This window comes from Ruegeria sp. P8, from assembly GCF_056534665.1.
This window is the reverse complement of record NZ_JBQERC010000009.1, coordinates 1-57671: the sequence shown is the minus strand read 5'-3', so window position 1 is coordinate 57671 and position 57671 is coordinate 1. Positions and strand designations below refer to the sequence as shown.

The window sequence follows — 57671 nt, the reverse complement described above, 5'->3', positions numbered from 1 at the left end:
TAAATAGGAAAGTTCTAAATGGTTTGCTCATCAGCTGCTCCGGTTTCTGGCGTTTTGATCTTTAAGGGCAAATGACATTTCATCTTTTGTGTGACAACGGTTTTGAATATCCAGTTTCACTTCAAATAAGAGGTGTCGATGGATAGTAACAAGTGTAAGCTCTTCTCGCTTATTGCGCGCGCCATGTAACGCCTGCTTTCCTTCCCAATCGAAGTCTCGCTAAGGTATGGATCAACCAGCTGTCGGAGACAATTGTAAGTGATCGAAATCCGCGACCTGCAACTGCTCAGCGCCTTGGCGCGGCATCGGCATTTTGCCAAAGCAGCCGAGGAATGCGGGATTTCGCAGCCCGCGTTTTCAATGCGCATCCGCAATCTTGAGGACCGATTGGGTGTCTCAATCGTCCGTCGCGCCAACCGCTTTCAAGGGCTGACCGAAGAGGGCGAGATGATTGTCCAGCGGGCGCGGCGTATTCTGGACGACACCAAGGCGCTGGAACAGCAGGTACTGGCCGCCAAGGGTGAGATTACGGGCACACTGATCCTCGGCGTGATCCCGACCGCAATCGCCTTCACGGGACGGTTGGTCAAAAGGCTGCGTGACGCGCATCCTCGTATCGTCACACGCATTGAAACCATGTCTGCCACCGCAATTCAGCACCGGCTGGACGAAGGCAGCCTTGATGCCGGGGTGACTTATGGTGACAGCATCGGCACGGACTTCCGGCAGGTTCAGCCTCTTTACGAGGAAACCTATGTGTTGTTGGTGCCCACGCATCTGACGGACCAAAGCGGCCCGATTCCGTGGGCGCAGGTCGCAGAATTTCCGCTCAGCCTTTTGGAGCCGCAGATGCAGAACCGGCGTATTCTGGACCGGGTGTTTGCCGAACAGGGGCTGCACCCCGATATCGTTGCCGAAACCAGCGGTTTCACGGCTTCGATGGTCATGGTGCGTGAGGGGCTGGCGGCGACGGTTGTTCCTCGGGTTCTGGTACGTGCGCTGGGCGATTTGAAGGGAACGAAAGTGTTGCCGCTGATCGAACCTGTTGTCAGCAAACCGATTTGTCTGGCGACCCTCAGCCGGGACCCCGAGTTGCCGACGGTCAAGGCTTTGCGGGATGTGGTGACCTCTTTGCGGTGATAAGGTGTCGTTATCGTGCGATTGCCAAAAGCGATTTGACGATATGTTTGCCTGATGAGAGACGGAACCTCAATCGGAGGGCATCATGGCACCATTAGATACCAAGCCATCAGGCACACCCAAGGGCGTCTGGAAGTCAGGTAAAGGCAAGGGGCGGCACACACCCAAAGGCCGTCAGTTCACGGATGAGGCGCAGGCTGAAATCACACGCCTGCTGGGCGATCGTCCGCGCCGCCGCGATCTGTTGATCGAGTTCCTGCATTTGATTCAGGACGAACACGGTCATATCAGCGCCGACCATATCGCGGCATTGGCCGTCGAGATGCGGATCGGTCAGGCCGAGATCTACGAAACCGCGACTTTCTATGCCCATTTCGATGTGGTGAAAGAAGGCGAGACGCCACCTCCGGCGTTGACCATCCGGGTTTGTGATTCCCTCTCTTGCGAAATGGCTGGTGCCCAGCAGTTGCAGAAGGCGTTGGAAGACGGTTTGGACCCCGCTGAGGTTCGTGTTGTCCGCGCGCCCTGCATGGGGCGTTGCGATACCGCTCCGGTATTGGAGATTGGCCACAACCATATTGACCATGCGACCCCCGAAAAGGTGCAGTCGGCGATTGCAGCAGGGGACACCCATGCGCATCTGCCCGACTATGAGACCTTTGCGGCCTATGAGGCCAACGGCGGCTACGCCACGCTGAAAAATCTGCGCAACGGCGGAAACTGGGAAGAAGTACAGGAAACTGTCCTGGCCTCGGGCCTACGTGGTCTGGGTGGCGCTGGCTTCCCGTCGGGAAAGAAATGGGGTTTTGTTCGCATGAACGAAGGCCCGCGCTATTTGGCTGTCAACGGCGACGAGGGTGAACCCGGCACGTTCAAAGACCGCTATTACCTGGAGCGCACGCCGCATGTCTTCCTTGAAGGAATGCTGATCGCTGCATGGGCGGTCGAGGCCGAGAGCTGCTTCATTTACATGCGCGACGAATACCCAGCAGTGCTGGGTATTCTGCGCCGTGAGATTGCGGCTCTGGAACAGGCGGGTATTGTCGAAGAAGGCTATATCGACCTGCGTCGGGGTGCTGGCGCTTATATCTGCGGTGAAGAATCCGCGATGATCGAATCGATCGAGGGCAAGAAGGGCCTACCGCGCCACCGTCCGCCGTTCGTGGCGCAGGTTGGGGTCTTCAACCGTCCGACCTTGGTGCACAATGTAGAGACGCTGTATTGGGTCTCAAAAATCTGCCGCGAAGGGCCGCAGATTCTGAACTCTGTTGAAAAGAACGGCCGCAAGGGCCTGCGCAGCTATTCGGTCTCGGGGCGTGTGGCGAAGCCAGGCGTTTACCTGCTGCCCGCAGGTTCGACCATTCTTGATGTGATTGATGCCGCCGGCGGCATGGCTGATGGCCATGTGTTCAAGGCGTATCAACCGGGCGGGCCGTCGTCTGGTCTTCTCCCCTCAAGCATTGACGACGTCCCGCTCGACTTCGACACGCTTCAGCCGCTTGGCACCTTCATCGGGTCTGCCGCCGTTGTGGTTCTGTCCGATCAGGACACCCCCCGCGATGCCGCGCTTAACATGCTGCGGTTCTTTGAGGATGAAAGCTGTGGTCAGTGCACACCCTGCCGGGCAGGCTGCGAAAAGGCGGTCAAGCTGATGCAGGCCGACAAGTGGGACACCGATCTGTTGGAGGATCTGTGTCAGGTCATGGGCGATGCCTCGATCTGCGGTCTGGGGCAGGCGGCCCCGAATCCGATCCGCCTGGTCATGAAACATTTCGCTGACGAAATCTGAGGGAGACAGAGCCATGCTTGACGCAAGCCCAACCAAGACCGTCACCTTCAACCTGAACGGCGATGACGTCACTGTGCCCGAGGGCACCACGATCTGGGAAGCAGCCAATGGCCGGGGCCTGGTGATCCCGCACCTGTGCCACAAGCCTGCGCCGGGATACCGCCCCGATGGCAACTGCCGCGCCTGCATGGTCGAGGTGGAGGGCGAGCGCACGCTGGTCGCCTCATGCATCCGCCCGGCGGCTGACGGGATGGTGGTCAAGACCGATACCGACCGCGCCGAGAAATCGCGCGCCATGGTGATGGAATTGCTCGTGGCCGACCAGCCCGAGCAGCCGCATGACGTATCCAGCCATTTCTGGGATATGGCCAAGCTGAACGATGTCAGCGACAGCCGATTTCCTGCGAAAGAGGCCGAGAAAATCCCGCTTCTGGATGACAGCCACGTCGCGATGCGTGTCAATCTGGATGCGTGTATCAACTGCAATCTTTGTGTTCGGGCCTGCCGTGAAGTGCAGGTGAATGACGTGATTGGCATGGCCGGTCGTGGTCATACCGCGCAGGTGGTGTTCGACCAGAATGACCCGATGGGTACCTCCTCCTGTGTTGCTTGCGGTGAATGTGTTCAGGCCTGCCCCACCGGTGCGCTGATGCCTGCCACCGTGCTGGACGATCAGCAGCAGGGGGACAGCAAGGATTACGATAGCGAAACCGAAAGCGTTTGCCCCTTCTGCGGTGTGGGCTGCAAAGTGTCGCTGAAGGTCAAGGACGGCAAGGTGAAATATGTCGAGGGCATCAATGGCCCCGCAAACGAAGGTCGTTTGTGTGTCAAAGGTCGCTTTGGCTTTGACTACATCCACCACCCGCACCGCCTGACCAAACCTTTGATCCGGCGCGAGGATGCGCCTGCCAAGGGGCTGAACGTTGATCCGGGTAACCTGTCGACCCATTTCCGCGAGGCGACCTGGGAAGAGGCGATGGACTTGGCCGCGACCAAGCTGATGGCCCTGCGTGCCGAAGACCCACGTTCGGTTGCGGGCTTCGGTTCGGCCAAATGCACCAACGAAGAGGCGTACCTGTTCCAGAAGTTCATCCGTCAGGGCTTCAAGCACAACAACGTCGATCACTGCACCCGTCTGTGCCACGCTTCATCCGTTGCGGCGCTGATCGAGAATGTAGGTTCGGGCGCGGTGACTGCGACCTTCAACGAGATCGTGAATGCCGATGTGGCGATCATCATCGGCTCGAACCCGATCGAGAACCACCCTGTCGCGGCGACCTATTTCAAGCAGTTCGCCAAGCGCGGAGGCAAGCTGATCGTGATGGACCCCCGCGGCGTTGGTATGCGCAAGTTTGCCGACGAAATGCTTCAGTTCCGTCCGGGGGCGGATGTCTCGATGCTGAACGCGATCATGAACGTGATCGTCGAGGAAGAGCTGTATGACAGCCAGTACATCCATCGCTGGACCGAGAACTGGGAGGCCGAGAAAGAGCACCTGCGCGCCTTCACGCCCGAAGCGATGGCACCGATCTGTGGTATTGAACCGGACCAGCTGCGCCGGGTCGCCCGCACCTTTGCGCAGGCCAAAGCGGGCCTGATCTTCTGGGGCATGGGCGTCAGCCAGCACATCCACGGCACCGACAACTCGCGCTGCCTGATTTCGCTGGCTCTGATGACGGGCAATGTCGGTAAACCCGGCGCTGGGCTGCACCCGCTGCGGGGGCAAAACAACGTGCAGGGCGCATCGGATGCGGGCCTGATCCCGATGTTCCTGCCGGACTATCAGTCGGTGACTGACGACGGCGTTCGCGCCAGATTCAATGATGTCTGGCATTCGGATGACTTCTCGAACGAGAAGGGTCTGACGGTGACCGAAATCATCGATCAGGCCTATGCGGGCAACATCAAGGGCATGTATATTCAGGGTGAAAACCCGGCCATGTCCGACCCGGATGTGAACCACGCCCGCGCGGCGCTGGCCAAACTGGATCTGATGATCGTGCAGGACATCTTCCTGACCGAGACGGCGAACTATGCCGATATCATCCTGCCTGCCTCGGCGCTCTATGAAAAGAACGGTACGGTGTCGAACACCAACCGCCAGGTACAGCGTGTACGGCCTGCCGTTACCCCCCCGGGTGAAGCGCGCGAAGATTGGAAGATCACAGTCGAGCTGGCACAGCGCATCGGGCTGAACTGGGATTACACCGATGTCTCTCAGGTCTTTGCCGAGATGAAACTGACCATGGCGTCGCTTGACAACATCACGTGGGAGCGTCTGGAGAACGAGACGATTACCTACCCGTCGCTCAGCGAAACCGATCCGGGTCAGGCCATCGTGTTCGGGGATGGTTTCCCCCGTTCGGGCGGCAAGGCGAAGTTCACTCCCGCCAGCGTCATTCCGCCGGATGAGACTCCGGACGACGAATACCCGATGATCGCCACCACTGGCCGTCAGCTGGAACATTGGCACACTGGCTCGATGACCCGCCGGTCCAATGTTCTGGACGCGGTTGAGCCCGAGGCGAATTGTTCGATGAATCCACGTACGCTCAAGCTGATGGGAATCGAACCGGGCGACATGATCCGCCTGACCACACGCCGTGGTTCGATTGAGATCATGGTCCGCGCGGACCGGGCGATTGCCGAGGATATGGTGTTCATCCCGTTTGCCTATGTTGAGGCGGCGGCGAACATCCTGACCAATTCGGCCATCGACCCTTATGGCAAAATCCCCGAGTTCAAATTCTCGGCCATTCGCGTCGAAAAGATCGAAAGCGCAGTTGCGGCTGAGTAAACCCAATACATATCAAGCAAAGAAGGCGGCCAGACGGGTCGCCTTTTTCTTTTCTTGACAGGCGCTTGCGCTCAACCAACCCTGTCCGGGAATATGGTGGAGGAGTTGCTAATGGCCCGTCGTTTCGTCGATCTGTCCGTTCCGTTGGAAACCGGGATCGTGTCTGACCCGCCAATCATGTTGCCGCAAATCGAATATCTGACCCATGATCAGACGGCAGAACAGGTCATATCTTTCTTTCCGGGTCTGGAACGGCAAGACCTGCCGAACGGTGAAGGGTGGGCCATCGAACGGTTGCAGATCGCGACCCACAACGGCACGCATCTGGATGCGCCGTATCACCATCATTCCACGATGAACAAAGGTGAACGGGCGATAACCATCGACGAAGTGCCGTTGGAATGGTGCATGAACCCTGGCGTCAAGCTGGACTTTCGACACTTCGAGGACGGGTATGTCGTTACCGCGGCAGATGTCGAAGCCGAATTGAAGCGCATCGGCCACGAGCTTTGCCCGCTGGATATCGTCGTGGTCAACACTGCGGCAGGGACACGTTATGGCGCGCCGGACTATCTGGTCAAAGGATGTGGAATGGGGCGCGAGGCGACGCTTTATCTGACGGAACGTGGCGTGCGTGTCACCGGCACCGACGCCTGGAGCTGGGATGCACCGTTTCCGCTCACCGCTCAGGAATACGCAGAGACCCGAGATCCATCAATTATCTGGGAAGGCCACCGCGCGTCGATGGATATCGGGTATTGCCACTTGGAAAAGCTGACCAATCTGGAAGACCTGCCGCCCACCGGGTTCGAGATTTCCTGTTTCCCCTTCAAGATAAAAGGGGCCTCTGCGGGATTTGTCCGGGCCGTGGCTATATTTGACGATGAAGGCGCACAGTAAAGGGGGCCAAATGCAGCTGACTTCGACACCTCCTGGCGGGCATGATGGCCCGTATGCCGCGCCTGTGGAAATTCGCGGCTTTGAAGTACGGCCCGAATGGATCGACTATAACGGCCATGTGAATGTCGGGTTTTACGGTGTCGCCTTTGACATGGCGTTGGAAAAGCTGATGGTTGACCATCTCGGGTTGGGCGAGGTGCAGGTCAAGGCGTTGGGGCAGGGGCCTTACATCCTGCAGTCTCATCTGCATTTCGTGCAGGAGGTCAAAGACAGTTCATCGTTTTATTTCAGGTTCCGTATGCTGGATGCTGACAGCAAGAGAGGACATTATTTCGCCCAGATGCTTTTGGCAGAAACTGACGAGATTTGTGCGACGCAAGAGGCGCTTTTCATGAATGTCAGCCATAGTACCGGGCGATCCGCGCCTTACCCGGATTGGGCAGCGGCGCGTCTTGCGCAAATGGTGGAGGATCACAAGTCTCTGGAACCGGCTTCGCAGATCGGCCAACCGATAGGAATTCGCCGGAAATAGTTTGCTGGGGTCGGACGCGATCCTAATAGTCCTTTGAAAAGAACACTCCGATGCCCGTTTCGCCACGACCGTCAACCGTGCCCTTGACCGAGAAACTGTCGGTTACATCAAGGTTCAGGTTCACCTCGGTATTGCCTTCGGTATTGACGGTAAAGTCGGTGTAGAGGTTTTCACCCAGATAGGCCCCGGCACCCAGTCGGCCCGCGCCACCCTCTGACGCACCAACATCAATCGTATCAACACCGGTAGAGTCGCGTAATCCCTTGGTCGCATCCCCGCCAGCACCGCTGAGCTGCGCCAGCGATGCGGCCATCTGCGCAATCAGGAACGGTGAGATTTCCGAGAACCTGTTCCCAAAGAGCAGCATCGCCAGCGCCTCTTCAGCCGGACGCTCGGGATCGGAAAACACGTTAACCTCGGGTGAATCCAGTGGCCCTGCGATTTCGATGGTCGCGGTGCCGTCCGAGGTGCTGGCAGAGGATTCAAACTCGATATAAGGCGTCAAGTCGCCCTGTAGGGTCACGATGCCTTTGGTCAGGGCCAGCCTGCGGCCCAGAATATCGAAATTACCGCGGATCAATTCAATCTGGCCTGACGGGACCACCGAGGTCGTCGTACCACCAATGGAGATCCGGCCGCCCAATTCGGCATTTACACCGCGCCCTCTAACGAACACAGCTTTGGGTGCCAGCAAGTTGACGTCCAGTGCTATTCTGGACGTGCGTTGCCCCTTGTCTTCGGTGGCTACCAGACCTGCACGCTCACGCGTGATGAAACTGGCTCCGCTTTCGTTGAAATGCTGTATCTCAGGGATAGGTGCGGCACCTACAGCCCCCGAAGCCGCAGCGAGGTTGATATTGGTCTCACCAAAGGTGATCTGCCCGGCCAGCGAACTGTTCCCGGCTAGGGCGCCGGTCATCGCAATCTGACCGTTCAAAGTCGTCTCGTATAAGAGCCGATCGGTCAGGACGAGGTTGTCGATTGTTGTCGTGATCTGCGCGTTGAACGGGGGCGTCAGATCGACAGGTCCATTGACGGTAAAGCCACCACCGGCCCGCACACCACCGTTCAGCGAGATGGTTGCACGGCTTTGCGCCAGGTACACCTGTCCGTTGATCCCGGTGATGGTCTGGCCTGCACCGGGAAGTGCAAGGGATGTTCCCGAAGTGGTAATCGACCCGCTTAGGGACGCCAGATCAGCCGGGCCCTTGAGGGCCAGATCAAAACGTGCGGACCCTTCAATCTTGTTAGGCGTGATGAAGACGTTTGCTATCCCCAGGTTTACGCCACCCTTCGCTGAAATATCTGCATTGCTGCTGGTTTCATCAAAGGTGCCTGCAACCGTGCTGACGATGTCTGCGGGACCTTGTGCCTTGGCGTCGATGGTCCAAACGCCACTGTCCCGCTTTGCATTCCCCGCAGCGGTAAGGGTGCCGGGAAACTCTGGCACAAACCTTTCGATGCGGTTGAACTTGGCATCAAAGTCCAGATCGGCGGATCCATTTGTGTCCACCGTACCGGCCACTTTGGCATAGGAACTCTCTGGCCCCAGCAGATGAGCTGACCCTTCCAGCCCGGATTGTGTCGGAGCGACGTTGCCGTCCAGTTTCAGAGGCCCGGAGAGTGTTTTCGACAGCCGCCCCAAATCATCCAGCGCAGCGGTAAAGGTCAGTCCGCCAGCATCGCGGTCCAGTTTGCCGGATGCATCCGCAGAAAGGGCGGTGCCGATCAGCTGGAATGTGCGAATATTCAGACCGGCCTCGTCATTCACCGCATCCACCGTCAGGTTCGTTCGCCCCTGGATCAGGTTGTCAACCGCATTGATGCCGGATTTGATGTCATCAGCAGCCAAGTTGCCTTTGACGTCAAATGCCTTGCTGCCAACCGTACCTTTGCCTGCAACGTCCGCGATGATCGAACCTGCAAGATCTCTCCCGGCAAGAGTTGAAAAGGGTGACAGGTCCGGGATGTTCAGACTGACCTGCCCGTCCACGGCCAAAGCATCCGTCGGATCGTCAATTGTTGCTGCGGCGCTTGCCACAAGGGCTGAACCTTTGATCACCGCGTCGCGGATTTCAATCTGCTTCTGGCTCAGCGCGCCGTCGAACGTGATCTCGGTCCGGCCGACCAGCAGCGGGTCAATCTCGGGCATGCCCGTTTTGACATCCCGGCTCATCACGCTGGCGGTGCCATCAAATTCGAGCGTCTGAACAGTGCCTTTGCCGTCCAGTTTCGCCTGTACCGCACCGCCAAGCTCACGTTTGGCGAGGCCCGAGAACACGGAAAGGTCCTGCGCGTTGACTGTTGCTTGCCCATCAATCGTCACGTTGCCGTCAGGGGTGGTAACCGTGCCATCCGCCTGCGCGCGCAGAGTGTCGCCGATCAGCGTAAAATCCCGGATCGTTACGCCATCCGCTCCGCGTCTGGCGTCCAGCGTGATTGTTGTGTTGCCCCTTATCACCGGGTCAATGTCGTCGCGCCCTGTGGAAAGATCGCGCCCTTCGACCTCAAGCTTGCCATCGAAACTGCCTTCAAGCGGAGAGCCCTGACCCGAGAGCCGGGCAGAGGCCTGACCGCCCAGTTCCAGCTGCGCCAGACCCGAAAACCGCGACAGATCGGTCGCCTGCAACGTCGCAGCACCATTGACGGCCAAACCACTGGACAAGCCGCTGATCTCGGCATCAACGCCCAGTTCATAGTCCGAGCCGACCATCTCGACCCCTGACAGGTTCAGGGTCTGATCCCTGCCATATTGGAACGTACCGTCCAGCGTAATGCGGTCGCCAACGGCGGTGTTCAGGGCGTCGTCAGCCAGGTCGATACCGTCCAAAGCAGCCTGCAAATCACCGTCGATCCGCAAAACGTCACCCTGTTCCAAGGTCCCTTGCGCCGTAATCTGCGCGCGTTGCAGGTTCAGGGTGTCGGATCTTACGGCGTTTGCGGTCAGGCTCAGATCCCAGAGGTTGCCGTTTTTCTCATCAAACAACGCAGAAACCTGAGCAGCCTCGATCGATGTGTCGCCACCTGATAACGGAAGGACGACGCTTTGCCCCTCTGGCGGCGTAATGCGTCCTTGCAGAGCCGCCAGTTGCAGCCGACCGCCTGGCGCCAGTTGCAGCGCCCCTTTCAGGTTCAGTGCCTGAGAACTGAGTTCCAGATCACTGATATCCAACGCTCCTTCAGGCAGGGTTCGCCCATCCACGATCAACCGCGTTTTGGGGCCGAAAAATGTATCCATATTCTCAGCGACAAAGGGCGTCAGGTCACCGCCCAGATCTGCGGTAAAGGCGATGCCCTCCTCCGCGCTAGCCGCGGCTGTTGGGGCAGAACGCAACCGAACCTGCCCGGTCACCCGTGGCTGCCCATCACTGCTCAGGCCGATATCGGCCGTAAAATCCGTCACCGGCCCGTACCCTTTCGCGGTCAATCCGATCGGAGGGCTGTCCGGCATTTTTAGCGCTGTCGAGATCAGACCCCCCGCAGCTTCGGTGACCTGAAGGTCAAGATCGATCTGGCTGTCAGTGTTCCTAAAACCCGCAGCCAAGGAGATTTCATCACCGGCCCGATCCAGTCGGGTTATGTCCAGTTTGGTGTCCAACGTGCCGTCGGCCAGCGACAGGTTGCCATTGACGGCCAGTTCCGCCGCGACACCGATCAAAGGTTTGCCCAATGCCAGCTCGCCAATACGGATTTCGCCGATTTCGATGGCCACAGGCAGTTCAGGCAGTTGAAAAGCGTGAGTCTCGGCAGAAGGGGGCGGCGTGTCTTTGGTCGTGGTGCCCGGCGCACGGGCCACGTCGATTTCCTGTGCGGTCAGCGCGTTGACCGAAAACCGCCCGCGGATCAGCGCCAACCGGTTCCAATCCAGTTCCGCTTCCCGGATGGTCAGCCAGACCCCTTCATCATCAGCCACCGTGATCTCGGCAATGGTGGCGCGTGAACTCAGCGCGCCTTGCAGGCCTTTGACGGTAACATTCTGATCGTCGCCCGACAGCGTGTCCTGTAGGAACCGCTCGATCATGCTGCCGCCTTCGTCCTCCTGCGCGGGGCTGGCCACTGGCACAAGCATCAGCGTGCCAATCAGCAGAGGGTATGAAAGGTGCCGTCTCAAAACGCTTGCCCGATCCCGATATAGAACTGCAGACCGTCGCCGCTGGACCCGCTTACCGGGAAGGCCAGGTCAAACCGCAGGGGTCCAAAGCCGCCCAGATCATATCTTACGCCGATACCGGCACCAGCATGATCCTCCGCGCCACTTCCTATGAAGGAAGAGGTATCGACGACACCGTAGTCGTAAAACCCGACCAACGACAGCGAATCTGTCACCTTGCCCCGGATCTCGCCGGAAAGTCCAAGAAAGGATTTGCCGCCTGCGACACCGGTCCCGACAGGAATGCCAAGGCTTTCATAGGGTTGCCCGCGCACGGTTCCCGCGCCACCGGAAAAGAACAGAAAATCAGGTGTAACGCCACTCGCAGGTGGGCCAATGACCGATCCAAGCTGCGCCCGCCCGGCCAGCACCACCCTGCCGCCGGTTCCAAGGCTGGTATAGACCCGCCCGTCGACAAACAGGCGAATGCCTGTATCGGTGCCGGAAAAGCCAACGAAAGGCATGACTTCGGTATCCAGATAAAAGCCGCGCGTGGCGCTGACTTTGCTGTCGCGCTCATCCCATTCCGAGCGGAAGGGCAGGATAAAGTACCTAAACTTTCGGCCATTTCCATAGGCGTCGTCAGCATCTGACCACTGTAATCCAGCCGAGGCTTCGGCATACAGCGTGTCCGAGAATGTGCGGCGCGCACCATATGCCACAGACGCAACCGAAACATTGTAGTTTTCGGTGTTGCGGCGCTCCAGCAACGCGTTCCAGAATGTATTGTCGTCCGGACCCAGACGATCGGGCTGATCCAGACGCAATCCGATCCGCCCATCAAGATCTTCGGAACCACCGATATTTCGTATCGCGGCCTCAAAACGCAGGCGTTCCGCGCGTTTGAACATGTTGCGATGCATCCAGGTCGCGGTCACATCGACACCGTCGCGCGAGGCCAGCTCGAGCCCAAAGGTCAGCTGACGCTTTGGCAGGTCTTCGAATGTGGCGTCGAAATCCAGTGTGCCGTCGGGGTTTGCTGTCTCATGTTCCTGCAATGACACGACGTTGAACGTGCCGGTGCGGCGTAAACGTGTTCCAACCTTCTGGATTTTTTCTGGTGAGTAAACTTCTCCGCTTGGGAAACCGGCGATTTTTTCGATGGACCGGTGGCGCACATCCGTGTCGCCCTTGATGAACATTCTGCCAAACGTCAACCTGCGCCCCGGGTCCAGATCAATCTGCGCATCCAGACGGGCCTGCGCGTGGCGGGCGATGATGGTCTGATCCTCAATTTTCGCTTTCGCATGGCCCGCATTCCGCCACCCCTGCACACCGTCCGAGCCTGCTTTTTGAATGGCTCCGGTCGTTGCCAACTTGCCGGGGGCGAAACCTTCGGGCAGAACGGTGCCAGACGCCAGGGGCTGAACAATGGCCGTGCCGAATTTGAAGCTTGGTCCGGTTTCAACGGTAATTGCGGCCCTGTTGATCTGTGTTGGCACAGTCAAAGAGCTCAACTCAGCGGCTTCCTGCCCGTCAAGCTTGATGCTGACAACCGGGCTGAAATACCCTTCATCATACAAGATCTGTACAAGCGTGCGGTAATCCGACAAGGCGGCAGACAGGATCTCAAGTGGCGTATCCAAGCCCCGCTCTTTCGCTGTTGTAACCGATGATGTCTTTTTCAGGCGTTCAACCAGTTCCTTCGAAGCGCCCGGCGCCGTCAGAGAGGTTTCCAGCGCCATCAGAGCAGTCGGGGTCAGTGAAATGACAATGGCACTCAGCCAGAACTTCAAACGGCCTTGCGGCGTGCGCCCTTGCATGAATTGCCCCAATTGTCCCAGTTCCAAATCTCAGCTACCGTGTCACGGACGGTCTTATAGTGTCAGGTTAGAACATCTGAATGCTATTGGGAAAAGGGATAAACGCGGGATCGGGTAATTTTGGTCAAATTGTCCCGGTTTGTGCCGACACATCGTATTGCGCATCTAGATTGGCAGACTGGAATTGCCGCGTTGCAGGCGATAGTCAACCGTATGCAACAAATGTCCGGGCCGGCCTTTGGTCTTGGCCCAGTGCAATTCACTAGGCAAACGGGCGGTTCTTCGATATTCCCAGTATATTGTCAACGGGTATCAAAAAAACCGAAAAAATGTCCTATCTCGACAACATCCGAACCTTTGTCAGGGTTTACGATCTGGGCAGCATGTCTGCGGCCGGGCGGGATCTTAGGATTTCGCCAGCGGTGACATCGGCGCGAATATCGCAGCTTGAGGACCATCTGGGTGTACGTCTGTTCCAGCGCACCACACGCAACCTGTCCCCGACAGAGCAGGGAAAGGCATTCTATCCCGGTGCGGTGGCGGTTCTGGATGCGGTGGACGAGGCCGAGGCTCAGGTCACACATCTGACCGAGGCACCGCGCGGGTCGTTGTTCGTGGCGTCTCCACTGGGGGTGGGGAGGCGATTGCTGGCTCCACATGTGCCCGAGTTTCTTGCGGAATACCCCGAGATTGATGTCCGGTTGCGCCTGACGGATCGCTCGGTTGATCTGACGACGGAAGGTCTGGATCTGGCGTTTTTCATTGGCCAGCCCGAAGACAGCACGTTGCGTATTCGCAAGATTGCCGACTGCCAGCGTGTACTGTGCACTGCGCCAGACTATGTGGCGCGGCGCGGTATGCCTAAGACCGGGGATGACCTGATTGCCGACAAGCATGAATGCCTGAACCTGCGCTTTCCGGGTGCGACCGAGTTTCAGTGGATGCTGGTCACACCCGATGGTCCGAAACGATTTGCCGTATCCGGGCGGTTCGAATGTGATGATGGGGATGTTCTGACGGATTGGGCGTTGTCCGGTCAAGGCATTGCAATGAAGCCGGTTTTCGAGGTGGCCGAGCATCTGAAATCCGGCCGCCTCGTACCGGTTGCGACGGAAACTCCGCCTGTTTCAGTTCAGATGGCCTGCCTATACACGCATCGGCGCCATCAGGATCCAAAGGCACGCCTGTTCATGGATTTCATGATTGAACGGATCAGTAAGGTGGTCCGTGTTACAGAATACCCTGTCGCGGGGCCTAAACCATAGACACCGACCCGACGCTGTGTACGAAGGTTAGTCCGGTCACGACGCGGCCATCAGACGGGCCACGTCCAGCATGCGAGCCGAAAAGCCCCATTCATTGTCGTACCAGCCGAAAACGCGCACCTGATTTTCTCCGACCATGCGGGTTTCCGGCCCGGCAATGACCAGCGAATCCGGGCGCGCCCGCAAATCGGAAGAGACCAGCGGCATATCCGTCCAACCCAAAACCGGTGACGCGACAACAGCCTGACGCAAAGCATGATCAAAATCCTCGGCCCTCATGCCGCGTTCCAACGTGACCACGAGGTCGACCGCCGAAACGCTGGCTGTCGGGACGCGAACTGCAGCGCCCGAGATGCGCCCGGCCAGATGTGGAAGGACCACGTCGATCAGGTGTGTGGCGCTGGACGTTGTCGGAACCATGGACAGCGCACCAGCCCGCGACCGGGCAAGGTCGCCGCGCGGGGCGTCAACCATAGGTTGGCTGTTGGTATAGCAATGGATAGTTGTCATATGGCCTGACAAAACACCGCCAATGTGGTCCAGCACTTTGACCAGTGGTGCCAGCCCATTGGTTGTGCAGGAGGCGTTCGATACGATCCGGGCGCTGCCCAACTGATCTTCGTTTGCCCCCAGAACGACGGTTAAGTCTGCCGCAGGCGAAGGACCCGAGATCAGGACCTTGCTGGCGCCCGCAGATAACCCGCGACGCGCCACGTCGGATGTGCGCGCGACCCCAGTACAATCCAGCATTACGTCTACGCCAGACAAGTCAACGCGTGTCAGATCAGCACTGTGGGTCATAGGAACAGAGCGTCCATCCACGATCAGCGTAGCATCGCCCTGTGACACATCGCCGGGATAGGGGCCGAAGGTGCTGTCGTATTTGAACAGGTAAGCACAGGTCTCCAGCGGCGCGATGTCATTGATCAGCACCAGCTCGATATCCGACCCTTCAGGCAGGGCCAGAACCTGCCGCAGGATCGTGCGGCCAATGCGGCCGAATCCATTAATCGCGAGTTTCATGCGCAAGCTATGGCAGGGCGTCGGGGCGACCTCAATGCCTGATCAACAACAGCTTACTTGCAACTGACCTGAGAAAAGAACTGACCCGAAATATTCTGGTACATGCTGTTGAAGATCACCTTGCATCCCGTCGCTTGTTGAATGGCAGCAATTGCTTGCGTTGTCCGAAGGCGTGGGGGCGGACCGAACGGGTTCAGGTTGTTGTTGTCGCGTGTGGCGCGATAAATGACCGGTTCGTCTGCGACCTGTGTCACAGCCCAGTTGCGGCTCATGACGAAGACGGATTTGGTCTCTTCCCCCGCAATGGCGGGTGCGGTGTGCAGGATTGCAGAGGTAGCGAGTGCGGCAACGGCTATCAGGGCAAGGCGCAGTTTCATGGACAAATCTCCAATGCTCAAAACAAGAAGTTACCTGGATTTCAGCAAATTCCGACCCTTGTGTGAAGCCCCGGGGCAAAAGATCACTGCGATTCCCAGCCAGCCCAGCGTTTAGCGGCGCGACAGGGACAGGGGCATATGCCGGTTGACGTCCTTGTAAAGCAGATACCTGAACCGGCCCGGCCCCCCTGCGTAACAGGCTTGCGGGCAAAAAGCGCGTAGCCACATGTAGTCTCCGGCCTCAACTTCGACCCAATCCTGATTGAGGCGATAGACCGCTTTCCCTTCCAAAACATAAAGCCCGTGTTCCATCACATGGGTTTCGGCGAAGGGAATGACCCCGCCCGGTTCGAAATTGACGATGTTCACATGCATGTCATGGCGCAGGTCCTGTGGGTCAGCGAACCGCGTGGTGGACCATCGGCCGTCTGTGCCCGGCATTTCGACAGGCGTCACATCGCGTTCGTTGGTGATGATCGGGTCTGGCGCGGACAACCCGGGAACGGCCTCATAGGCTTTGCGGACCCAGTGGAACCGGGCTGCCGTCTGGCCAGTGTTCCGCAATGTCCAGTCGCTGCTGGCGGGGATATAGGCATATCCGCCTGTCTCCAACACATGGTTTTCCGAATTCAGTGTCAAAGTGACTGTTCCTTCGACGACAAAAAGCACCGCCTGAGCTTGCGCGTCTGTCTCTGGCTGATCGCTGCCGCCGCCGGGCTGCACTTCCATGATGTATTGCGAGAACGTTTCGGCAAATCCGCTGAGCGGGCGTGAAAGAACCCACAGGCGTGTTCCTTCCCAGAACGGCAGATAGCTGGTGACGATGTCGCGCATCGTACCTTTGGGAATGACCGCATACGCGTCTGTGAACATGGCGCGGTCGGTCAGCAACTGGTTCTGGCCGGGGTGGCCGCCGGTCGGGGCGAAGTAGGTCGGATGGGTCATTTGTGTGCCTCGGGATCGTTTGAATGGCACTATGGGGACAAAGGCGCGGCGCTATTAGGTCCTGACACGCGATAGGTTTGTTCGGGATATTTTGAAGGTCGGCACCCCGGGGCTTGGCCCTGCTGAAACAGAGGTATATCCTTGGTCGTAAATGATTTCAGTTCTGTGAGGCCACAATGAAAGCCCAGTTTTTACCCGTCATTGCCGCGTTTGGCACCCTATTGATGACCGGTTCCGCCGACGCCAAGTCACTCTCCCGAATCATAGCTGAGATGGGGCTGTCCCCGGCAGACTTTGAAGTGGTCAGTGAAACCTCGAATGCCCTTTTGAACAATGGCACGCCTTCTGTAGGGCAGGAACGGTCCTGGCAAAACGACGAGACCGGCTCAAAAGGAACGATCCGGGTGCAAAACGTTCAGGGCAACTGCGTCGGCCTTCAACATGTCATCCAGCCGGAAGGCAGCGATCAAAGCCGCGAGATCAGAACCCGCCGGTGCAATGACGGTAACGGAAACTGGATCCTGACGCCCTGATCTCTGACTTGGTATCAGTACCCCAGATCGCGACTGACTTCGTGCAACAGGGGATCGCCGGACCTGAGCCTATGGTAGTTCTCAGCCACATCCGACAGTGCGTCCCCCAGATACCAGCCCGAGACATGCGGTGTGATCGTCACAGAAGGGTGCCGCCACAAGGGGCTGTCTTTTGGCAGCGGTTCCTGTGACGTGACGTCCAACACGGCATGGCCCGGTGAGCCGTTATCCAGCGCCGCGATCAGCGCCGCCTCGTCAATCAGGTTTCCGCGTCCGGCGTTCAGCAACTGACTGCCCAGCTTCATCGCGGCCAGCGTCTGTGCGTCAAACAAACCCGCGGTTTGCGGCGTCGAAGGAAGGATGGCACAGACGTGATCACATTGCCCCAACAGCCGAGGCAGCGCGTCTTGCCCATGCAGGCAGGTGACACCATCGATGGACTTTGGTGAGCGGCTCCAGCCCATGACCTTAAACCCGACGGCATGTAACATGCGGGCAGTGCGGGCCCCTATATGGCCCAGACCCAGAACGCCCACAACCGTATCAGGTGTGAAGATAGGCGCGCGCGGCAACCACTCGGCGCGACTCTGGGATGCCTCGTGAAAAACCATATGGCGCTGAGCGCGCAGAATATAGGCCAGAAACCATTCGGCAATGCCCTGAGCAGGCGCGTCTGGCTTCAAACGTGCCACTCGGATATGCGGAGGCAGGTCCGGATGGCCAACTATGGTCTCAACCCCGGCCCCCAGCTTCTGAACCAGTTTCAGGTTGGGCAACTTCGCCGGGTGATTGCTTTGCATGCTGACCACCGCAAGCATCGTAATGTCGTTGGGGTCGCCCAGCGTTCCGGGTGTGCGGATGTCTGCACCGGGCGCCAAGGCCTGTAATGTGGCGGCGATTTCCTCATCCCCAATCCAGTCCGACAACCCGGTTTCAATCAACAACGCCATATGCGACCCCACTTGGATGTGATGTGGTGACGTCCCGTCACAGCGGTGGACAGGATCAGGTCTGTTAAGCCATCCTCGTGCCTAAAAGTACAGCCCGGTTTCAAAACCCGAAAAGGACAGTTTCGTGAAGATACCACTCACCTCGCGCAAGGGAAACCACGTTACTTCGCAACCGGTTACCGGGATGAGTGAGCCGAGGCACACCACGCAACGAATGACCAGAGGGGACTGATGGCAGGGCTCGACTTCACGGATCAGACTTATTTCTGTCAGCGCGAGGATGGGGCGTTTGTCGGAAATGATCCTGCACGCGGTCCATGGTCTGCCGATCATTGCCACGCAGGGCCGGTAAGCGGGTTGATAGTGCGGGCGGCGGAAACCGAGGTTGGCCCCGAAAAGATGCTGACCCGCCTGACAGTTGACCTGTTGCGCCCTGTGCCCTTGGCCGGGTTGCGGGTTGCCGCAGAATCCACGCGTCATACCAAGACGTTGGCGACCACACGGGTTACGGTGCACGACCTGGATGACACACTCTGCGCCACGGCCACCACCATGCATCTGGCGCGACGCGATCTGGGCGCGGTGGCAAACGTCGAAGCCAGTGCGCCACAGTTGGAAAACGCAGTAGAAGGCCCTTTTCCAATCGGCGAGATTCGTCACGATTTGAAGGGGTTTGCCCACTACAGTGACATCCTTTATCCCAAAGACGGCAAACAGGGGGCCGGACCCAAAACGGTCTGGATGCGCACCCCAAAGCTGTTGAGCGGCGAAGATCAGTCGCCCATTCAGGCATTGTGCCCGTTGGCGGATTGCGGCAATGGTATCTCGTGGAATGCTCCGACGTCGGAGATGGGGTTCATGAACACAGATCTGACCGTGAATATCCACCGCGAACCGGTTTCAGATTGGCTGGCGTCCAGTTCGGTTTCACATTGGCAACCTACGGGCATCGGCATGTCTCAGTCGGTGCTTTTTGATACGCAGGGTCCTGTAGGGACGGCCCTGCAAACACTGGTTCTGTTCCCGCCAGTCTGAAGGTCGGCCAGTTTCCGCAGGCGTGTGTAAAGGCCGTTGTCGCCGTGTCCCGTCAGACCTATCTTGCGCATATGCGCTGGCTCTTCACCGTCATGACCTGTTGCCTGCCGATCCCGGCACTATCCCACCCGCATGTCTTTATCGACACCGGGCTGGAGTTCATCGTGGATGAGGCCGGTCACCTGACCCATATCCGGGTGACGTGGGCATATGACGAATTTTATTCTCTGCTTGTTCTGGAAGGCATGAATCTGGATCAGGATGCTGACGGTATTCTGACGGAAAACGAAGAAAAACGTCTGAGCGGGTTCGATATGCAATGGGTCGAGGGATATAACGGCGACCTCGTGCTCACCAAAGACGGAACACCGGTGGCTCTGTCCCGCCCGATACAGCCCAGCGCGACAACGGAAGACGGGCGGATTGTAACCACCCATTTGCGGGCGGTCGAAGGCGGAGCAATACTTGCCACAGGGCTTTCCGCCAAGGCATTTGATGAGTCCTTCTATACGGCCTACGAGATTACGCGCCCTGTAACCGTGACGGGCCCGGAGTCTTGCCAGATGGATCGTAACGACCCTGACATAGACGGGCAGCTTGCACAGATGCAGGCGTTTCTATTGACACTGGACGCGGATTACGACCTGGAGGAAAACGATATTCCCTTGGTTGGTGAGAGCTTTGCGACTGAGATCCTCATTTCATGTCCCGTTTCCTGATTGTTCCGGTCGCTCTGGCCTTTGGTTTGCTGCTTTGGTTCTGGGGCAGTGGTGGGTTTGACAGCCTGGCAGGTTGGGCAGCCGGAGAGCAGCGGGACTTTCAGAACCAGATCGCGCGGTCCTTGCGTGCAGCGCGCGCGGAACAGCCTCAGGCGGTGGCCACGCTTCTGACTGTCTGTTTCGCGTATGGGTTCTTTCATGCTGTGGGTCCGGGCCACGGGAAGGTTTTGATCGGCGGCTACGGTTTGGGTCGGCGCGTCGCCTTCTGGAGGTTGTCCGCGATCAGCGTATTGTCCAGCCTTGGTCAGGCGGTGACGGCGGTCGTGCTGGTCTACGCGGGGGTGCTGGTCTTTCAGATGTCCCGCGAAAGCCTAGTTGGGACGACCGAACAGGTGATGGCTCCGATCAGCTACGGAGCCATTGCGTTGATTGGGCTTTGGCTGGTTGTACGGGCTGTGCGCAATTTCGCACGACAGCAGAAAAAGCATGTCTCTAACGATCACACCCATCAGCACCATCATGATGAGGGAGCCTGTGCGGAGTGCGGTCATCGTCATGGTCCAACCGCGGACGAGGTCGCAAATGTGGGCACGTTGCGCGAAGCCCTGATCCTGATCGCAGGCATAGCTGCACGGCCTTGTACCGGTGCCTTGTTTGTACTGATTCTGACGTGGCAAATGGGCATCGCCATGGTGGGGATCGCGGGTGCTTTTGCCATGGCGCTTGGCACGGCGACTGTGACTACGCTGGTCGGGTGGACGTCTTTTGGTCTGCGCGGCGGGCTGCTGGCTTCGGCTTCGGCCACGCGCTTTGCGTCGGTTCTGGCACCCTCCATCGAACTGGTGGCGGGGCTTGTCATTGCGGTGATTGCAGGCGGGTTGCTTCTGCGCGCGGTTTAGATCAGTCGAACACCGGTTCCGGGTATCCGACCCGCGCCAGATACAGCCCGTGCGGCGGACACACCGGCCCGCAGGCAGCGCGGTCGGCGGCTTTCAAAGCCTCACGCACATCTTCCGGGGTCCACGCTCCGGCGCCCACACGTTCCAGCGTTCCGACGAAACTGCGCACCTGATTGTGCAAAAACGACCGGGCGCGCACGTGGAAATGAACCTCGGGGGCGGAAAAGCCCTCGACCCATTCAACGCGCAGTTCATCAAGGGTTTTGACCGGGCTGGCCGCCTGACAGATCGACGACCGGAACGTAGTGAAATCATGCCGACCCAGCAGCATGTTTGCGCCTTCCTGCATGGCGTCGACATTCAGCTGGTGGCTAATCTGCCAGACCTGTCCCCGGTCGTGGGTTGCGGGCGCCCGGCGCATCAGGATGCGGAACAGATATTGCCGTTCAACCGCTGAAAACCGCGCGTGCCAATCCTTGGTCACGGGGGCGGCCTTTACGATGGCCACTGGGAGAGGCTTGAGGTGATAGTTCAGCGCCTCAGACAGGCGGAACGGGTCCCATTCCTTTGCCATGTCGCAGTGGGCAACCTGCCCCAGAGCGTGAACGCCGGCGTCCGTGCGCCCCGCTGCAGCAATCGTATGCGAACCCGGTTGAATACGGGACAGGGCCTGTTCGATGGCGCCTTGTACAGATGGTTGATCCTTTTGCCGCTGCCATCCGGCAAACGGTTCCCCCTGGTATTCAACTTTCAACGCATATCTGGGCATGTGCCGCTGGTACAGCGCAGCGCAGGATCGGGCAAGGGGGCGAAAGCGCTGGTATGTGCCGCGACCGCTACCTATCTTGGGCAAAAGGAAAATTGCGGGGCGGCGGATTGGTCATCTCTTCACTGGCAGACAGTCTTGCACGTGGCGTCGAAAGTATCGGCGACAGCGTGTCCGAGACATTTTTCGAGCCGGTCATCCGTTTGGGTGTCACCGGGCTGGCGCGATCCGGTAAAACAGTATTCATCACTTCGTTGGTTGCCAATCTGCTGGATCGGGGCCGTATGACCGGGCTGGTTGCGCAGCAGGAGGGGCGAATCATTGCCGCCTTTCTGCAACCCCAACCGGATGACACTGTGCCCCGGTTCGATTATGAATCGCACCTGTCCGCCCTGACGGGACAGACACCGCATTGGCCAGACAGCACGCGCGCGGTATCTGAATTGCGCTTGTCCTTCAAAGCCCGTCCCGCCGGGCTGCTTGCCGGGTTGCAAGGGCCGCGCACGGTCCATCTGGATATCGTCGATTATCCCGGAGAATGGCTGCTGGATCTGGCCTTGCTGGACAAATCTTACGCAGACTGGTCTCAGGAAACACTGGCACGGATTAAGACCCGCGCCGAGGCTGCCGCGTATCTGGCACTGGTCCAAGATACAGACCCGTCGGTAGGGCACGACGAACCTGCCGCACAAGCTCTGGCCGCGTCGTTCACCGCCTATCTCAACGCAGCGCGCGATGCCGGGTTTTACGACTGTACCCCCGGACGTTTCCTGTTGCCGGGTGATCTGGCGGGATCTCCGGTTCTGACCTTTGCACCGTTGGCAATCACGGGCCCGTCGCGGCGCAGGACCCTTCAGCGCGAGATGGAACGGCGGTTCGAAGCTTATAAATCTCAGGTCGTGAAACCGTTTTTTCGGGATCACTTCTCGCGGATTGACCGGCAGGTGGTTCTGGTTGACGCGCTGGGCGCAATTCACAAAGGTCCTCAGGCCGTTGAAGATATGCGCCGCGCGATGGCTGATATCCTGTCGGCTTTTCGTCCGGGACGGAACGCATGGCTGAGCCAGCTTTTGTTGGGCAAAAAGGTCGAACGCATCCTGTTTGCAGCGACAAAAGCGGACCACCTGCACCACACGCAGCATCCCCGCCTGACCGCGATTATCGAAGCTTTGACGCGCGAGGCACGCGATCGTGCGAAATTCGCCGGGGCCCGGACTGCGGCCCTGTCTCTGGCCTCGTTACGTGCAACAACCGAAGAGATACGCAGCCACGACGGGACCGATCTGCCATGCGTGCGTGGTACTTTGTTAGGCAGCGGCAAACAGGCCGCTTTCTATCCCGGACAATTGCCCGAGGATCCAACGCATCTGTTGGGTCCGGCGCGAAATGGGGCGGAGAGCTGGTTGAACGAAGATTATGGGTTCATGGCCTTTGCGCCGGCAAAACTAACCCTGAAACCTGGTGACGGCCCCCCGCATATTCGACTGGATCGTGCAGCGCAGTTTCTGATCGGAGACAGATTGTGATCACGACACTGCGCCCCGCACGCACCACAGATGCCGGTACAATCGGTACGATCCTGCACGATTTCGCTTTGGAAAACGACTGGATGCCCAAATTGCACAGCTGTGCTGAAACCATCGCCTTTTGCGGCCGGATGATTGATCAGGACTGGGTCACTGTGGCCGAGGCTGAGACAGGCGTGGTCGGGTTTCTGGCGCTGAATGGGGGTGAAATCCATTCACTTTATCTGGATGCACAAGCTCGGGGGCAGGGGATCGGCCAGCAATTGCTGGATCACGCGAAATCAAGCCAGCGGCGGCTGGGCTTGTACGCGTTTCAGGATAATTCCCGTGCCTGTCGGTTCTATGAGCGAAACGGCTTTGCCGAGGTGGCGCGCAGCGATGGGGCAGAAAACGATGAAAACCTGCCGGACATAAGGTTTGTCTGGCACAGCAGGGATACGACAAATGGCTAAAGGTCCGGTTTTGATCGATCTTGACGATGATGAACCCGCTGCTGATGTCGCGCAGGCAAAACCGGTGCCGGATACTGTGCCACCTCAGGGGCAGGCGATGCAAAGCGCGGCCCGGCTGGCGGCCAGCAAACCCTCAGTCCTTGCGCGCTGGTTCTGGGGGCTTGCGCTTTCGGTGGTCGGGGCCGCCATATCGGTGGCCGCCTGGGATTTTGCAACCTCTCTGGTGACGCGGATGCCCGTTCTGGGTTGGATCGTTGCCGGATTGTTGGCTGCATTGGTTCTGGTGGTGGTGATCATCGCGCTACGCGAGCTCGCGGCTTTGGGGCGGTTGTCCCGTGTTGATGGGATGCGCCGTGCAGCGGATATTGCATTGGCTGATGAAGACCTGGCTCAGGCGCGTGCGGTCACACATCGCATCATTGCATTCTACAAAGGGCGCGAGGATACCCGCTGGGGTCGCGAGCGGTTGTCCGAGCGTATGGGGGAACAGTTCGATGCCGAGGCGCTTTTAAACCTTGCCGAGGATGAATTGTTGGCCCCGCTCGACGCCGCTGCCAGCCGTGAGGTTGAAGCCGCAGCACGGCAGGTTGCCACCGTGACCGCTTTGGTCCCTCTGGCACTGGCGGATGTTGTAACGGCTCTGGCCGCGTCCCTACGGATGATCCGCCGCGTCGCGGAAATCTACGGGGGGCGGGCTGGCACGCTGGGAAGCTGGCGTCTGACCCGTGCCGTCTTTGTGCATCTGGTCGCAACTGGGGCGGTGGCCGTTGGTGACGATCTGCTGGAACCTGTTCTGGGCGGGTCCGTTCTCAGCAAATTGTCCCGACGGTTCGGAGAAGGTCTGGTCAACGGTGCGCTCAGCGCCCGAGTGGGCGTGGCCGCGATGGAGGTCTGCCGCCCGCTGCCATTCTCAAAACGCCACAAACCTTCCACGCGAGGCATCATTAAACGCGCCTTGCAGGGTCTGTTCTCCAAGGGTTGATCCAGAGCAAAGCGTCAGACCACACCCTTCTGCACTCTGCCAGTGAACAATAGGAGCAAACCATGACGGATCACGGTCACAGTCCGCAGGAAATTGCCGACCGGATCAACGCTCCGCCCGGGCGCGGTGTGTTACGCGACGTTGTGTATGGCGGCATTGATGGTTCCGTCACCACATTTGCCATTGTCGCCGGTGTCGCGGGGGCGGGCCTTTCCCCGTTTGTTATCGTGGCACTTGGTTTGGCAAACGTTCTGGCGGACGGGTTTTCAATGGCCGCAGGCAATTACTCGGGGACTAAGGCCGAACTGGACAACATACGGCGCATTCGGGCGATCGAGGAACGCCACATCGCACTCTACCCCGACGGCGAGCGCGAGGAGGTCCGTGAAATTCTGTCGCAAAAAGGGTTGTCAGGGGAAATTCTGAACGAAGCCACCGCCGCGATCACGTCGAGCCACGAACATTGGGTCAACCTGATGATCGAGGGTGAATATGGGCTGGGCAGTGTCGACCCACATCCGATGAAAGCCGCGTTGGCAACGTTCTTCGCGTTCCTTGTGGCCGGGATGATCCCGCTGTTGCCGTTTTTGGCGTCGGTGGAGAATGCTTTCGAGATGTCGGTCTGGATGACGATGGGGGTCTTCTTTGCGATTGGTGCGTTCAAAAGCCGGTGGTCGTTGGCGCCCTGGTGGCGGTCAGGTATCGAAACGCTGTTGATCGGTGGTCTGGCGGCACTGATCGCGTATCTCGTCGGGTCTCTGTTCCATCCATAAATGTCGCAGCACGGTAGTCGCGACTGGTCAAAACTTCCCGGATAGGTAGAGTGGCGCAAAACAGGTGCAAAGGACGATGGCAGATCACGAGCTTTCTGGAAAGAACGTATTGGTTCTGGGTGCTTATGGGTTCATCGGCACCGCCGTCACGCGGGCATTGTCGGCCGCAGGTGCCACGGTTCAGGGCATGGGGCGCAATCTTGCTCAAGGGGCAAAGGTCCTGCCGGGGGTTTTGCTGAAACAGGGCGATATGCGCGATCTGTTGCACAAGGACGATTGGCAGGACCTGCTGGCCGACGTCGATGTCGTGGTGAATTGCGCAGGGGCTTTGCAGGATAACGCGCAGGACAACCTTGAAGCGGTGCACCATATGGCGGTCGCAGCCCTTGCAGGGGCCTGCGCGGAAGGTGGCATAAGCATTGTTCAGATTTCGGCCATCGGAGCAGAGCCGGACGCCAGCACGCATTTCCTGTGCAGCAAGGCACGCGGAGATGCCGCTTTGCGCGCATCGGGCGTAACACTTTGGATTCTAAAGCCAGGGCTTGTTATCGGGCAAACGGATTATGGGGGAACGGCGTTGCTTCGAATGCTGGCGTCTGTTCCTTTTATTCAACCGCTGGCTTACCCCGATACACCCGTTCAATGCATCGGGATGCCCGATCTGTGTGACGTCGTGATTGCTGCCGTTGCCGGTCGTCTGCCGCAGGGTAATTACGATCTGGTCGAGGATACCCCGCATAGTTTGTCGGACGTGGTGCGCTGCACGCGGCAGTGGCTGGGGTTTCCCGCTGCGCGCTTCCATCTGGTCCTGCCGCCTGTCCTGACAAAAGCCGTTGCGGCCATGGCGGATTGTCTGGCCCTGTTGGGTTGGCGGTCTCCGCTGCGCAGCACGGCGATGACGGTCATGGCGGATGGCGTGATCGGCGACCCTGGCCCCTATCGTGCAGCGGCCGGGCGCGGAAATGCCGCCTTGCCTGAGGTTTATGCCATGCTGCCTTGCGCGCGCGAGCATCGGTTGACCGCGCGGATGGCGCTATTGATGCCGCTGATCGTTGCAACACTCAGCCTGTTCTGGTTGCTGTCGGGCCTGTTTGGGCTGGCGAGTTTGTCCACGGCTTCTGGTATGCTGGTCGAAGCGGGGTGGTCATCCGCCTTGGCGGTGACCAGCGTTGTGTTCTGGTCCCTGATCGACATAGCACTTGGTCTGGCCATCCTGTGGCGCCGATGGGCGGCGCGGGCCTGTGTGGCGCAGTTGACAGTAGCCATATTCTACCTGATTGCCGCTTCGGTCACGATGCCGGAATTGTGGTTGGATCCGCTGGGGCCGCTGGTGAAAATCCTGCCCGCGATGATCCTGTCGCTTGTGGCGTTGCCCTTGTTTGAGAGCCGATGATGGACCCTGAACTGATCTTGCGATGGCTGCATGTCATCGGTGCATGTGTGCTGCTGGGAACCGGGGCAGGGATCGCCTTTTTCATGCTGATGGCGCACCGGACAAACGACCCGCGCGTCATCGCCCATACGGCGGGTATCGTGGTACTGGCCGACCTTCTGTTCACCACGACCGCTGTCATCCTGCAAACAGTGACCGGAGCTCTGCTTGCCTGGCAGATCGGGTGGTCTTTGGGTGAAGGATGGATCGTGTTGTCTCTGGTGCTTTATGTTTTGACGGGCTTGTTCTGGTTGCCGGTGGTTTGGGTTCAAATCCGGTTGCGCGACCACGCGCGAACGGCGGCAGAGCGGGGAATGCAACTGCCACCGGAGTATTACCGCTTGTTTAGGTTCTGGTTTGCTTGCGGGGTTCCAGCATTTCTGGCGGTTTTGACCATCCTTTGGCTGATGATCGCCCGTCCGGCGATTTCGGTACTTTAGACTTTGTCACGGCTTTCCTGACTGTTGCTGACCGACAGCACGAGATAGCTTGGCCGAAATTACGGATCGGAGAGACTCGGTTGGAAACGCTGCTTGTTCTTATTGGCCTAGTTGTTCTGGCCATCCCGGTGATCTTGATTGCCCTTCTGGTCGGACATTCCCGATTGCGTCGCCGGGTCGAACAACTGGAAGCGCAGATCAATGCGTTGGTGTCGGGTGATGCACCGGCGTCGCTGCAACCGGAACAGGATGCACCTGCACCGCAACCTGTGGCAGAGGAACAGGTTCACAGCCCGGGGCCGTGGGCCGCGCCAAAGCGACAGGAAGACGAAAGCGCCGAAGATGTAGACACCGACGCCGCTACGCCTGCAATTGTATTTCGCCATGACAGGTTTGCTGCGCTGGGCGCGTGGCTGCGTGAGAACTGGTTTTACGCGGTCTCGGCCCTGTCGCTGGCATTGGCCGGTATTTTCCTCGTGCAATATGGCGTTGAGAACGGATTGTTACCTCCGACGGCCCGCGTTTTCGCCGCGCTTGGTTTCGGCTCGGCTTTGATTGTCGGGGGCGAGGTTCTGCGCCGCAGGTTCGGGGATGACGAAGCGGTGGCCACTGCCTATTTGCCATCGGTCTTTTCGGGGGCCGGCCTCGTCACCTTGTTTGGGGCAATCCTGTCTGCGCGGCAGCTCTATGGCTTGATCGGGGCCGAGACGGCATTGGCAGGGATGGTCGTTGTCGCGCTTGTTGGTCTTGTTCTGGGGTGGTTCCACGGCCCGCTGTTGGCTGCGGTTGGACTGATTGGAGCTTTTGCTGCACCCTTTCTGGTTGGAGGCGCATCTGACGATCCCTCGTGGCTCTATGCCTATTTTCTTTTGGTTGCTGTTTTGGGGCTGGGTATCGACACGGTGCGGCGTTGGGCGTGGATTTCGGTTCTGACGTTGGTCGGGGTTTATGCGGCAAACCTGCTTTTGATAAGTGGGGCTCCGAATACGGAACCGGGATATCTGGTCGCGACAACAGTGCTGGCACTGCTGGCGACGGCCATTCCGGTGCGGCGCGTTTGGCCCGATCATGCAGGGTGCATGATGTCTCAGGTGATCCGAACCCCCGGAACCCGCCCATGGCCCGAGTTTCCAACTCGGCTCGCCGCCGGAGCGATTGCGGCCAGTGCCGCGATCCTGTCCTGGCATTGGGCAGACTCAGCGGCTGAATTCTGGTTGGGTGTCTGCCTGCTGTCCGCCCTGCTTCTGGCGCTGCTATTGTGGGCCAAGGATGCGCCTGCGTTGCAGGATCTGACCGTGCTACCTGCGGCGGGCCTTGTGTTTTTTGTGGCCTCTCACGGGCTGGAATACGGCGCAGTTCTTCGCAGTTTCACCGACACCTATGCCGAGACGCCCGAGGCCGACTTTCCGATGGCAGCCACCGCGCTGGTTGCTTTGGGCGCGCTCATGTCGATTTTGATGGCATGGCGGTCATTCAGGGCAAACCAGTATCGTGCAATCTGGGCCGGGGGCGCTGTAATTCTTGCACCGGCGCTGGCCATCGCTTTGGAATTGGGCTGGCGTCCTGCCACGGTTATCGGTGCGTACGCCTGGGCCCTGCACGCGATTGTCCTGGCAATTCTGATGGTGGTTCTGGCCGGGCGTTTTGGTCGCGCCGATGGCGACGACCGGATGCGGGCTGCTCTGGCCACGTTGTCCGCGTTGTCTTGTCTGGTCTTTGCTTGCGTCATCGTGCTCAGCTCGGCCGCGCTGACGATTGCGCTGGTGGCCAGCATCGTCGCAGCAGCAGCCTTGGATCGCAGGTTCACCTTGCCGCAGATGAGTTGGTTTATCTGGGCCGGTGTCTTTACGGTCACGGTGCGCTTGGTGCTTGACCCGGGTCTGGACTGGGCCAATGCGGCCCCGGTGCCCGAAATGGCGATGGTCTATGGTGCGGCCACGTTGGGTTTCGTGGCTGGCTGGTGGCTGTTGCGTCCCTTGCAGCGGCCGGTTGCCGCACTGTTGCTGGAAAGCGCGGCATGGGCGACGGGCGGCATCCTGCTGTCCCTGTTGCTACTGCGGTGGCTTGAAGGTTTCGGTGAAGGCGGGGCCGACAACAGCCATTGGGGTCTTGGCCTGCTGGCGGTCATCTGGCTGCTGCTGGCCTTCGCTCAGGTTCAGAGGTTTGGGCTGGGTGGCAAACTGAATTATGCACGGTACGTGTTGGCGGCGTTCTTTGCCGGTCATGGCGTGTTCCGACTGACCCTGGCTTTGACCGACCAAAACCCGCTTCTGAACCCCAACGCCGACCCGGTGCTTGGCCCACCGATTCTGAACACCCTTGTCCTTGCCTATCTGGTGCCCGCACTGACCATTGGATTCTCGGCCTGGCGGATCAAGGACATGCCAAAGCAGATCAGGCTGGCTAGCTACGCCATTGCGGGTGCGTTGATTGCTGTGTGGTTTGGCCTGACTATCCGCCATGTCTGGCAGGGCGCAGCAGGCATGTTTGAAGGTAACGGCGTCACGCAGCCCGAGCTTTATACATATACCCTTGTTCTGCTGTTGGTTGGGGCGGTGCTGTTCTACCAATCTCTGGCACGCGGTTCGGATGTGATGCGCAAGGCGGGGTTGGTGGTGATCGGGCTGGCGGTGGCCAAGGTCTTTCTGATCGATATTGCCGGTCTGGGCGGGCTGATCCGCGTGTTCTCACTGCTGGCGCTGGGGCTTGGGCTGGCCGGTCTGGCATGGTTGAATCGCTGGGCCAAGCTGCGCCATTCGCCGCATGGGCCGGAACCTCTGGACCATTGAAGGCAGGCGTCTTATAAGCGCGGCCATGTATGACCGGACGGCCATCATTATTCGAATTATATCCCCGGCGCTCTGACCCTCTGAGACGCCGGGCAAAGGTGTTTGAGAATTCGCACCGACCGCTTCGATCCTAGTACGACCAGATCATCCAAAGGACGCTCAAAATGTGCGCCGACACGACCCAAACGCCTGACTATAAAGACACGCTGAACCTGCCCAAAACCGATTTTCCAATGCGCGCGGGCCTGCCTGCACGCGAACCCGCATGGCTGGAGCGGTGGGAGACCATCGGTGTCTATGACCGCCTGCGCGAGAAAACGGGGCGCAAACCCTTTACTCTGCACGACGGCCCCCCCTATGCGAACGGCCACCTGCATATCGGCCACGCACTGAACAAGACGATCAAGGACATGATCGTGCGTTCCCATCAGATGATGGGCTTTGACGCGCGTTACGTGCCCGGTTGGGACTGCCACGGTCTGCCGATCGAATGGAAGATCGAAGAACAGTACCGCAAGAAGGGCAAGAACAAGGATGAGGTGAACATCGTCGACTTCCGTCAGGAATGCCGCAAGTTCGCCGAAGGCTGGATCGACATCCAGCGGGAAGAGTTCAAACGTCTGGGCATCACCGGCAACTGGCCTGATCCCTACATCACCATGGACTTCCATGCCGAGGCCGTGATCGCCGACGAGTTCATGAAATTCCTGATGAACGGCACGCTCTATCAGGGTTCCAAGCCCGTGATGTGGTCGCCCATCGAAAAAACTGCGCTGGCCGAGGCCGAGGTCGAGTATCACGACAAGGAAAGCTTTACCATCTGGGTGAAGTTCAAGGTCGTGAACGCGGGTGATCTGGATGATGCGTTCGTCGTAATCTGGACCACCACTCCTTGGACAATGCCGTCGAACAAGGCGGTCGTGTATGGCAAAGACATCTCTTATGGTCTCTACGAAGTCACCGGCGCGCCTGAGGAATGCTGGTCTAATGTGGGTGACAGATTCCTGCTGGCTGACAATCTGGCCGCAGATGTGTTGGGTCGTGCCCGTCTGAACGACGATCAGTGGACCCGTGTACGCGGTGTCGCCACCGATGAACTTGAAGGTGTTCAACTGACCCACCCGCTGGCCGGTGCCGAAGGTGGCAATGGCGAATGGGACGATATCCGCGACTTCCGCGCGGCTGACTTCGTGACCGATACCGAAGGCACCGGTTTCGTCCACTGTGCGCCGTCACATGGTATGGAGGAATTCGAACTCTACCGCGATTTAGGCATGTTGGAGCAGGTCATCACCTATAACGTGATGGATGATGGTTCGTTCCGCACCGATCTGCCGTTCTTTGGTGGCAAATACATCCTGTCCCGCAAGGGTGGTGAGGGTGACGCGAACAAAGCTGTCATCGACAAGCTGGCCGAGGTTGGCGGGCTGCTGGCGCGCGGCAAGATCAAGCACAGCTATCCGCATTCGTGGCGCTCCAAGGCTCCGATCATCTACCGCAACACGCCGCAGTGGTTTGCATCCGTTGACCGCAAGCTGGATGACGGCATGGGTGAGATGGGCGACAGCATCCGCGAACGTGCCCTGCGCTCGATCGACGAACTGGTCAAATGGACGCCGCAGACGGGGCGCAACCGCCTCTATTCGATGATCGAAGCGCGTCCGGACTGGGTTCTGTCGCGCCAACGCGCCTGGGGCGTGCCGCTGACCTGTTTCACCAAGAAAGGTGCCTTGCCCACCGACGCGGATTACCTGCTGCGCAACGCAGACCTGAACGCGCGCATCAAGGCGGCGTTTGAGAAAGATGGCGCGGATATCTGGTACACCGACGGGTTCAAAGAGAAAATCCTCGACGGCATCGCCAACCCCGATGACTACGATCAGGTGTTTGACGTGCTGGATGTGTGGTTCGATTCTGGTTCCACTCACGCCTTTGTTTTGCGCGACCGCGAAGATGGGACCGAGGACGGCATCGCCGACGTCTACATGGAAGGCACCGACCAGCACCGTGGTTGGTTCCATTCGTCCATGCTGCAGGCTTGCGGTACCAAGGGCCGTGCGCCATATCGGAATGTCGTCACCCACGGCTTCACGCTGGATGCCAAGGGCAACAAGATGTCCAAATCGCTGGGTAACACCATCGTACCGGAAGAGGTCGTCAAGCAATACGGCGCCGATATCCTGCGTCTGTGGGTGGCACAGACCGACTATACCGCCGATCAGCGGATCGGGCCGGAGATCCTGAAAGGCACCGCCGACAGCTATCGCCGTCTGCGCAACACCATGCGGTTTATGCTGGGCTCGCTGGCGGATTTCACCGAGGCCGATCGCGTTGCACCCGAAGATATGCCGCGTCTGGAGCGCTGGGTGCTCAGCCGGCTGGCCGATCTGGATGAGCAGGTTCGCAAGGGCTATGCGTCCTTCGATTTCCAGGGCGTATTCAGCGCGGTCTTCACCTTTGCCACGGTTGACCTGTCGTCCTTCTACTTCGACGTCCGCAAGGATGCTCTTTATTGTGACGGCGACACGCCGCGCCGTCGTGCTGCGCGGACGGTGTTGGATATCCTGTTCCATCGTCTGACCACGTGGCTGGCGCCGGTTCTGGTTTTCACCATGGAAGAGGTCTGGCTGGAGCGCTTTCCGGGCGACGATAGCTCGGTCCACTTGGTCGACTTCCCGAAAACGCCTGCGGATTGGCGTTTCGCCGAACTGGAAGAGGCCGTTGCCAAAGTGCGCCGTGTACGCCGTGCTGTGACAGCTGCGCTTGAGATCCAGCGGCAGGACAAGGTGATCGGCTCCAGCCTCGAAGCGGCACCGATTGTGCATGTTGAGGACAGTGAAACCCTTGATCTACTGGCGACCTTTGACGTGGACGATCTGTGCATCACGTCAGGTCTGACCGTGACCGGCGACCCGGCCCCAGCCGAAGCATTCCGCGTACCCGAAATCGAAGGCATTGCAGTCGTGTTCGAGAAGGCCGAAGGCGAGAAATGTCAGCGCTGTTGGAAAATCCTTCCTGACGTGGGCCGCCACGCCCATGTCGGAGTTTGCCGACGCTGCGATGAGGCGCTAAGCTGATTGAAACCGCCCTCTCGATCCTTCGAGGGGGCGTTTTTCGTTTCACGTCTGCGCGGACTGCGGTGTCGGATTAAACAGGTCAAAGCCTATGGCTGAATCCTTCAGGACCTTCCAAACCTGATAATCCGTGAAATATCCGGTGTGACCACCGGGCTCGACCGGAATGTTGCGGTTTGCGGAAATCAGCCCGCCTTCAATCTCGGTCCCCACAAAGTCATCCTGCCTGAAGATGTTGAACCATGCGGCGTTCAGGTTTTTGGGAACGACTGTGAACATCTCGGGAAAATAGCGCTGATAGATATGGGTCACAGGACAGCCCATCGTAATCAGCGTCAGGGTGCGCCCATTAATAAGCTTTTGCACGCGTGGATCAGCCAGCATCTGCGTGGCAATCACCGTGCCCTGCGAATGTGAAATCACCGTGATGTGGTCCGCGGCAAAGATATCCACAACATAATGCAGCGCACGATAAAATCGTTCATCAATCGCCTTGCGATCCGGATAATTGCGCAGCCTCGTTTTCAGGTCCGCTGTCAATAAACACTTGTCGCGAATGGCATAGGTGACGATGTCCCGTGCCACACCCAGCCCTGCTGCGACGAAATCGGAAAAGCGGTACATCAATGCTGTTGCACCCAGGACGATCAGGCCAATCTCGCCCTGTTTGCTTGCCAGTTTGTTCAGAACCCGGCCAATCAGGTTGCAATTGTCCGTTCCGATCTGACACAGGGGATCGACGTGCTGGCTCAACGCGATTTCTCGGATAGTGACCATCGCCAGTACGATTGCACCGAACAAAAAAACCCATTGTGCAAAACGATTGAGGATGGCGCGGCTGATCAGCCCGTCGCGGATATGTAGGTTCGCCTTCAGCCTTCTGCGACCGGCAAACAGGCCAACACCGACAAACGCAAGCAGGACAATTGCCGCGAAGGCAACACTGAGTGTTTCGATGGAGTCACTGAGGAAATTGTCAAAAAGACCGGTCAGTTTTCCATCCGACAGCCCCGGAATCGTGTCGAGCATTTCCCGCAGCATTAGCCACAACCCGGAAATGAAGAACATCCAGAACACCAACATGCCTGCACATATGCTGGGGTACAGCCGCCTGTGCTCTTTCAGATTGTCTGCCTGAACCTTTTCATCAAGGCTGGTCGCAGAAAGCACGTACAAAATGATTGTCATGAAGATCAGAGAAGCCCAGAAAAACGCGAGCAGGTAGACCTGAAAAGCTACAAACTGCTCCAGCGCCGAAGGGCAAACCGGGCTGTCCTGCAAGGGTGTGCAGGCTCGGATTTCCAGACCAAGCGGACCAATGATCAGGCAGATCAGCAGCAAGAACCCCATCCCGAAAATGCCGCGCCAGAATACGCGTCTCAGATAAGTCGGGGCTGTAAAACTGCGCCTTAGTCCGTATGCGGCCCCTCCGGCGTAAAGCGTGAACAAGAGCCAGAACAGCAGGATCGTGCTTTGAAAGAAGATCCCGGGAACGCGATCAACCATCACGGCGAGCGCTCCGATCAGAAGATAGGCATTCAGAGTCGCGACTGCGCCGAAGAAAACCCAGGTAAAAAGGTGAACCAGCCGGGCGGCCAAAGTGTTCCTGCCGTTGGCTTGGTCCGCGGCCACATCCGCGCGGCTATGCGTTTGTTCGGCATTGTCCATGGCCAGATAACCCAGCGCGAGAACAACCCAGATCAGGTCCAATGCTGTCTTAATGGCTCCTTTCGGGGCAGGCGAGCGGTCGGCCCAGAAAACCTCGGCAAACATGGCCTCGTCCTGCGGTGCTGACGGTTTCGTCACCTTGCGCAGGTTGACCGGGAATAGTTTTGCGCTTCGGGGCGTGCCGTCGAAGGTTGTTTCGGCCAGTTCGATCATCCCGCGCTGAACCTCAATCGGGGGTTCGGGATTGCCATCCAGCCAGGTTGTCGCGGCCCCGACAACCTGATCGACGGTCTCACCGGGTATTTGTTCGCCAATTCCGTGAACCGTCAGGATCAAATGACGACCCATCTCATGCTCCAAATCTCTTTTTGACAATGCAGCCAAGCTAACATGATTGCGGCATTTCGCAAAATCCGCGCGTCGCGCAGACCCCCGTGGCTTCGCCACTTGAACTTGGAGGATTGATCTGAAACCGTCAGCCCATGGCGATGATTGCAGTTGATACTCAGTTCGGAAGACTTGGGATCGAGGAAACGGATGGTGCCCTCACGCGGCTGGTCTGGGACGGTCAGGACGACGGCGAGCCGACCGCTCTGCTGCGCGAGGCGGCGGCGCAGTTGGCGGCCTATGACGCTGGGCGGCTTGCCCGTTTCGATCTGCCCTACCGCATCCATGGATCGCAGTTTCAAAGACAGGTCTGTGATCTTATGTATGCCATTCCCCTTGGGGAAACGCGCACCTACGGGGATATCGCCAAGGCGCTGGGACAACCGGCGCAACCGGTCGGTCAGGCCTGTGGGGCAAACCCGATTCCCGTTATTATTCCCTGCCACCGGGTGCTGGCTGCCAATGGGCTGGGCGGGTTTTCCGGGTGCGGCGGGATCGAGACAAAGGTTGCACTGCTGCGGCATGAACGGGCGGCGGGTCTTTTGATCTGAGCCTCGAAATTCGGTTGCAATCCGGTTCTGGGAAGCACAACTTATATCCGTTGTTGAATTTGAAGGATCGCATTGAATGAGCACCGAAAAAGATCGCGCAGCCCAGAAGAAGGCCATTATCGACCGGTTGATGTCGCTTGAAGCAGAGGAGCTTGCAACGGCGCAGGCCCATTACGATGCATTTCTGAAGGATGCCCAACTGGATGACCGGGAAGGCCACGACAAGGATGACATAGCCGCATCGCGCGAAAATGCCGATCTGGCAGCTGCATTTGACGCGCCTGTTCATGCGCATCATGCTAAGATCGATGTGATCGAAAATACCGATTTTGGTCTGACAGATACAGTCAGGCCGGGATCGGTGATCAGGTTCAACAACCGCAGCTTTGTCGTCTGCGTTTCGACGACCCGGTTCGAGGTGGGTGGAGATACATATATGGGGATCTCGACACAAAGCCCGATCTACCTGGCCATGGCCGGTCTGAGAGCGGGTGACGTCTTTACCCATAACGGTACTGAATTTGAGGTTCAGGACGTTCTTTGAACCCGGTCCGGCAGCGTTCGTGTCAGGTACGGCGCTGCGGCAACACCTGCTGTGCTATGCCTGCAAATGTCAGGTACAGGCTGGCGAGGACCAGACCCCAGTGGGCCCAGCTTTCGGGATGAAAATCGACCCATGCGGCCCAGCCCGCAAAGAACGTCCACGCAAGGGCGACCGGCAAGGTCAGACTGCGCCAACGCTCGGTGCGCACGGGGTGAACGAATTTCAAAGGCAGAAACATCGCAAGCGACAACAGAGTGACCAGCAGCAGGATGATCCAGAAATTGGGCTCCAACGCGAAGATCACGACAACGAACATGTTCCAGCATCCGGGAAAGCCTGAAAAGGAATTGTCCTTGGTTTTCATGCGAGTGTCCGCGAAATACATCGCGCTGGCGAAGGTGATGACGATGATAGCGAACCAGCCGGTCCATCCATCCATCAATCCGGACTTGAACAACGCAAAGGCCGGGATGAACACATAGGTTAGATAATCGATGATCAGATCCAGCAAGACGCCGTCAAACTCGGGTGCGTTTTTCTTGACGTGATAGTGCCGCGCCAACGGGCCATCGATGCCATCAACAACGAAGGATACGACCAGCCAAAGGTACATGAGGCTCCATTTCTCTTCCACGGCGGCCAGCATGGCCAGCATTGCGAAGACGGCGCCCGTGGCAGTGAAGAGATGTACGGCAAGAGCTTTGAATCTGAGTGTCATGCTAGGGTCATGACCGATGCACGCCAGAGATGCAAACCAAAAGCCCGAGGTTTCTGTTCAATGTGTCAGTCACGCCTTTGGATGCGCACGGTTGTAGACTTCCATAAGCCGTGCAGTATCCACGGCGGTATAGGTCTGTGTGGTTGACAATGAGGCGTGCCCCAACAGTTCCTGAATGGCCCGCAGATCTCCTCCTGCGGACAACAGATGGGTGGCAAAGCTGTGTCTCATGGCATGAGGTGTGGCGGTTGAAGGTAGCCCCAGTTGCATCCGTGCCTTGGCCATGACGCCTTGAATCGCGCGCGGGTTCAGCGGGCCGCCACGAGCGCCCCGGAACAAGGCTGCGTCCTTCGCTTGCGGGTGGGGGCAAAGCTGAAGATATCGGTCAACCGCGTCTCGGGCAGCTGGAAGAACCGGAACGATCCGTTCCTTGTCGCCCTTCCCGACAATGCGCAACGTCTCGGGCAGGGGCGCGTCTGCACCGGTCAGAGACAAGGCCTCGGATATCCGCAGGCCGCATCCGTAAAGCAGGGTGACAACCGCAACATCACGGGCCGCAACCCAGTCGGACACAGATTGCAGCTCGACCGTGTCAATCATGGCGCGCGCGGCGTCTTCGGCCAGAGGGCGGGGCAGTTTCTTGGTGAATTTGGGCGCGCGGGTCGACAGAACGGCGGTGGGTTCAAATCCCTCTCGCTCGGCCAGCCAACGATAGAAGCTTTTGACGGCGGACAGTTTGCGCGCAAGGGATCGCGCGCTGATATCCCCGCTGCGCTGATCCGCCATCCAGGCGCGCATGTCCGCCACGGTGATCCGTTCCAGCGCCTTCAGCCCCTGCCGCTCTGCGTGATGCAGGGTCATGAAAGACAGAAACTCGGTGACATCGCCGCGATAGGCGGTTTGCGTGTTTTGCGACCGCCCCGCCAGCGCGCCCAGAGTGTCCAGCCAGTGCTGGAGCGCGTCGCGGCAAGCGGGTGAGATAAGGTTCACGACAGCCAGTGGCGCATCGAGCGTTCGAATACGCCGGAAAAGAAGGTGAGAAGATCGGTGCCGAGTTGCGGTGTAAAATGCCGCGGATCACGGGCCCCCATGACGATCATGCCCGGCAGGCGACCCGGACCGAGATCCAGCTTCAGGCAGGCTTCCGAGCGCAACTGATCCGCCAGCGCGCCGAAAACACGTCGGTTTGGCTGATGAGTTTCGCGCAAGGTCACGTCGCGGACAGGGCCGCCGCGACCGTTCGTCAGGTATTGGTTGATAAAGCCGGGCTCTGCGATCGTCAGAACGCCTCCAAGCCTGTCGACAGCAGGATCGTTCTGAACCACGGTGGTTTCCAGAACCAGCGTGATATGGTCAACCCGCAGGATATTCGCGACATCAGTGCCAAGGGCACGCAGGAAATCCTCGAATTCGACCGGTTCCAGCAGGCGCAAAATCGCGCGGTGAACCTGATTGGTGCCTGCAAGGTTTTCATAGGCCGCCGCGATGACCGAGCGGTGGGTATCTTCCAGCCGGTCCAATCGCGCCTCAAGCCGCTGCATGGCAATGCCGCGCAGATCGATCACATTATCACCCCGGGCGCGTTCGTTCGCGGCCACAAGGGCTTGCATCAGGTCCTTGTCGTCCAGAACGACGTCGGGCTCGGCCAGAATTGCCGCGCGGAGATTATCCTCGAGTTTGGGATTGCTGCTCATGTCCTGTCCGGTCTTTTTTTGTTGGGCGGCTTATAACATGCCGAACCGGATTTGCCTTGGGAAAAATGCACGCAAGAGTGGATTTCCCCGGATGCTGTGGCGGATAGGCTCCCGCCTGCCACGCCTGATCGCAGATCAGGCTTTGGGCCGTTGGGCCCGGCGCGGCGCCTGATGGCGCCGCGCGGTTGCAAACCAGATCAGAGGATTTTCTGACCGGTTTTGGCCCAGTCTGCCAGAAAGGTTTCCAGACCTTTGTCGGTCAGCGGGTGATCGGCCAGTTTCTTGATCACGGCTGGCGGCGCGGTGATGACATCGGCACCAATGCGGGCACTTTCGGTGACGTGGTTCACGGTGCGGATCGAAGCGGCCAGAATTTCGGTTTCGAACCCGTAATTGTCATAGACCTGACGGATGTCGGCGATCAGATCCATGCCATCCAGGTTGATATCGTCCAGACGGCCGATGAAGGGCGAAATGAAGGTCGCACCCGCTTTTGCAGCCAGAATCGCCTGATTGGTCGAAAAGCACAGGGTGACGTTGACCATCTGTCCTTCGTCGCTGAGCGTCTTGCAGGTTTTCAGACCGGCCCATGTCAGCGGAACCTTCACGGCGATATTAGGGGCAATCTTGGCCAGCTTGCGGCCCTCGGCGATCATGTCGTCAGCTTCGGTGGCGACAACTTCGGCGGAAACGGGACCGTCGACCAGATCGCAGATCTCTTTCGTCACTTCCAGAATGTCGCGGCCCGATTTCAGGATCAGCGAGGGGTTGGTGGTCACGCCGTCCACCATGCCCAGATCGTTCAGTTCAGCAATGGCGTCGATCTCGGCAGTGTCTACGAAGAATTTCATGAGGGCAGTCCTTTGATGGGTTGGCCTTGGTCGCGGATGGCTTTACCTCAAAGAGAGCCATGCTGGAACCCCCTGCAAAGGATATGCTGTGAGCGCTAACGGATTTTTCGACGAGGGAGAGCTGATTGCGGTGCTGACAACGCAACCGCTGGACCGGACGTTGGATTACAAAGCGCCGGAAGGAGGATGCTTTCTGGGTGCGTTTGTCGAGGTGCCGCTTGGTCCGCGCAAGGTGTTGGGCGTTGTCTGGGGGCCGGGGCAGGGTGGATTCGATCTGAACAAGGCGCGGTCGGTGATCCGTGTACTTGAAGTTGCGCCCATGCGCGAGGAAATGCGGGCATTCCTCGGCAAGGTTGCCGACTACACCCTGACGCCGATGCCCGCGATGTTGCGACTGGCGACCCGCGCGCCGGGGCTGGGTGACCCACCGTCCATGCGCAAGATCTATCGTTTGGGAACCACCTCGCCAGACCGGATGACCGACGCCAGAACCCGTGTGCTTGACGTGTTGCGCGACTATGGCGGGTTGGCATTTACGTTAAAGGAACTGGCAGAACAGGCCGGGGTAACTTCGTCCGTTGTCAAAGGCTTGGTCAAGCAAGGCGCGGTTCGTGAAGAAGATAGCCCGCGCGACCTGCCGTATCCGCATCTTGATCCCGATTTGCCGGGAAAGGACCTGACCGAAGATCAGGCAAGTGCGGTTGCGCAGCTTCGCGCCGGGCAACGGACGGGGAATTACGGCACAACGTTGCTGAAAGGCGTGACGGGTTCCGGCAAGACCGAAGTCTATCTGGAGGCTGTGGCCGAAGCGCTGCGCATGGGGCGGCAGGCACTTGTCCTTTTGCCGGAAATTGCGCTGACCGCAGAATTCCTGACACGGGTTGAGGCGCGGTTTGGCGCGCGCCCTGCCGAGTGGCATTCGGGCGCGACCATGACTGAACGCAGGCGCGTCTGGCGGATGGTCGGGCAGGGGGAAGCTCAACTGGTTGTTGGCGCGCGGTCAGCCCTGTTTCTGCCATTTCGCGATCTGGGGCTGGTCGTGGTGGATGAGGAACACGACACCTCGTACAAGCAGGAAGACGGGGTGCATTACAGCGCGCGTGACATGGCGGTCTTGCGGTCGGCCATCTGCGGCGCGCGGGTGATTCTGGCCAGCGCAACCCCATCGCTGGAAAGCTGGGCAAATGCTGAGACAGGTAAATATGATCGGATCGACCTGACTTCGCGTTTCGGGGCGGCAGTGTTGCCCGAGATGAAGCCCATCGACATGCGGGCCGAACAGATGCAGGCCGGAACGTGGATATCTCCGACTTTGCGGCAAGCGGTGCAGCAGCGGATCGAGAAAGGCGAACAGTCGCTGCTGTTCATAAACCGCCGTGGCTATGCGCCGGTTACCCTGTGCCGTGCGTGCGGTGAACAGATCGCCTGCGACCATTGCGACGCGCGCATGGTCGAGCATCGGTTTCTCAAGCGCCTGATGTGCCACCAATGTGGTGAGACCAAACCGATGCCCGAGATCTGTCCTTCCTGCGGGGTCGAGGGCAAGCTGGCTCCGGTGGGGCCGGGCATTGAGCGTTTGGCCGAAGAGGCCGAGGTGACTTTCCCCGAGGCCAAAATTGCCATGCTAAGTTCTGATCTGTTCGGCTCAGCCCGCGCACTAAAGGCCAAGATCGAAGAGATTGCGGCCGGGGATGCCGATATCGTTGTCGGAACGCAGCTGGTGGCCAAGGGGCACAACTTTCCCAAGCTGACATTGGTGGGGGTGATCGACGCGGATCTCAGTCTGCATGGCGCAGACCTGAGGGCCGCTGAACGAACATTTCAGCTGATGCGACAGGTTGCGGGGCGTGCTGGTCGGGCTGAAAAACCGGGGCAGGCGCTGTTACAGACTTTCCAGCCGGAACACCCGGTGATCCGGGCGATTCTGTCGGGTGACGAAGAGGGCTTTTGGAAGGCCGAGGCCGCCGGTCGGCAAGCGGCCGGTGTGCCGCCTTATGGACGTATGGCGGGGATCGTGTTGTCGGGCCCCGAGGTCGGACCGGTCTTTGACATTGGCAACGCCATGGCGCGCAACGACAGCCCATTGCGCCAGATTGGCGCGCAGGTGTTTGGCCCCGCCCCAGCGCCGATTGCCCGTATTCGCGGACGTCACCGTGTCCGCCTGTTGGTCAAGGCACCCAAGGGCGCACCAATCCAGGATGCTATCGCCCGTTGGATTGCCCCGTTACGCCTGAAAGGCGATATCCGCCTGACCGTCGATATCGATCCACAAAGCTTTTACTGACGGTGACGTCTGCATTAACGCAGGGCCATTGTGCGCCGGTCGCTTCCCCCTCGCCAAAGTTGGGAAATGGGCGTAGAGGATTCTCATGCTGAAACCTATGCCCCTTGCCGAGGCGCAGAGCCTTCCGTTCTGGCGTCGTCCTGTCACGCTTCTGTTCGTGATGGCCTTGACCATGCCCATCGCGTTTAATGCGTGGAGCGCGCTGTTGAACAACTTCGTCATTGAGGCAGCGAATTTCGACGGGGCCGATATCGGCCTGCTACACACGGTGCGCGAGATTCCGGGCTTTCTGGCGGTCGGCGTGATTGCCGTCATCATTTTCATTCGCGAGCAGGTGCTGGCCATGATCTCGCTGATGATGCTTGGGGTCGCAACGGCTTTTACGGCCTGGTTCCCAAGCCTTGGCGGATTGCTGTTCGTGACCTTGTTCAGTTCAATCGGGTTTCATTACTATGAGACTGTAAACCAGTCGCTTCAGTTGCAATGGCTTCCCAAGGATCGCGCGCCGCAGATATTGGGATGGCTGGTCGCAATGGGCTCGGCTGCAACGATGGTGGTTTACGGGCTGATCGTTCTGACCTGGGAGCGGTTCGATCTGTCCTATAACTTTGTCTTCATGGCTGCTGGCGGTGCAACAGCTTTGCTAGCCCTGTTTTGCCTGTTCGCCTTCCCGCAATTCGATGCCCCCACACCGCAAACCAAGAAACTGATCCTGCGCCGTCGATACTGGCTATATTACGCGCTGCAATTCATGGCCGGTGCGCGGCGACAGATCTTTGTCGTCTTTGCTGGGTTCATGATGGTCGAGAAGTTCGGCTTTGAAGTGCATGAGCTGACCAGCCTGTATCTGATCAACCTGATGATCAACATGATGGTTGCTCCGTTGCTGGGTAAAGCGGTGGCCAAGTTTGGCGAACGGCGCACGTTGATCTTTGAATACACCGGTCTGGCGATCGTGTTCGCAGCCTATGGTGGCATCTACTGGTTTGGCTGGGGCGTGCTGTTGGCGGCGACGCTCTATGTCATCGACCATGTGCTGTTTGCGCTGGCGCTGGCGCTGAAAACCTATTTCCAGAAAATCGCCGATCCGGCGGATATTGCGCCAACTGCCGCAGTCGCGTTCACGATCAACCATATCGCCGCTGTATTCTTGCCCGCGTTGCTTGGTTTGCTCTGGGTCGTGTCGCCAGGTGCCGTGTTTGGCCTTGCGGCGGCGATGGCGGTCGTTTCTCTGCTGCTGTCCCTGCTGGTTCCGCGCCACCCCGAACCGGGCAATGAGACCGTCCTGAGCAAATACGCGCCAGCCCCGGCGGAATAGGCCGCAAAGCTTGACGTTGGCGGCGCACCGTCCTACGCGCAGTGCCAACTGACACAGGAGTTCCGGATGCCCACATTCACTGCGCTGACCACGCTAACAGGTAAGAAAGCCGCCGAAGGTCTGGGCGAAGCGATGGAGCGGCTGGAGCCCGAACCAACCGGCGTCGGTGTGTTCGAGGTCGAAGACGGTTCGGGCCTGTGGGAAGTGGGCGGGTACTTTACCGAAGCCCCTGACGAGACCGCATTGGCCGTTCTGGCAGTTGCTTTTGAAGCCAAACCTTTTGTTGTGTCGGAAGTGCCTGAAACCGATTGGGTGGCCCATGTGCGGCGAGAGCTTGCCCCGGTTGAGGCGGGCCGCTTTTTTGTCTATGGCAGCCACGATGCCGACAAGCTGCCCGACGGTCGCATTCCACTGCTGATCGAGGCGGCAATGGCCTTTGGTACCGGACATCACGGTACCACGCTGGGATGTTTGAAAGCTCTGGACCGGTTGTTGGATGAAGGGTTCAGTGCCTCGAAAGTAGCGGATATCGGTTGCGGCACGGCCGTTTTGGCCATGGCGGCAGCCCGGGTATGGGATGGCGATTTCATTGCCAGCGATATCGACGAGGTGGCCGTTGAAGTGGCCGAAGCCAACCTGAAGGCAAACGGTATGTCCGGCGCGGTTCAGTGTGTTGAAGCTGCAGGTTTCGATCATCCCGACCTCAAGGTGCACGCACCCTACGATCTGATTTTTGCCAATATCCTCAAAGGGCCTTTGGTAGCTTTATCACCCGAAATGGCAGCGAATCTCCGCCCAGGTGGGCACGCGATCCTGTCGGGAATCCTTAACGAACAGGCCGATGACGTGGTTTCCGTTTATTCACAAAACGGGTTCAATCAGACCTATAGGGCCGAGATTGGTGAGTGGACGACCCTAATTTTAACCAAACAGGGCGTGAATTAGGCCATTTGCAGGAGTTTTATAGGTTTTTGCCACGTTTTTGTCGCAATCTCTTTTTACCGTTTTCTGAATGAAGTCGAGGGGGGCGGTTTTTGGAGGCTGCCATGACGGGTAAACAACTGGAGTTCAATCAGCGCGTAAGTCGCCTGAACAAGAAACACCAAAAGATGAGCCGTGGCTATCGCGCGACGATGCGCAAGGATGGCCTGGTGGTGATGAGGCCGCAGCGGGTGAGCTCGGCGGTGCCGGCAAAGGTGCTGCTGCTTACGCTTGTGGGTTTCTTCGCCTTCAAAGCATTTCTTTTGTCCCACCTTGGCCCGACCGGCTATCAATATCGGATCGACAGCCTGAACGAAGGTACGCCAGTCGAAAAAGCCGGTGCCTGGGTGATGCAAATCGACCCTGTGTCGCAAGCCCTCGCCGCTCAGCTGAACAAAGTTTTCTACTAATCCGCTCCCTCGGATTAAAAAAACACCGCGTACCCTTATGGTGCGCGGTGTTTTTGTGTGCCCCTCAAGGGAGGAGGAAGGGGCAAATAAGTATAGTGGCCGGTTCTTAGCGGCGACCTTCGGCGATGGAGTCTATGTCACCACGGCACAGGCCGATATCGTCCAGTTCGCGGTCGGTCAGACCGGTCAGCGCGTTGCGGGTTACGCGGGCGTCATTCCATTCAACTGCGGCGTTAACGGCCGATACGAAAAATGCGCCGATACGGCCAACAAGGCCGAACGAGCCAGTGGTAGCGACGCGGGTTGTGTCCAGTGCAGCCATATCCTGTTTCCTTCTGGTTAGTGTTCATATTGCATTTCTGCGATCTGCGGGGCATCTAGTGCTGTCATTTCGTTCGCACAAGTTCAGTTTTTGCATGTGTCCTATGCGTTTTCTGCAAGGCTTCACGAAGCTGTAATCCCCTTTAACAATTGGTAAAAAAACCTTTGGGAAAGTGTCGAATTCAGACTTCACTGGGTCGCAAAACGCGCTCGAAGTCGCGCCTGTGACACGCGTGTCGTTTTCAGCCCTGGGGTCAATTCGCTTGGAAAATGTTCACGCTTCGTGCTAGGCGTTGAAAAAAGATCACACAACCCGAGCAGGCCGAGGCAAAATATGCGAATTCTGGGCATCGATCCGGGGCTTAGAACCCTGGGATGGGGCGTCATCGAATCAAATGGCAGCCGCCTGAGCCATGTGGCCAACGGGTTGTGCAAATCGGATGGGGACGATCTGGGCGAGCGGCTGCTGTCGCTGCACAATCAGATTGTCGAAGTGATTGCGGATCACAGACCCGACCAGGCTGCTATCGAACAGACATTCGTGAACAAGGATGGGGCCGGAACCCTCAAATTGGGGCAGGCGCGTGGTGTGGCGTTGCTGACGCTGGCACAGGCCGGTTTGCCGGTGGGGGAGTATGCACCCAACCGGGTGAAAAAGACCGTGGTGGGCGTGGGTCATGCCGAGAAAGAGCAGGTTTTGCATATGGTCAAACTGCAATTGCCGGGCTGTTTGCCGAAAGGGGCCGACGCGGCGGATGCACTGGCGATTGCGATCTGCCATGCCTATTACGGGAAAACGCAACAGGCGCGTGTGAAAGAGGTGCGGGCATGATCGGCAAACTGACAGGGCGGCTGGATTACCGCGCGGTGGATCATGTGCTGATCGATGTTCGGGGCGTCGGCTATCTTGTCTATTGTTCCGACCGAACCTTGGCGGCATTGCCGGGGGCGGGCGAGGCGGTCTCGATCTACACTGACATGGTCGTCCGCGAAGACCTTATGCAGCTTTACGGGTTTCTGTCGCTTGTCGAGAAAGAGTGGCATCGCCTGCTGTGCTCGGTTCAGGGGGTCGGCGCGAAGGTGTCGCTGGCGATCCTGAGTGCATTGGGGCCCGACGGTGTCAGCCGCGCAATTGCCTTGGGGGACTGGGGTGCTGTCAAGGCGGCCAAGGGCGTCGGGCCAAAAACCGCCCAGCGGATCGTGTTGGACCTCAAGGACAAGGCACCCGGAGTGATGGCCATGGGCGGCACGATTGCTCAGGCGATGGACGGGCCGGAACTTGAGGTTGTTGAGCCGAATGATTCTACACCCGCGCCGAGACGTGTTCCGAAACCGCCATCGGGCGCCGCGGCCGCGTCTGCCGGGGCGTTGTCGGCGCTGGCCAACCTTGGATATGGGCCATCCGAGGCGGCAGGTGCCGTGGCTGAAGCGGCTGCAAGCCAGCCGGATGCGGACGAGGCTGATCTGATCCGCGCGGCCCTCAGGCTACTGGCTCCGAAAGGGTAAGTGAATGGTTGACGCTGATCCCACCCTGCGCCCGGAGCCCCTGCCGGAAGACAATGACCGCGCTTTGCGTCCTCAGGGGCTGGATGAATTCATTGGTCAGGCTGAGGCGCGTGCCAACTTGCGCATCTTTATTCAATCCGCCCGGCAACGCGGCGAGGCGATGGACCACACCTTGTTTCACGGACCTCCGGGGTTGGGTAAGACGACCCTCGCACAGATCATGGCGCGTGAACTGGGGGTGAACTTTCGCATGACCTCTGGCCCGGTTCTGGCCAAGGCGGGGGATCTGGCGGCGATCCTGACCAATCTTGAATCGCGGGACGTGTTGTTCATAGACGAGATTCACAGGCTCAACCCGGCGGTGGAAGAAGTGCTGTACCCGGCGATGGAAGATTTCGAGCTGGATCTTGTTATCGGCGAAGGCCCTGCTGCGCGCACTGTACGGATCGAGTTGCAGCCATTCACACTTGTGGGGGCCACCACGCGGATGGGTCTGCTGACAACGCCCTTGCGTGACCGGTTTGGTATCCCGACCCGGCTTCAGTTCTACACGGTCGATGAATTGCACGAAATCGTCACCCGGAACGCGCGGAAACTGGGCGCGCCCGCGGATAACGATGGTGCGCGCGAAATCGCACGCCGGTCGCGCGGAACGCCGCGTATCGCCGGGCGATTGCTGAGACGCGTTGTGGATTTCGCCATTGTCGAAGGGGACGGGCGGATCACACGGGACCTGGCCGATGGTGCCTTGACCCGTCTGGGCGTCGATAATTTGGGCCTTGATGGTGCGGACCGGCGTTATCTGAAGCTGATTGCCGAAAACTATGCAGGTGGCCCGGTGGGGATTGAAACCCTGTCTGCCGCGCTGTCCGAAAGCCGCGACTCGCTTGAGGAAGTGATTGAGCCCTATTTGCTGCAACAGGGGCTGATCCAACGTACTCCGCGTGGGCGGATGTTGGCGCAGAAGGCGTGGACGCATCTTGGGATGGCCGCGCCCAAGCGGCAAAGCGATCTGTTCGGTTGAAGCCAGCGCGCTTAGATTTTAAGCCTTTCGGCGAGAGTATTTTTGAAAAGATGAAGGGCTGGCGGTGACACCGGAAGAAATTGAAGCGCTGTTCACACGCGAAAGCGGCGAGTTTCTGTTTGCGCGTTGGGGGCGGCCAATTGTTCCGATCGTTTTCGGCGTCGAAGACGAGACGCTGGCCACCGTAAAGGGGGCTTTTGAGGCGGTTGTCGCGCTGGCTGGTCACCAAATGGCCGAGACGGACCCTGAGCTTGGCGCGAACTGCATGGTTTTCTTTTTCCGGGACTGGCAGGAACTGCTGGAGGTACCGGACCTTGATCGATTGATCCCGGATCTGGAACCTTTGGTCGCGCGTCTGGTCGCGGCAGATGCAAACCAGTACCGCGTTTTCCGATTCGAAGAAGATGGCGCGATCCGTGCGGCGTTTGTGTTTCTGCGCATGGACAAGGAATTGTGCAAGGTTCCGGCGGAAACCCTTGCGCTCAATCAGGTCGTGCAGACCATCTTGCTCTGGTCGGACACTGCATTTCGCAATCAATCGCCACTGGCAATCGCAGGTAAGGCCACGATCCTGCGTCCCGACATCGCGGCCTTGATCCGGGCGGCCTATGATCCGGTTTTGCCACGGGCGGCACAGGATGCCTCGCACGCGTTAAGGCTGTTTGCCCGACTGGAGGCGTTGCAATGAAACACACCTACCCCATCCGCGTGTATTATGAAGACACCGACATGGGTGGGGTTGTCTATCACGCGAACTACCTGCGCTATATCGAACGCGCGCGCTCGGACTGGGTGCGTAATCTGGGCAATGACCAAAACGCCATGCGGGACGAGGGCATTGTTTGGGTTGTGCGGCGGGTCGAGGCCGAGTATCTGGCACCTGCGAGGTTCGATGATGAATTGATCGTTGAAACCGAGGTCACCGAAATCTCGGGCGTGCGTCTGACTATGGCGCAGCTTGTTCGTCGCGGTGACACCGAAATATTTCGTGCATCTGTCACGGCCGTTTGCATCAATAAAGCGGGCAAACCGATCCGATTGCCGGCAGAGATTCGCGCATTGATGTAACAATTTGCGGACCATGGGTGGTTCTGTTGGCTTTTCATGACCAACTGAGATAGCGTTTGGCAAAACAAGGCCAAACGAACGGCCATCAGGCAAAACAAAGAGCAGGTTCATGGAAGCTGAAACGCTGGCGCTGGCGCAGGAGATCGACTTCTCCATGTGGGGGCTGTTTGCCCGCGCGACCTTTATCGTCAAACTGGTGATGCTGGTACTTACCGGCGCATCCATCTGGTCCTGGGGGATCATCATTCAGAAGCTGATCAACTATCGCGCGGCCCGACGCGAGGCGCAGGTTTTTGATGAAAGCTTCTGGTCGGGCAACCCGTTGGATGAGTTGTTCGAGCAGATCGGAACGCAGCCGGATGGCAGCTCGGAAAAGATCTTTGCGTCAGGCATGATCGAGTGGCGCAGGTCGCATCGCAATGATGGCGGGCTGATTGCCGGGGCAACCGCGCGGATCGACCGGTCGATGGATGTCGCCATCGCGAAAGAGGCGGAAACCCTGCAAAAAGGTCTTCCCATTCTGGCAACTGTCGGCTCCACGGCTCCGTTTATCGGGCTGTTTGGCACCGTTTGGGGCATCATGAATGCATTCATCGAGATTGCCGAACAGCAAAACACCAACCTTGCCGTTGTGGCCCCCGGTATTGCCGAGGCGTTGATGGCGACAGGGTTGGGCCTTTTGGCGGCGATCCCGGCGGTGATTTTCTATAACAAACTCAGCGCCGATAGTGACCGGATCGTTGGCGGCTATGAAGCCTTTGCGGATGAATTCGCAACCATTCTGTCGCGCCAGTTGGACAGCTGACGATGGGCGCTGCGATCCAGCAATCTTCGAACGGCAATGGGCGCAGGCGTGGTCGGCGTCGCGGTCGCGCGCAGCCGATGGCCGAGATCAATGTGACACCTTTCGTGGATGTCATGCTGGTGTTGCTGATCATCTTCATGGTGGCCGCGCCATTGCTGACGGTCGGTGTTCCGGTCGATCTGCCCAAGACCGCAGCCAGTGCGCTGCCCGGCGACAACGAAGAGCCTTTGACCGTGACCCTGACCGCAGACGGCCGCGTGCAGATCCAGACCACCGACGTGTTGCGCGAAGAGTTGATTGGCAAGCTGCGTGCCATTGCGGCAGAGCGGAGCAGCGACCGGGTTTTCCTGCGGGCCGATGGCGCAATCCCTTATGCACAGGTGATGCAGGTCATGGGTGCGCTGAACGCGGGCGGGTTTTCCAACGTTGGCCTTGTGACCGATACCGGCGGGCCGACGCTGGATGAAGGTGGAGAGTGAGGTCGCACGGTGGATACCGGCACCAAGATTTCAGCGATTGCGCATGTCAGCCTGATCGGATGGGCGATGTTCGGCGGCACCTTCCGGTCCGAACCGTTGCCGATGGCTGTGCAGGATGTCTCTGTGATCACGGCTGAACAATTCGCGGCCATGACGGCCCAGCGGGATGCGCCGGAACTCCCCGAAGTGCCGACCGCGTTGCAGCAGCCGCCCGAGCCGGAGGCTGTGACCAAGCCGCCGGAACCCGAGAGTGACGAACAGCCCCGCCCTGAACCTGTTGCACCGGCTGAACCGGAACCAGAGCCAGAGCCCATCATCGTGGAAGCGCCGCCTGAACCCGAGGTGCCTGACGAGCCGCCGGTTCTGACGGAACCTCAGATCGAGCCTGTTGCACAGCCTGCGCCGCCCGGCCCCGAGGTACAGCCGCGCCCATCAGATCGCGTCGCGCCCGAGGCAATAGCTCCGCCACCGCCCGAGGCAAAGCCTGATGATTTTGAGACGCCTCCGGTATCCCTGGATGAAGGCGCAGCGGTTCAGCAGGAACAGCAGGATCAGACCGCGCCGCAAGAGGCAGCCCCTGAGATTGTGACCGAGGCCGAGGAAACCAAGGACCAGTCGCCCCTGACATCTCCGCGACCGCGCGTGCGCCCAAACCGGCCAAGCCCGCCGCCGGAACCCGCTGTGGCCAAAACGCCTGAGGCGACCCCGGAACCTGAGAAACAAACCGATGAAACGGCAATCAACGACGCCCTGGCCGAAGCCTTGGGCAGCGGGTCCGAACCTTCTGGCCCACCGCTGACCAGCGGAGAGAAAGACGCGATGCGACTGGCTGTCTCTGGATGTTGGAATGTGGGTTCCTTGTCCACGGATGCGCTGAACACTGTGGTTGTTGTTGCGTTTTCACTGAACCGTGATGGTACGGTCGTCGGTGGCAGTGTTCGGATGCTGGACAGCTCTGGCGGCTCGGCGGGAGCCGTTAAACAGGCCTACGAGGCTGCGCGACGTGCAATTTTGCGCTGCGGGGCCAAAGGATATGATTTGCCTGCTGACAAATACGAACATTGGCAGGATGTTGAGATTACATTTAACCCCGAGAGGATGCGGATCAAATGATGAAGCTTCTGACCAGCCTCTTTGTCGGCCTGACACTGATGTCTGCGCCGGTTTATGCACAGAACGGGCCTTTGCGCCTGGAACTGGATGAGGGGATTATCGAACCCTTGCCCTTTGCCGTTCCGAATTTTGTGCCGGACAGTCCGGCCGCAGCTCAGTTCGCGCAGGATATCTCGCGCGTGGTGGCGGCTGACCTGACCGGGACCGGGTTGTTCCGCGAAATCTCCTCGGATGCGTTCATCAGCCGGGTCAGCAGCTTCGAAGCTCCGGTTCAGTTTGCGGATTGGAAGGCGATCAACGCTGACGCGCTGGTCACCGGCGCTGTCAATGTGTCCGGTCAGAAACTGACGGTCCGGTTCCGGGTGTGGGATGTGTTTTCGGGCCAGGAACTGGGCAATGGCCTTCAACTGGCAGGTACCACAGACGGGTGGCGGCGCATGGCGCACAAGGTGGCCGATCAGGTCTATAGCCGGATCACAGGTGAAGGCGGTTATTTTGACAGCCGCGTTGCCTTTGTTTCGGAAAGCGGGCCGAAGGACCAGCGCCTGAAGCGTTTGGCGATCATGGATTACGATGGCGCGAATGTGCAGTACATGACCGACAGCGCCGCAATCGTTCTGGCGCCCCGGTTCTCACCCACCGGTGACCGGCTGCTTTATACCAGTTATGAAAGCGGCAGCCCGCGCATATACGTGACTGAAATCGGGCGCCCGAAACCGCGGGAACTGAAGACGCAGGACGGGACGATGAGCTTTTCGCCTCGGTTCTCGCCGGATGGCCGGTCGATTGTCTATTCGCTGATTCAGGGCGGCAATACCGATCTGTGGAAGATGGATATCGTTTCGGGTCAAAGCACGCGCCTGACCAACACGCCCGCAATTGAAACTGCCCCCAGCTATTCACCCGATGGCAGCCGGATCGTCTTTGAAAGCGACCGCTCCGGCACGCCGCAATTGTACGTGATGGCAGCAAACGGGGGCGAGGCCACGCGGATTAGCTTTGGCGCAGGCCGCTATGGTACCCCGGTCTGGTCACCGCGCGGCGACCTGATCGCCTTTACCAAGCAGAACCAGGGCCGGTTCCATATCGGCGTGATGCGCATCGACGGGGCAGAAGAACGTTTGCTGACAGCCTCTTTCCTGGATGAAGGCCCCACCTGGTCGCCCAATGGCCGGGTCATCATGTTCACCCGCGAAACGCAGGGGGCCAGTGGTAGGGCATCGCTTTACTCGGTGGATATCTCGGGCAGGAACCTGCGCCCGGTACGTACACCGGACGGCGGCAGCGATCCGTCCTGGGGCCCATTGCAGAATTGATCGCAGCAAAGTTCACAACAAATCGTCCCTGTGGTAGACAGGCGGCAATAAACATAACACGAGGCACCTGAAATGAACGTATTGAGCAAAGTTCTGGCGCTGGGCGCGCTGAGTGTGATCGCCGCCTGCACAAACAATGACCCCTCAGCCTTGGGTGGCGGTGGTGGTAGCGGAGGCATTGGATCCATTGTCCCCGGATCACCGAGTGATCCGCGCTCGCCCGCGTATTTCCAGCAAACAGTTGGGGACCGTGTCCTGTTTGCCGTTGACCAGTCAACCCTGTCGCCCGAGGCGCAAACAGTGCTGCAAGGGCAGGCGGACTGGCTGCTGGCCAATCCGGATTTTGTCGCAACGATCGAAGGCCACGCGGATGAGCAGGGCACGCGGGAATACAACCTTGCGCTGGGCGCACGCCGGGCGAACGCTGCGCGTGAGTACCTGATTTCGCGCGGCGTTGCGGGCAGCCGCCTGAACACCGTGAGCTATGGCAAGGAACGCCCGATCGAGATTTGCAGCACCGAGGAATGTTATTCCAAGAACCGCCGTGCGGTAACGGTTCTGACCGGGTCAACTCTGGGGTAAGATGATGCGCATTGCAGGATGGGTTTTGGCGGCGGTTGTGGCGACGGCTGGTGTAGCACAGGCACAGGATCAACAGACCCTTGCGGACATCCGTCAGGAACTGACGGTGCTACATGTGGAAATTCAGCGTTTGAAACGCGAGTTTTCCACTACGGGTTCACCCGCACCAAACCTGTCCGGCAGTTCGGTCCTTGAACGGGTGGATGCCATCGAGGCCGAATTGCAGCGCCTGACCCGCCAGACCGAGCAATTGAACCAGCGGGTGCAGAACATTGTCACCGACGGCACCAACCGTATCGGTGACCTTGAGTTCCGGCTGGTTGAACTGGAAGGCGGTGATTTGTCGACGTTGGGTGAGACCTCGACATTGGGTGGTGACACGGCCACTGTCATAACCGGACCAACAAGTATCGAAACGCCAGCGGCGACCGATAATGGTGAACTTGCCATAGGTGAGCGTGCTGATTTTGATGCTGCCTCGCAAGCGTTGGCCGATGGCGATTTCCAGACTGCTGCCACGTTGTTTGCGCAGTTTGAAACAAGCTATCCCGGCAGTCCGCTGGCGCCCGAAGCCAACCTGAAACGCGGTCATGCCCTAGAAGGGATTGGCGACACACGCGAAGCGGCCCGGGCATTTCTGGCCAGCTTCACGGGTGATTCCGAGGGCGCATTTGCACCCGAGGCGCTGTACGAACTGGGCGCGGCGCTTGGCCGTTTGGGACAGACCGATCAGGCCTGCATCACGCTTAATGAGGTCGGAGTACGCTTTCCTTCTGCGCCAGAGTTTTCGAGCGCCACGCAGGAGATGACCGCGTTGGGATGTACTTGAACCATCGCTCCGGCAAACTACTTGCAGACCTGCGCGCCCGGCTACCCGAAACACTTCCGCGCAAGTTGGGGATTGCAGTTTCGGGAGGCGGGGATTCCGTCGCCTTGATGCATCTTTTGCATCAGGTGGCGCAAGATGAGGCCATCACCCTTTTCGTTGCCACGGTCGACCACGGTTTGCGACCCGAATCCGCGTGCGAGGCCGAAACCGTATCCCGGCAGGCGGCTGCGCTGGGGATGTCTCATGATACGCTGCGTTGGTCGGGATGGGACGGTACCGGCAACTTGCAGGACCGGGCACGTCAGGCGCGATATGATTTGTTATCCGAATGGGCGAAGGGCCGCGGAATCGACGCCATTGCGCTGGGCCACACCGCAGATGATCAGGCGGAAACACTGCTGATGCGGTTGGGCCGATCATCCGGGGTCACGGGCCTGTCCGGCATGTCGGCTATTCGGAAACGGCGGGGTCTGACGTTGCTGCGTCCGATGCTGGGGATCACCCGTGAACAGCTGCGCACCTATCTGACTGAGGCTGGCGTAGCATGGGTGGACGATCCTTCGAATCAGGATGCCCGTTTCGATCGGATCAAGGCGCGCGAAGCTTTGGGTGGGCTGGAACCTTTGGGAATTGATGCGCTTTCATTGTCCCGCGTGGTGGACAATCTGGCGCAGGCACACACGGCACTTGGCCTCTGTGCGCAAGAATCCGCAGGGTCCGTGGCGCAGGTGGATCAAAGTGACGTGAGGGTGAACAGGGCCGGATTTGCCGTGTTGCCCCTTGAGATTCGGCGTCGTGTCCTGCTGGGAATCCTCTCGTGGATTGCCGGGTCGGGTTATCCTCCACGTCAGGCGGCAGTGGATCAGGCAATGGATGCAGTTGCGAATGGGCAATCGGGGTCAGTGGGCGGTTGTCTGATTGTTCCACAAGGCGGGAGTGTTTGGATTTGCAGGGAATTTAATGCCGTGAAATCTCAGATCGCGGCGCCCAGTGCTGTGTGGGATGGCAAATGGCGGCTCAGCGGACCGGCAATAATGGGCGCAGAAATCCGCGCTTTGGGCGGTGAGGGGTTGCAACAGGTGCCCGAGTGGCGTGCAACCGGGCGTCCCAGGATAGCGTTGACGGCGACGCCTGCGGTTTGGATTGCGGACAGGGTGCTGGCCGCCCCGCTTGCGGGTCTCGCGAATGGCTGGCATGCCAGGCTTGCGTCAGATTGGCCCGAGTTCCACGCATCTTTTTTATCGCATTGAACATACGACAATCCTCTCTATTTTAAGAGGTAACTTGGCAGCGTCTCACCTGCCGGAACTTTTAGGAGAATTTCCTTGGGCAACGCTCGCAATATCGCGTTTTGGGTCGTTTTGTTCCTGCTCATCCTTGCACTGTTCAATCTGTTCAGTGGACCGGGCGGAACGCTTCAGAGCAACGAGAAAACCTATTCCGACTTTGTCGGTGCCGTCCAGAGCGGTGAAGTCAAGAATGTGACCCTGGATGGTGAGCAGATTCGCTATACCCTGCAAAGCGGTGCCAGCTATGTCACGATCAAACCCGGCGACGCCGAAGTGACCAAGCTTCTGATCGAGGAAAACATACCAGTCCAGGCCGTGAAACAACAGCAATCAGGGTTTCAATCGTTCCTGATCACGCTGCTGCCTTTCCTGCTGCTGATCGGTGTCTGGGTCTATTTCATGAACCGGATGCAGGGCGGCGGCAAAGGTGGCGCGATGGGCTTTGGCAAATCCAAGGCCAAGATGCTGACTGAAAAGCATGGCCGCGTGACCTTTGATGATGTTGCCGGTATCGACGAAGCCAAGGAAGAGCTGGAAGAGATTGTCGAATTCCTGCGCAACCCGCAGAAGTTCAGCCGCCTTGGCGGCAAGATCCCCAAGGGTGCGCTGCTGGTTGGCCCTCCGGGTACCGGTAAGACGCTTCTGGCCCGGGCCATTGCGGGTGAAGCGGGCGTGCCGTTCTTCACCATCTCGGGTTCGGATTTTGTCGAAATGTTCGTTGGTGTGGGTGCGTCCCGCGTGCGCGACATGTTCGAGCAGGCGAAAAAGAACGCACCCTGTATCGTGTTTATCGACGAGATTGACGCTGTAGGCCGCCATCGCGGCGCCGGGTATGGCGGCGGCAATGACGAGCGGGAACAAACGCTCAACCAGTTGCTGGTCGAAATGGACGGGTTTGAGGCCAACGAAGGTGTGATCATTCTGGCAGCCACCAACCGCAAGGACGTTCTGGACCCTGCGCTGCTGCGACCGGGCCGGTTCGACCGTCAGGTCACAGTCGGCAACCCGGACATCAAGGGCCGCGAGAAAATTCTGGGCGTTCACGCACGCAAGACACCGCTGGGTCCCGATGTTGATCTGCGCATCATCGCGCGCGGTACGCCGGGCTTCTCGGGTGCGGATCTGGCCAACCTCGTGAACGAGGCCGCGTTGATGGCGGCGCGCGTGGGCCGTCGCTTTGTCACCATGGAAGATTTTGAAAACGCCAAGGACAAGGTGATGATGGGGGCCGAGCGCCGCTCGATGGTGCTGACTCAGGATCAGAAGGAAAAAACAGCCTATCACGAAGCGGGTCATGCTGTTGTTGGTCTGTCTCTGCCCATGTGCGATCCAGTCTACAAGGCGACCATCATACCGCGCGGCGGCGCGCTGGGTATGGTCGTTTCGCTGCCGGAAATGGATCGCCTGAACTATCACCGGGATGAGTGCGAACAAAAGCTGGCGATGACCATGGCAGGTAAGGCGGCCGAGGTCATCAAGTATGGCGAAGATCACGTGTCGAACGGGCCTGCCGGGGACATCATGCAGGCCAGCCAATTGGCACGTGCCATGGTGATGCGCTGGGGAATGTCGGACAAGGTCGGCAATATCGACTATGCCGAGGCGCATGAGGGATACCAGGGCAATACTGCCGGGTTCTCGGTATCGGCTCATACCAAGGAACTGATTGAAGAAGAGGTAAAGCGCCTGATCCAGCAAGGCTATGAACAGGCGCATAAGATTCTGACCGATCAGAACGAGGAATGGGAACGTCTGGCCCAAGGTTTGCTGGAATACGAAACACTGACCGGTGACGAAATCAAACGCGTCATGAACGGGGAATCGCCCGGCGACAGTGATGACCGGAACGACAAGTCAGACGAGGGCAGTGCGCCCAGCGTGACAGCCATCCCCAAGACCAAGGCGAAGAAATCACCGCCTGAGGGTGGGATGGAACCTGAACCGACAGCATAACCAGCAAGAACCCGGGCTCTGCCCCGGGTTTTTTTATCTTTCCATCAGAGCGTTACTGGGCATTATGCGCTGGCAGGCACCAATGGGAAGGGAAGCACGTATGCCGTTTTTGCGGAAAACCGAATTTGCAGCCGAAGTTCTTTGGCTGGGCCTTGTTCCTGCCGGCGGATCGCTTCGTGCCAAGCCCGTTGAGTTGCTGGATCTTGGGTTTGAGGGCGTGAAAGGCGAACGGCACGAAGGTCTGAACCGTGCGTCCTGTGTTCGGGTCTCGAATCTCTATCCCAAGGGCACTGAAATCCGCAATGTTCGTCAACTGTCGGTGCTGTCCTTGGAAGAGTTGCAGCAGATCGCGCAGAACATGGGGCTGGACCAGCTTGACCCGTCTTATCTGGGCGCATCCATAGTGCTGAAAGGTATACCGGATTTCTCGCACATTCCGCCGTCCTCGCGTCTTCAGGCGGTCAACGGGCTGACGATCACTGTGGATATGGAAAACGCGCCCTGCGTATTGCCCGGTCGCGAAATCGAAGCGGATCATCAGGGGTATGGTGCAGGGTTCAAACCTGCTGCCGTCGGGCGCCGCGGTGTCACGGGCTGGGTCGAACGTCCTGGGCGCATTCAACTGGGCGATCACCTCAAGCTCTTTGTTCCAGACCAGCCTGCCTGGAGCCCTGAAAATATGCAGGTTTCCGATTAGTTACAGATGAAGTGACCTGACGACGCTTCGCGACGCCAGAATGTCGGAATCCATGGCTAATCAGATTGTACACAAGGGTATGGAATGCGTAGCGCCGACGTTAGACGTCGGTTTTGCACGGTATTCAATCAAGGACCCCGGCCAATGAGCTATAAATCCGACATCGAAATTGCGCGTGAAGCGAATAAGAAGCCGATCCAGGAGATCGGCGCGAAGCTTGGAATATCCAGTG

The 57671-nt window shown here is 58.9% G+C and carries 52 protein-coding genes (1 of these 52 running past the window's edge); 38 read left to right on the top strand and 14 right to left on the bottom strand.

Features of this window, described 5'->3' with window-relative positions:
• Positions 1 to 31 carry the beginning of a hypothetical protein gene (locus tag ACR0BZ_RS12225; RefSeq protein WP_480484004.1) on the bottom strand. It extends 560 nt beyond the left edge of the window, so only the first 31 of its 591 coding nucleotides appear in the window; it begins with the start codon at positions 29 to 31; the stop codon falls past the left edge of the window.
• Between the two features lie 227 nt (positions 32 to 258).
• Between ACR0BZ_RS12225 and ACR0BZ_RS12220 the strand changes: the two genes are divergently transcribed.
• From ACR0BZ_RS12220 to ACR0BZ_RS12200, 5 genes are all read left to right on the top strand, one after another.
• Positions 259 to 1140: a LysR family transcriptional regulator gene (locus ACR0BZ_RS12220; RefSeq protein WP_267365476.1), complete on the top strand. Its 882-nt coding sequence runs from the start codon at positions 259 to 261 to the stop codon at positions 1138 to 1140.
• An 85-nt stretch (positions 1141 to 1225) separates the two neighbouring features.
• A complete protein-coding gene (locus ACR0BZ_RS12215; protein ID WP_480920317.1) occupies positions 1226 to 2929 on the top strand; it encodes an NAD(P)H-dependent oxidoreductase subunit E in 1704 nt (567 codons plus the stop codon).
• 13 nt (positions 2930 to 2942) lie between these two features.
• Positions 2943 to 5726: a formate dehydrogenase subunit alpha gene (fdhF, locus tag ACR0BZ_RS12210; RefSeq protein ID WP_480920316.1), complete on the top strand. Its 2784-nt coding sequence runs from the start codon at positions 2943 to 2945 to the stop codon at positions 5724 to 5726.
• Positions 5727 to 5837: 111 nt separating this feature from the next.
• Positions 5838 to 6626: a cyclase family protein gene (locus ACR0BZ_RS12205; RefSeq protein WP_480484001.1), complete on the top strand. Its 789-nt coding sequence runs from the start codon at positions 5838 to 5840 to the stop codon at positions 6624 to 6626.
• Between the two features lie 10 nt (positions 6627 to 6636).
• Positions 6637 to 7158, top strand: coding sequence for a thioesterase family protein (locus ACR0BZ_RS12200; RefSeq protein WP_480920315.1), 522 nt, complete (start codon positions 6637 to 6639; stop codon positions 7156 to 7158).
• Between the two features lie 22 nt (positions 7159 to 7180).
• On the opposite strand, the gene ACR0BZ_RS12195 is transcribed toward ACR0BZ_RS12200, so the two are convergent.
• Positions 7181 to 11227 carry a translocation/assembly module TamB domain-containing protein gene (locus tag ACR0BZ_RS12195; RefSeq protein ID WP_480920314.1) on the bottom strand — a complete coding sequence of 1349 codons (4047 nt, stop codon included), beginning with the start codon at positions 11225 to 11227 and terminating at the stop codon, positions 7181 to 7183.
• Between the two features lie 38 nt (positions 11228 to 11265).
• Complete coding sequence (locus ACR0BZ_RS12190; protein WP_480832738.1) at positions 11266 to 13071, bottom strand: autotransporter assembly complex protein TamA; 1806 nt, start codon at positions 13069 to 13071, stop codon at positions 11266 to 11268.
• Between the two features lie 329 nt (positions 13072 to 13400).
• Here ACR0BZ_RS12190 and ACR0BZ_RS12185 point away from each other — a divergent pair, with 329 nt between their 5' ends.
• Positions 13401 to 14336, top strand: a complete 936-nt coding sequence (locus ACR0BZ_RS12185; RefSeq protein ID WP_480920313.1) for a LysR family transcriptional regulator — start codon at positions 13401 to 13403, stop codon at positions 14334 to 14336.
• A gap of 36 nt (positions 14337 to 14372) precedes the next feature.
• Here the strand turns inward: ACR0BZ_RS12185 and ACR0BZ_RS12180 are convergent, their stop codons facing one another.
• The 3 genes from ACR0BZ_RS12180 to ACR0BZ_RS12170 all read right to left on the bottom strand — a co-directional run bounded on the left by ACR0BZ_RS12180 (position 14373) and on the right by ACR0BZ_RS12170 (position 16681).
• The gene (locus ACR0BZ_RS12180; RefSeq protein ID WP_480920312.1) at positions 14373 to 15359 is read right to left on the bottom strand and encodes a type I glyceraldehyde-3-phosphate dehydrogenase; all 987 of its coding nucleotides are present in this window, start codon (positions 15357 to 15359) and stop codon (positions 14373 to 14375) included.
• 53 nt (positions 15360 to 15412) lie between these two features.
• The gene (locus tag ACR0BZ_RS12175) at positions 15413 to 15736 is read right to left on the bottom strand and encodes a hypothetical protein (protein ID WP_480774055.1); all 324 of its coding nucleotides are present in this window, start codon (positions 15734 to 15736) and stop codon (positions 15413 to 15415) included.
• A 111-nt stretch (positions 15737 to 15847) separates the two neighbouring features.
• Positions 15848 to 16681 (bottom strand): bifunctional allantoicase/(S)-ureidoglycine aminohydrolase, encoded by an 834-nt coding sequence (locus ACR0BZ_RS12170; RefSeq protein WP_480920311.1) that lies wholly within the window; start codon positions 16679 to 16681, stop codon positions 15848 to 15850.
• A 176-nt stretch (positions 16682 to 16857) separates the two neighbouring features.
• Here ACR0BZ_RS12170 and ACR0BZ_RS12165 point away from each other — a divergent pair, with 176 nt between their 5' ends.
• The gene (locus ACR0BZ_RS12165; protein ID WP_480832743.1) at positions 16858 to 17214 is read left to right on the top strand and encodes a hypothetical protein; all 357 of its coding nucleotides are present in this window, start codon (positions 16858 to 16860) and stop codon (positions 17212 to 17214) included.
• A 14-nt stretch (positions 17215 to 17228) separates the two neighbouring features.
• On the opposite strand, the gene ACR0BZ_RS12160 is transcribed toward ACR0BZ_RS12165, so the two are convergent.
• The gene (locus tag ACR0BZ_RS12160; protein WP_480920310.1) at positions 17229 to 18164 is read right to left on the bottom strand and encodes a 2-hydroxyacid dehydrogenase; all 936 of its coding nucleotides are present in this window, start codon (positions 18162 to 18164) and stop codon (positions 17229 to 17231) included.
• 231 nt (positions 18165 to 18395) lie between these two features.
• Here ACR0BZ_RS12160 and ACR0BZ_RS12155 point away from each other — a divergent pair, with 231 nt between their 5' ends.
• Genes ACR0BZ_RS12155 through ACR0BZ_RS12145 form a run of 3 tightly spaced genes read left to right on the top strand, consistent with a single transcriptional unit; the run spans position 18396 to position 20817 of the window.
• Entirely contained in the window at positions 18396 to 19199 is an 804-nt protein-coding gene (locus ACR0BZ_RS12155; RefSeq protein ID WP_480920309.1) for a thioesterase family protein, read from the top strand.
• Positions 19200 to 19243: 44 nt separating this feature from the next.
• Positions 19244 to 19918, top strand: coding sequence for a DUF1007 family protein (locus ACR0BZ_RS12150; protein ID WP_480920308.1), 675 nt, complete (start codon positions 19244 to 19246; stop codon positions 19916 to 19918).
• Positions 19903 to 20817 carry a nickel/cobalt transporter gene (locus tag ACR0BZ_RS12145; protein ID WP_480559732.1) on the top strand — a complete coding sequence of 305 codons (915 nt, stop codon included), beginning with the start codon at positions 19903 to 19905 and terminating at the stop codon, positions 20815 to 20817. Before ACR0BZ_RS12150 ends, ACR0BZ_RS12145 begins: the two co-directional genes overlap by 16 nt.
• A gap of 1 nt (position 20818) precedes the next feature.
• On the opposite strand, the gene truA is transcribed toward ACR0BZ_RS12145, so the two are convergent.
• Entirely contained in the window at positions 20819 to 21586 is a 768-nt protein-coding gene (truA, locus tag ACR0BZ_RS12140) for a tRNA pseudouridine(38-40) synthase TruA (RefSeq protein WP_480920307.1), read from the bottom strand.
• 107 nt (positions 21587 to 21693) lie between these two features.
• Between truA and ACR0BZ_RS12135 the strand changes: the two genes are divergently transcribed.
• From ACR0BZ_RS12135 to ileS, 8 genes are all read left to right on the top strand, one after another.
• Positions 21694 to 23109 (top strand): YcjX family GTP-binding protein, encoded by a 1416-nt coding sequence (locus ACR0BZ_RS12135; RefSeq protein ID WP_480920306.1) that lies wholly within the window; start codon positions 21694 to 21696, stop codon positions 23107 to 23109.
• Positions 23106 to 23561 carry an N-acetyltransferase family protein gene (locus tag ACR0BZ_RS12130; RefSeq protein ID WP_480832751.1) on the top strand — a complete coding sequence of 152 codons (456 nt, stop codon included), beginning with the start codon at positions 23106 to 23108 and terminating at the stop codon, positions 23559 to 23561. The genes ACR0BZ_RS12135 and ACR0BZ_RS12130 overlap by 4 nt, the downstream gene beginning before the upstream one ends.
• The gene (locus ACR0BZ_RS12125; RefSeq protein ID WP_480832752.1) at positions 23554 to 24543 is read left to right on the top strand and encodes a YcjF family protein; all 990 of its coding nucleotides are present in this window, start codon (positions 23554 to 23556) and stop codon (positions 24541 to 24543) included. The genes ACR0BZ_RS12130 and ACR0BZ_RS12125 overlap by 8 nt, the downstream gene beginning before the upstream one ends.
• Positions 24544 to 24605: 62 nt before the next feature.
• The gene (locus ACR0BZ_RS12120) at positions 24606 to 25316 is read left to right on the top strand and encodes a VIT1/CCC1 transporter family protein (RefSeq protein WP_267367744.1); all 711 of its coding nucleotides are present in this window, start codon (positions 24606 to 24608) and stop codon (positions 25314 to 25316) included.
• Between the two features lie 76 nt (positions 25317 to 25392).
• Positions 25393 to 26709 carry an SDR family oxidoreductase gene (locus ACR0BZ_RS12115; protein WP_480920305.1) on the top strand — a complete coding sequence of 439 codons (1317 nt, stop codon included), beginning with the start codon at positions 25393 to 25395 and terminating at the stop codon, positions 26707 to 26709.
• The gene (locus tag ACR0BZ_RS12110) at positions 26709 to 27188 is read left to right on the top strand and encodes a DUF2269 family protein (RefSeq protein WP_480920362.1); all 480 of its coding nucleotides are present in this window, start codon (positions 26709 to 26711) and stop codon (positions 27186 to 27188) included. Before ACR0BZ_RS12115 ends, ACR0BZ_RS12110 begins: the two co-directional genes overlap by 1 nt.
• Positions 27189 to 27268: 80 nt before the next feature.
• Positions 27269 to 29977 carry a DUF2339 domain-containing protein gene (locus tag ACR0BZ_RS12105; protein ID WP_480920304.1) on the top strand — a complete coding sequence of 903 codons (2709 nt, stop codon included), beginning with the start codon at positions 27269 to 27271 and terminating at the stop codon, positions 29975 to 29977.
• 164 nt (positions 29978 to 30141) lie between these two features.
• Positions 30142 to 33054 carry an isoleucine--tRNA ligase gene (gene ileS / locus ACR0BZ_RS12100; RefSeq protein WP_480920303.1) on the top strand — a complete coding sequence of 971 codons (2913 nt, stop codon included), beginning with the start codon at positions 30142 to 30144 and terminating at the stop codon, positions 33052 to 33054.
• Positions 33055 to 33096: 42 nt separating this feature from the next.
• On the opposite strand, the gene ACR0BZ_RS12095 is transcribed toward ileS, so the two are convergent.
• Positions 33097 to 35067: a hypothetical protein gene (locus ACR0BZ_RS12095; RefSeq protein WP_480920302.1), complete on the bottom strand. Its 1971-nt coding sequence runs from the start codon at positions 35065 to 35067 to the stop codon at positions 33097 to 33099.
• Positions 35068 to 35201: 134 nt separating this feature from the next.
• Here ACR0BZ_RS12095 and ACR0BZ_RS12090 point away from each other — a divergent pair, with 134 nt between their 5' ends.
• Positions 35202 to 35657 carry a methylated-DNA--[protein]-cysteine S-methyltransferase gene (locus ACR0BZ_RS12090; protein WP_209505477.1) on the top strand — a complete coding sequence of 152 codons (456 nt, stop codon included), beginning with the start codon at positions 35202 to 35204 and terminating at the stop codon, positions 35655 to 35657.
• Positions 35658 to 35733: 76 nt separating this feature from the next.
• A complete protein-coding gene (locus ACR0BZ_RS12085) occupies positions 35734 to 36201 on the top strand; it encodes a hypothetical protein (protein ID WP_480870766.1) in 468 nt (155 codons plus the stop codon).
• Positions 36202 to 36223: 22 nt separating this feature from the next.
• On the opposite strand, the gene ACR0BZ_RS12080 is transcribed toward ACR0BZ_RS12085, so the two are convergent.
• From ACR0BZ_RS12080 to fsa, 4 genes are all read right to left on the bottom strand, one after another.
• Positions 36224 to 36919 (bottom strand): CDP-alcohol phosphatidyltransferase family protein, encoded by a 696-nt coding sequence (locus ACR0BZ_RS12080; RefSeq protein ID WP_480920301.1) that lies wholly within the window; start codon positions 36917 to 36919, stop codon positions 36224 to 36226.
• 69 nt (positions 36920 to 36988) lie between these two features.
• Positions 36989 to 37909 (bottom strand): tyrosine recombinase XerC, encoded by a 921-nt coding sequence (locus ACR0BZ_RS12075; RefSeq protein WP_480920300.1) that lies wholly within the window; start codon positions 37907 to 37909, stop codon positions 36989 to 36991.
• Positions 37906 to 38613 (bottom strand): DUF484 family protein, encoded by a 708-nt coding sequence (locus ACR0BZ_RS12070; protein ID WP_209505485.1) that lies wholly within the window; start codon positions 38611 to 38613, stop codon positions 37906 to 37908. Before ACR0BZ_RS12070 ends, ACR0BZ_RS12075 begins: the two co-directional genes overlap by 4 nt.
• A gap of 197 nt (positions 38614 to 38810) precedes the next feature.
• The gene (gene fsa, locus ACR0BZ_RS12065; RefSeq protein ID WP_209505487.1) at positions 38811 to 39464 is read right to left on the bottom strand and encodes a fructose-6-phosphate aldolase; all 654 of its coding nucleotides are present in this window, start codon (positions 39462 to 39464) and stop codon (positions 38811 to 38813) included.
• 88 nt (positions 39465 to 39552) lie between these two features.
• Between fsa and ACR0BZ_RS12060 the strand changes: the two genes are divergently transcribed.
• The 4 genes from ACR0BZ_RS12060 (at position 39553) to ACR0BZ_RS12045 (ending at position 44457) form a co-directional block, all read left to right on the top strand.
• Positions 39553 to 41748 carry a primosomal protein N' gene (locus ACR0BZ_RS12060; protein ID WP_480920299.1) on the top strand — a complete coding sequence of 732 codons (2196 nt, stop codon included), beginning with the start codon at positions 39553 to 39555 and terminating at the stop codon, positions 41746 to 41748.
• An 85-nt stretch (positions 41749 to 41833) separates the two neighbouring features.
• Positions 41834 to 43066 carry an MFS transporter gene (locus ACR0BZ_RS12055; protein ID WP_480920298.1) on the top strand — a complete coding sequence of 411 codons (1233 nt, stop codon included), beginning with the start codon at positions 41834 to 41836 and terminating at the stop codon, positions 43064 to 43066.
• Between the two features lie 66 nt (positions 43067 to 43132).
• On the top strand, positions 43133 to 44011 hold the full coding sequence (locus tag ACR0BZ_RS12050) for a 50S ribosomal protein L11 methyltransferase (RefSeq protein WP_480920297.1): 879 nt from the start codon (positions 43133 to 43135) through the stop codon (positions 44009 to 44011).
• An 89-nt stretch (positions 44012 to 44100) separates the two neighbouring features.
• Complete coding sequence (locus tag ACR0BZ_RS12045) at positions 44101 to 44457, top strand: hypothetical protein (protein WP_267364115.1); 357 nt, start codon at positions 44101 to 44103, stop codon at positions 44455 to 44457.
• A gap of 106 nt (positions 44458 to 44563) precedes the next feature.
• Here the strand turns inward: ACR0BZ_RS12045 and ACR0BZ_RS12040 are convergent, their stop codons facing one another.
• Positions 44564 to 44779 (bottom strand): DUF1127 domain-containing protein, encoded by a 216-nt coding sequence (locus ACR0BZ_RS12040; protein ID WP_267364114.1) that lies wholly within the window; start codon positions 44777 to 44779, stop codon positions 44564 to 44566.
• 333 nt (positions 44780 to 45112) lie between these two features.
• On the opposite strand from ACR0BZ_RS12040, the gene ruvC reads away from it, so the two are divergent.
• The 14 genes from ruvC to ACR0BZ_RS11970 all read left to right on the top strand — a co-directional run bounded on the left by ruvC (position 45113) and on the right by ACR0BZ_RS11970 (position 57439).
• Complete coding sequence (gene ruvC, locus ACR0BZ_RS12035) at positions 45113 to 45610, top strand: crossover junction endodeoxyribonuclease RuvC (RefSeq protein WP_209598197.1); 498 nt, start codon at positions 45113 to 45115, stop codon at positions 45608 to 45610.
• Entirely contained in the window at positions 45607 to 46284 is a 678-nt protein-coding gene (gene ruvA, locus ACR0BZ_RS12030; RefSeq protein ID WP_480507047.1) for a Holliday junction branch migration protein RuvA, read from the top strand. The genes ruvC and ruvA overlap by 4 nt, the downstream gene beginning before the upstream one ends.
• A 4-nt stretch (positions 46285 to 46288) precedes the next feature.
• Positions 46289 to 47308, top strand: coding sequence for a Holliday junction branch migration DNA helicase RuvB (gene ruvB / locus ACR0BZ_RS12025; RefSeq protein ID WP_267364110.1), 1020 nt, complete (start codon positions 46289 to 46291; stop codon positions 47306 to 47308).
• Positions 47309 to 47372: 64 nt separating this feature from the next.
• Positions 47373 to 47996: a hypothetical protein gene (locus tag ACR0BZ_RS12020; protein WP_480507046.1), complete on the top strand. Its 624-nt coding sequence runs from the start codon at positions 47373 to 47375 to the stop codon at positions 47994 to 47996.
• On the top strand, positions 47993 to 48376 hold the full coding sequence (ybgC, locus tag ACR0BZ_RS12015; protein WP_480920296.1) for a tol-pal system-associated acyl-CoA thioesterase: 384 nt from the start codon (positions 47993 to 47995) through the stop codon (positions 48374 to 48376). The genes ACR0BZ_RS12020 and ybgC overlap by 4 nt, the downstream gene beginning before the upstream one ends.
• A gap of 109 nt (positions 48377 to 48485) precedes the next feature.
• Positions 48486 to 49181: a protein TolQ gene (gene tolQ / locus ACR0BZ_RS12010; RefSeq protein ID WP_209505518.1), complete on the top strand. Its 696-nt coding sequence runs from the start codon at positions 48486 to 48488 to the stop codon at positions 49179 to 49181.
• A gap of 2 nt (positions 49182 to 49183) precedes the next feature.
• Positions 49184 to 49660, top strand: coding sequence for a protein TolR (gene tolR, locus ACR0BZ_RS12005; RefSeq protein ID WP_480483970.1), 477 nt, complete (start codon positions 49184 to 49186; stop codon positions 49658 to 49660).
• Between the two features lie 9 nt (positions 49661 to 49669).
• Entirely contained in the window at positions 49670 to 50773 is a 1104-nt protein-coding gene (locus tag ACR0BZ_RS12000; RefSeq protein ID WP_480832775.1) for an energy transducer TonB, read from the top strand.
• Complete coding sequence (tolB, locus tag ACR0BZ_RS11995) at positions 50770 to 52089, top strand: Tol-Pal system beta propeller repeat protein TolB (RefSeq protein WP_480920295.1); 1320 nt, start codon at positions 50770 to 50772, stop codon at positions 52087 to 52089. Before ACR0BZ_RS12000 ends, tolB begins: the two co-directional genes overlap by 4 nt.
• Positions 52090 to 52161: 72 nt before the next feature.
• Positions 52162 to 52671, top strand: coding sequence for a peptidoglycan-associated lipoprotein Pal (gene pal, locus ACR0BZ_RS11990; protein ID WP_267364104.1), 510 nt, complete (start codon positions 52162 to 52164; stop codon positions 52669 to 52671).
• Positions 52672 to 52675: 4 nt separating this feature from the next.
• The gene (gene ybgF, locus ACR0BZ_RS11985) at positions 52676 to 53500 is read left to right on the top strand and encodes a tol-pal system protein YbgF (RefSeq protein ID WP_480920361.1); all 825 of its coding nucleotides are present in this window, start codon (positions 52676 to 52678) and stop codon (positions 53498 to 53500) included.
• Positions 53491 to 54750, top strand: coding sequence for a tRNA lysidine(34) synthetase TilS (gene tilS / locus ACR0BZ_RS11980; RefSeq protein WP_480920294.1), 1260 nt, complete (start codon positions 53491 to 53493; stop codon positions 54748 to 54750). Before ybgF ends, tilS begins: the two co-directional genes overlap by 10 nt.
• 75 nt (positions 54751 to 54825) lie before the next feature.
• Positions 54826 to 56742: an ATP-dependent zinc metalloprotease FtsH gene (gene ftsH, locus ACR0BZ_RS11975; RefSeq protein WP_267367030.1), complete on the top strand. Its 1917-nt coding sequence runs from the start codon at positions 54826 to 54828 to the stop codon at positions 56740 to 56742.
• Between the two features lie 100 nt (positions 56743 to 56842).
• Positions 56843 to 57439, top strand: a complete 597-nt coding sequence (locus ACR0BZ_RS11970) for an MOSC domain-containing protein (protein WP_480920293.1) — start codon at positions 56843 to 56845, stop codon at positions 57437 to 57439.
• The last annotated feature ends 232 nt before the right edge of the window (positions 57440 to 57671 follow it).

Excerpts from the sequence above, each read along its gene's own strand:
- ACR0BZ_RS12115 (WP_480920305.1), top strand. The coding sequence starts at position 25,393 with ATGGCAGATCACGAGCTTTCTGGAAAGAACGTATTGGTTCTGGGTGCT.
- tilS (WP_480920294.1), top strand. The coding sequence starts at position 53,491 with ATGTACTTGAACCATCGCTCCGGCAAACTACTTGCAGACCTGCGCGCC.
- ACR0BZ_RS12055 (WP_480920298.1), top strand. The coding sequence starts at position 41,834 with ATGCTGAAACCTATGCCCCTTGCCGAGGCGCAGAGCCTTCCGTTCTGG.
- ACR0BZ_RS12205 (WP_480484001.1), top strand. The coding sequence starts at position 5,838 with ATGGCCCGTCGTTTCGTCGATCTGTCCGTTCCGTTGGAAACCGGGATC.
- ACR0BZ_RS12185 (WP_480920313.1), top strand. The coding sequence starts at position 13,401 with ATGTCCTATCTCGACAACATCCGAACCTTTGTCAGGGTTTACGATCTG.
- ACR0BZ_RS12195 (WP_480920314.1), bottom strand. The coding sequence starts at position 11,227 with ATGCTTGTGCCAGTGGCCAGCCCCGCGCAGGAGGACGAAGGCGGCAGC.
- ACR0BZ_RS11970 (WP_480920293.1), top strand. The coding sequence starts at position 56,843 with ATGCCGTTTTTGCGGAAAACCGAATTTGCAGCCGAAGTTCTTTGGCTG.
- fdhF (WP_480920316.1), top strand. The coding sequence starts at position 2,943 with ATGCTTGACGCAAGCCCAACCAAGACCGTCACCTTCAACCTGAACGGC.
- ACR0BZ_RS12070 (WP_209505485.1), bottom strand. The coding sequence starts at position 38,613 with ATGAGCAGCAATCCCAAACTCGAGGATAATCTCCGCGCGGCAATTCTG.
- ACR0BZ_RS12145 (WP_480559732.1), top strand. The coding sequence starts at position 19,903 with ATGTCCCGTTTCCTGATTGTTCCGGTCGCTCTGGCCTTTGGTTTGCTG.
- ruvA (WP_480507047.1), top strand. The coding sequence starts at position 45,607 with ATGATCGGCAAACTGACAGGGCGGCTGGATTACCGCGCGGTGGATCAT.
- ACR0BZ_RS12175 (WP_480774055.1), bottom strand. The coding sequence starts at position 15,736 with ATGAAACTGCGCCTTGCCCTGATAGCCGTTGCCGCACTCGCTACCTCT.
- ybgC (WP_480920296.1), top strand. The coding sequence starts at position 47,993 with ATGAAACACACCTACCCCATCCGCGTGTATTATGAAGACACCGACATG.
- ruvC (WP_209598197.1), top strand. The coding sequence starts at position 45,113 with ATGCGAATTCTGGGCATCGATCCGGGGCTTAGAACCCTGGGATGGGGC.
- ACR0BZ_RS12110 (WP_480920362.1), top strand. The coding sequence starts at position 26,709 with ATGGACCCTGAACTGATCTTGCGATGGCTGCATGTCATCGGTGCATGT.
- ACR0BZ_RS12165 (WP_480832743.1), top strand. The coding sequence starts at position 16,858 with ATGAAAGCCCAGTTTTTACCCGTCATTGCCGCGTTTGGCACCCTATTG.
- ileS (WP_480920303.1), top strand. The coding sequence starts at position 30,142 with ATGTGCGCCGACACGACCCAAACGCCTGACTATAAAGACACGCTGAAC.
- ACR0BZ_RS12120 (WP_267367744.1), top strand. The coding sequence starts at position 24,606 with ATGACGGATCACGGTCACAGTCCGCAGGAAATTGCCGACCGGATCAAC.
- tolB (WP_480920295.1), top strand. The coding sequence starts at position 50,770 with ATGATGAAGCTTCTGACCAGCCTCTTTGTCGGCCTGACACTGATGTCT.
- ACR0BZ_RS12085 (WP_480870766.1), top strand. The coding sequence starts at position 35,734 with ATGAGCACCGAAAAAGATCGCGCAGCCCAGAAGAAGGCCATTATCGAC.
- ruvB (WP_267364110.1), top strand. The coding sequence starts at position 46,289 with ATGGTTGACGCTGATCCCACCCTGCGCCCGGAGCCCCTGCCGGAAGAC.
- ACR0BZ_RS12180 (WP_480920312.1), bottom strand. The coding sequence starts at position 15,359 with ATGAAACTCGCGATTAATGGATTCGGCCGCATTGGCCGCACGATCCTG.
- ACR0BZ_RS12090 (WP_209505477.1), top strand. The coding sequence starts at position 35,202 with ATGGCGATGATTGCAGTTGATACTCAGTTCGGAAGACTTGGGATCGAG.
- fsa (WP_209505487.1), bottom strand. The coding sequence starts at position 39,464 with ATGAAATTCTTCGTAGACACTGCCGAGATCGACGCCATTGCTGAACTG.
- ACR0BZ_RS12050 (WP_480920297.1), top strand. The coding sequence starts at position 43,133 with ATGCCCACATTCACTGCGCTGACCACGCTAACAGGTAAGAAAGCCGCC.
- ybgF (WP_480920361.1), top strand. The coding sequence starts at position 52,676 with ATGCGCATTGCAGGATGGGTTTTGGCGGCGGTTGTGGCGACGGCTGGT.
- pal (WP_267364104.1), top strand. The coding sequence starts at position 52,162 with ATGAACGTATTGAGCAAAGTTCTGGCGCTGGGCGCGCTGAGTGTGATC.
- tolQ (WP_209505518.1), top strand. The coding sequence starts at position 48,486 with ATGGAAGCTGAAACGCTGGCGCTGGCGCAGGAGATCGACTTCTCCATG.
- ACR0BZ_RS12190 (WP_480832738.1), bottom strand. The coding sequence starts at position 13,071 with ATGCAAGGGCGCACGCCGCAAGGCCGTTTGAAGTTCTGGCTGAGTGCC.
- ACR0BZ_RS12170 (WP_480920311.1), bottom strand. The coding sequence starts at position 16,681 with ATGACCCATCCGACCTACTTCGCCCCGACCGGCGGCCACCCCGGCCAG.
- ACR0BZ_RS12040 (WP_267364114.1), bottom strand. The coding sequence starts at position 44,779 with ATGGCTGCACTGGACACAACCCGCGTCGCTACCACTGGCTCGTTCGGC.
- ACR0BZ_RS12080 (WP_480920301.1), bottom strand. The coding sequence starts at position 36,919 with ATGACACTCAGATTCAAAGCTCTTGCCGTACATCTCTTCACTGCCACG.
- ACR0BZ_RS12215 (WP_480920317.1), top strand. The coding sequence starts at position 1,226 with ATGGCACCATTAGATACCAAGCCATCAGGCACACCCAAGGGCGTCTGG.
- ACR0BZ_RS12125 (WP_480832752.1), top strand. The coding sequence starts at position 23,554 with ATGGCTAAAGGTCCGGTTTTGATCGATCTTGACGATGATGAACCCGCT.
- ACR0BZ_RS12160 (WP_480920310.1), bottom strand. The coding sequence starts at position 18,164 with ATGGCGTTGTTGATTGAAACCGGGTTGTCGGACTGGATTGGGGATGAG.
- tolR (WP_480483970.1), top strand. The coding sequence starts at position 49,184 with ATGGGCGCTGCGATCCAGCAATCTTCGAACGGCAATGGGCGCAGGCGT.
- ACR0BZ_RS12155 (WP_480920309.1), top strand. The coding sequence starts at position 18,396 with ATGGCAGGGCTCGACTTCACGGATCAGACTTATTTCTGTCAGCGCGAG.
- truA (WP_480920307.1), bottom strand. The coding sequence starts at position 21,586 with ATGCCCAGATATGCGTTGAAAGTTGAATACCAGGGGGAACCGTTTGCC.
- ACR0BZ_RS12200 (WP_480920315.1), top strand. The coding sequence starts at position 6,637 with ATGCAGCTGACTTCGACACCTCCTGGCGGGCATGATGGCCCGTATGCC.
- ACR0BZ_RS12095 (WP_480920302.1), bottom strand. The coding sequence starts at position 35,067 with ATGGGTCGTCATTTGATCCTGACGGTTCACGGAATTGGCGAACAAATA.